This window comes from Arthrobacter sp. TWP1-1, assembly GCF_049897845.1.
GTDB lineage: Bacteria > Actinomycetota > Actinomycetes > Actinomycetales > Micrococcaceae > Specibacter.
This window is the reverse complement of sequence record NZ_JAFCXC010000002.1, coordinates 595,159-652,829: the sequence shown is the minus strand read 5'-3', so window position 1 is coordinate 652,829 and position 57,671 is coordinate 595,159. Positions and strand designations below refer to the sequence as shown.

Genomic DNA, 57,671 nt, shown 5'->3' with positions numbered 1-57,671 from the left:
ATCGTTGGCGCACACCTCGGAGTCGCCAGCAACGTCCTCGGCAACGGGAGAAGTTCTCGTCGAGGGAACCGATCCGGTTTCTGGCGAGAGCGCCAAGTATCCGCCGCTTCCCGGCTTGATGCCGGGAGGTAGCTACTATCCTGTTTCGGCGGGTCCGCCGCCGGTGGCGGTCGCTCCCAGTACCGAGGAACTCCGTCTGTTGGCTGCCCAGCGAGCCGAGGCCGAACGTGCCGCGATCTTGGCCGAGCGGGCCCAGGCGCGTGAGCGTCTTGCTCAGGAGAGTGCCAAGAATCGGCGCCCGTCCACGGATCCCACGGCAACGAATAACCTTGCCATGGTCACCCCGTTGGACTTCATCGAGGTTCCGGGGACGGACCGTCCGGTGTTGCGCCAACCCACCACGACACATGTGCCGATCGTGGCAACTGCAGCCATCCGTGGCGCATCAAAGCGGTCAGGTGGTGCCCCCAAACGGACCGAAACACCGAAGTTGCCGCCAGCTCCCACAGCTGCAACGCCGATCCAGGCCACACAGCCGGCAGTTCCGACTGTCAGGGCCGAACGCTTCGATGCCGCTCTGGCGGCCCGGTCAGTTCACCGACCCGGTCTGGGGAATCGTCCACTGACCGGTGGGCGGAGCAGCACGCTCAAGCAGGCCGAAGCAATGGCTACTGGCGGGCACGCCACCGTGCGCACCGAGGCAGAAGCAGTTTCGGTCCAGCGTTCCCAGATGCCGCCTATGCCTGCCGACTACGCCCACGGACTTGAGCCGCTGGACGCCATGACGGCGGGACTGGCCCGTACTCAGCGAAACATGCTGATTCAGTGGGGATCCATCATTGCCGGTGGCGCTGCACTTGTGGTTGGCGTCATTATGTTTATTACCTCACTCGCACGCTAATTTTTCACCAATCAAAGGAAACAGCAGTGACAGCAACAGATCAGTCCATCGAACTTGCTCGGGCAGCAGCCCGTGCGGCCTCGGACAAGCTGGCCCAGAACGTAACAGCCATTGACGTTAGCGAACGTCTGGCCATCACGGATATCTTCTTCATTGCATCGGCGGCCACTGAGCGTCAGGTCAATGCAATTGCCGATGGCATCGAAGATGAGCTCCACAAGTTTGACTTGCGCCCGGTACGCCGTGAAGGCCGCTCGAGTGGCCGTTGGGTGTTGCTGGACTACGCAGACATCGTCTTCCACATCCAGCACGAAGAGGACCGCGTCTTCTATGCGCTGGAGCGCCTCTACGGAGACTGCCCCGTCATCGACCTGCAGTTGGCGGAGTCTGATCCCTCAGCCAAGGTCGCTGAAGAAGCAGTCACCGAAAACTAGTCCCTAGACGGGCTCAGGAACTATAGATAGGTCATTCCATGACTTCCATTGCACCCGAGCGCTCAGTTTTGCAGCCCGCCGGCCCACGCCGGCGGGTTATTTTTTGGCGCCATGGACGGACCTCGTGGAACGCAGCACGCCGTTTCCAGGGGCAGAGCGACATTGCCCTCGACGCGGTAGGGGAGTCGCAGGCCAGCCGCTCCGCCGCGCTTTTGGCTGGCAAGCTCGTTTCCGCATCTGGTGCACCCGTGCGCCTTCTTTCATCTGATCTGGCCCGCGCTTATTCAACGGCGAAAGCCCTGGCCGCACTGACCGGCGTTGACGTGACAGTTGACCACCGTCTGCGGGAAACCTTTGGCGGCGAATGGGAAGGCCGCACCTTCGATGAGATCATCGCGTCATACCCGGACGAGATCCGGCGGTGGCAGCTCGATGAGCCGGGCATCCGTGCCGGCGGGGGAGAGACCAGGGTTGAAGTTGCCCAGCGGATGGTTGAATCCATCCTTGAGCACCTCCAGGACCTGCCGGAGCGCGGCACCCTGGTGGTGGCAACCCATGGCGGGGCGACTCGGGTGGCCCTCGCGAAACTCTTGGGTCTACCTGAGGAGCTGTGGCGCACCCTGTCCGGACTATCCAACTGCCACTGGTCGGTCGTGGAGGAATCGGATGCCCTTGGTGCCGTTCCCAGCACGTGGCGGCTACTTGAGCATAACGTTGGGACGCTCCCGGAACCCTACGAAGTACCCGAAGATTTGGCCGAACCGGTGGAGGATTAAGGGTCCGGCAAGTCTCGATTTGTCAGCTGGGTAAAAGTTGTTCTAGGATAGACAGGTTGCTCCAGCCAAGGCCGAAAGGTCAAGGGTGAAGGAACGAAATAAAGTAGAATGTTTGGGGCTGTGGCGCAGCTGGTAGCGCACCTGCATGGCATGCAGGGGGTCAGGGGTTCGAGTCCCCTCAGCTCCACCAAACACGCTAGGGATTGAAAAATCGCTGGCGGTTTACAACTGAATAAGATTTATGTTTTGGGGCTGTGGCGCAGCTGGTAGCGCACCTGCATGGCATGCAGGGGGTCAGGGGTTCGAGTCCCCTCAGCTCCACCAAAACAAAAAGTCCGGTCACCTTCTGGTGGCCGGATTTTTTCGTTAACAACACCCGTTTCGTGGCCGCGCACGCGCAGAGGTGGGCGTGTAGGCGCACGTGCCCGCGACCATTGTCCTGAAAGGGTGGGAGAATGTTGCAGTGTCCACGCCAGATCCTGCTCAGTCAGAGCTAATTTCCCCAGAGCCAATTTCCCCAGTAACCGACCTCGGTGAGCCTGCTCCCGCGGCCACGAGCCACGGGGCGCGCAGCTACGACGCCGTCCTGGCCAATATTGAGAGTGAGCTCCGGGACGGCAGGCTCAAGGTGGGGGACCAGCTTCCCGGCGAACGGGCGCTCGCGCTTAAACACGGGATCTCCAGGGCCTCCGTGCGGGACGCCATCCGGGTGCTGGATGCCATGGGTGTGGTGCGCACAGGAGTGGGCTCGGGGCCACAATCGGGAACCGTGGTGATCGCCAATCCCAGTGCCGGCCTCGCGTCAACACTTCGGCTACATATGGCCACCAATCATTTTCCTGTGACCGACATTGTGCAAACCCGCGTCATGATGGAAACTTGGGCTGCCGCGGAAGCCGCCAAGCAACCACGGACGGCTGATCAGGAAAGCAGCCTTCGCGGCGCACTGGCGGCTATGAACGCCCCGGGCCTTGGCAGGGAAGAATTCCACGTACTCGATGCCGCCTTCCATGTTCAGCTGAGCTCGTTGGCAGGCAACGCCGTTGTCACAGCGATGATGGAATCCCTGCGATCAGCCATCCAGGGATATGTCAGCGCTGCAATCGACAGCGATGACTCGTGGGCGCTCATTGTGCCCACCCTGCGCGAGCAGCACGAGGCCATAGTGGCTTCCGTGTTGGCGAACGACGGCGCCGGTGCGGCTCGGGCGCTCAGGGACCACATTGAGTGGTTCCATTCGCAGGCAACCACGGGTTCGCAGGCAACCAAGGAAAGGCCAACAACATGAGATGCCCTTGCAACAGTGGCGAAAGTTTTGAAGGTTGCTGCGCCAAGTACCTGCAGGGCATTGAGGGTGGCACTGTTGTCTATCCGCCAACGGCAGAGGCCTTGATGCGCTCACGATATACAGCATTCGCACGGGGTGATGTCAGTTACCTTCTGCGCACCTGGCACCCTGATACCAAGCCCGCATCCTTGGAGCTGGACCCTGACCAGCAGTGGTATTCGTTGGAGATACTCAGCACGAGTCGCGGTGGATATTTCGACGATGACGGTGTTGTCAGCTTCCGTGCGAGCTATCGCTCGGCCGCTAACCGCAAGCTCCGTGATTCGCTGACCGAAACCAGTAGTTTTACCCGCCAAGGAAAGCAATGGTTGTACCTCGCCGCCCTTGAAATTCACTGATCTCAGCATCTGGCCGTCAAGCTGTGCTGAGTCAACCGCCCCAGTGCGGGCTGTGATTCCGGGCACCAAGGGCAGTGGGGTTGCCGTCCCAACAAAATGACAGCTGTAGAGTTGCCCGGTGGAGCAAAACAGCAGCAGCGGCAGCCCAGACACCCGTGCAGACATGGCCTTCGATTTTGCGCAGTTGCGCCGGTTCCCCGACATCGAGGCGGAGAACCTCTTCGCCCACGACGCGACGGATGAACTAATCCTGAACGAGGCAGCGGGCGCCCTGGCCGCAGCCGGAGACGGCGAAGTCGTCATTGTTGGAGAACGGTACGGGGCACTGACGCTTGCAGCGGCCACTCTGCATGACCTAACTGGTTTGCGCGTTCATCAGGACGGATTGTCCGGTGAGATCGCCCTGAAAAACAATGCCAGTCACCTGAACCGCACCCATGCTTATGCCTCCCTGCCTCTAGACCCGGCCCTCTTCGCGGGTGCAACAGTGGTTCTGTGGCAATTACCCCGCAGCCTCGATGAGGTCGCCGAAGTTGCCGAACTTATCAGCGCCCATGCCAGCCCTAACGTGCAGGTGTTTGCTGGCGGGCGTATCAAGCACATGACAATAGCCATGAACTCTGTCCTAGAGCAATACTTCTCGCGAGTCACCCCCGGGCGGGCGTGGCGCAAGTCCCGCCCACTTACTGTGAGCGGACCGCGGCGGGAGGCTCCGACGTCGAACTTCCCGTGCAAGGAGTACCACAGCGACCTTGAGCTCTGGCTATGCGCGCACGGGGCGACCTTTGGCGGCACCAAAGTTGATGTTGGCACCCGTTACCTGCTCGATTTCGTTGCCCAGATGCGTCAGAGTGACGCCGCCATTGATCTGGGGTGCGGCAACGGCACCATCGCGGCGTCTCTGGCCAAGGCCAGGCCCGGGATGCACATCACGGCAACAGACCAATCGGCGGCCGCCGTGGCATCAACCAAGGCCACAGCCGAGGCCAATGGTTTAGCTGAGCGCATCGAGGTTGTGCGCGATGACGCCCTCGGTAGCTTTGCGGCGGAAACGGCCGGGCTGATAGTGCTCAATCCGCCCTTCCATGTTGGCGCCACGGTGCACGCAGGGATCGCGCTCAAGCTCTTTGCCGACGCTGCCCGGGTCCTGGCGCCAGGAGGGGAACTTTGGTGTGTCTACAACCGCCATCTGCAGTACCGGACATCGTTGGAAAAACTAGTAGGACCCACCGAAGTCATGGGTAACAACAGCAAGTTCACCGTGACCGTTTCACGACGGCTGCCTTCGTAGCAATCACTGTGTGCCGTGGCATTCACGCACACGAGTGACCCTCGGGTAATCTTGCCATGGGGCTTCCGGAAGTCCGCCAATGTTGTCGTATGTCATCTGTCGAGGAGTAAATTTTGGGTGTTCCCGAGGTTGGGTTGCCACAGCGCCGTCGAGGCACGAATCTGCCCAAGATGGGTGATTACAACCAGGCCGTCATCTTGGACTCCATTAGACGCGCCGAGGAAGGCCTGAGCCGCGTTGAGTTGGCTGCTTCTGCCGGCCTCGCGGCGCAGACCGTTTCCAACATTTGCCGCAGGCTCCTTGATTCTGAACTCATCGTCGAAGCAGGCAAGGAAGCGTCCGGGCCCGGCAAGCCCCGGACCATGTTGCGTCTGAACCCGCGGGGTATGTATGCCGTTGGTATCCACATTGACCCTGCATTGACTAGCTATGCGCTGCTGGATGCGGTTGGCACGGTGCTGGTCTCTGTCCATGAGTCCACCGACCTTGCAGCAGACCCCGCAGAGGTTGTCGCCGCCATGGGGGCAAGAGTCCGCCGAATCATTGAAGAATCTGGCGTTGATGAACATCGAATTGCCGGCGTCGGTGTAGCCACTCCGGGTCCGGTGGACGCAGCCAGCGGCACCGTAGTTGACCCGCCGCATATGCCCGGGTGGACTCGCGTTCCCCTGCGCGACATCCTGCAGCAGACCACCGGCCTTCCCGTGGTGGTGGACAAGGACGTCACGGCGTCTGCCGTGGCCGAGGTCTGGGCCGGTTCCGCCAACAGCGCCAGGGACTTTGTGTTTGTCTATATCGGTACTGGTATTGGTGCCGGGCTGGTGCTCAATGATGAAGTTGTCCGAGGTTCCTCAGGGAACGTTGGTGAAATCGGCCACATCATCGCCGATCCGGATGGCCCCGAATGTGATTGCGGCCGACGCGGCTGCATCAAGGTCACCTGCATGCCCGAAACTCTCGTGGCACAAGCCCGCACGGCGGGGGTTCTGCCGATGATCAGCCCCCTCGATGAGCCGTCCCTTCCGGCGGACATGGCCGCGCTGGCCCAGGCTGCTGCAGAGGGCAACCCTGCCGCCGTCGAGATTTTGGCACAGTCGGCAACTCGGCTTGCCGGCGCAGCATCGGTGCTCACGAACCTGCTCGACGTCGAACGCGTGGTCTTTGGTGGCCCGTTCTGGCCAGCGCTGGCCCCGACCCACTTGACCGCGATCCCGCCGCTGCTCGAACACCTCAGCGTGACCACCAGCGTGCATTCGGTGGATGTCATGGGGACGATCGTGAGCTCGGGCGAGGAAGCCTTCGGCGCGGCCTGCTTGGTCATGGAAAAGACGTTCAGCCCCAACGCGGCTCGGCTGCTCTTGGACTCCAAGAACTAACAGTCACTGGCCTCCAAAAACTAGCGGAAGTAGGCCAGGACTGGATATCAGTCCTGGCTAATCCGCGGTTAATCCACAGCCTCCAGGATCTCGCCAAAGGGAATCGTGGCATCGGTGTGGGCCTGGACAACATGGGCACTGATGACAACATGGACGCCGTGCGTTTTCTCGGCGACAGATTGCAACAGGACCGGCATGATGGTGTCAACGAACGCTTCACTTTTGCCCTGCAGATATTCTGTATACGCGGCTGGCAACTGAGTCATGAACCATACTGTAGTCCTGCGCAGAGGCGTCCAACAGATGTTCATGGGAAGTTCTCCCCATTGCGCGGCGGCCACCCATCGTGTGGGCTGGTCTGTAGGATTCAAGTCTCAGCCATGCCCGATGAAAGGCCATAGATAGTGTTGCCCACCAGCGTCAGCCCGTACATCGATTCCACCCGCATCGATTCCAAGGAGCTGGCCAGCGCTCAGCAGGTGGTTGCCAACATCTCCCACAGCTTCGAAAGCAAGGTGGTTGGCCAGGCCCGGCTGCGCGAAACCCTGCTAATTTCCCTCATGACCGGTGGCCATGTCCTGCTTGAATCCGTCCCAGGACTGGCAAAGACCACGGCCGCCCAAACCCTGGCGGATTCCGTCAGCGCACTCTTTCACCGCATTCAGTGCACCCCGGATTTGTTGCCAAGCGACATCGTGGGAACCCAAATTTATGATGCCGCCAAAGGCAGCTTCGTCACACAGCTGGGTCCGGTCCATGCCAACATTGTCCTGCTGGATGAGATCAACCGATCCAGCGCAAAGACCCAATCGGCCATGCTGGAAGCCATGCAGGAACGCCAGACAACCATCGGTGGCCACGTCCACCTCCTGCCGCAGCCGTTTATGGTCATGGCCACGCAGAACCCCATCGAGCAGGAGGGCACCTACCAGTTGCCCGAAGCCCAGATGGACCGCTTCATGCTCAAGGACGTGCTGGATTATCCGAGCCCCGTCGAGGAAGCCGAAGTTATCCGGCGCATTGATGCCGGTGTTTTCCTTGCCGAATCCACGCCACAGGCCGTTGCCTCTCTTGACCAGGTGCGCGCCCTGCAAGCGACCGCCAGAAAGGTGTACCTCGACCCGTCCTTAGTGACCTACATCGTTGGCCTAGTGTACGTAACTCGCCATGCCGGCGCGTACATAGATCCGAGCCTCGCCAAGCTCATCGAATTTGGCGCCAGCCCTCGAGCCAGCATTGCCTTCACCCAGGCAGCACGTGCACTGGCCCTGTTGCGCGGTCGGGACCATGTGATTCCTGAGGACATCAAAGCACTGGCCGAGCGGGTTCTGCGGCACCGGATCATTCTTGGGTTTGAGGCCGTAGCGGAAAACATTCGGGTGGAAACGGTCATTGCCGCCATCGTTGATTCCGTCCAGACACCTTAGGCGCGCATGGGCAGCTTGTTGACGGCCGTGAAATCCAAGATGTACATCTTTACCCACCGCCGGGCCAGAGGAATGCTCGACGGCGAATACGCCTCGGTTTTTCGCGGGCGCAGCCTGGACTTCGATGATCTGCGTGAGTACGTCCCAGGCGATGAGGTACGGGACATCGATTGGAAGGCCACCGCCAGGACCGGTGTGCCCCTGATCAAGCGCTACGTAGCCACCCGCCGCCAGCAGCTCATGTTTGTTGCCGACACGGGCCGCAATATGGCTGCCACTGCACGTGGCGGTGAGATAAAAAAGGACATCGCCGTGATGGCCATTGGGGTACTAGGCTCCCTGACTATCCGCCATGGAGACTCTGTGGCACTTGTCCACGGCGCCGGAGACGCCACGGTAGCCCTGCCTGCCGAGGGTACCGAGAATCATCTGGAACAAATACTGCGCTGTGTTGACGCCGCCTCGATCACCTCCGGGCCCAGCAGCCTTATAGACCGGCTGGAATACGTTGCCACGCACTACCGGCAGCGAATGCTGTTGGTGGTCGTCGCCGACGAGCTCGCCGCCGATGACAGGCTTGCCAAGGTCATGCGCCGGCTCAGCGCGCAACATGAAATCCTGTGGGTACAAATCGCCGACGCCGCCTTGGCCGGACCCGATGCCGTGCAAGGCACCGGCCTTGATGTGGCTGGCCTGGAGCCCCTCGTGCTCCTGCTCGCCGCAGATCCGGAACTTGCGCGCAGCTACGCCGACGCCCAGGCCCAACGTGCCCGGAGTCTGGAAAACATCCTCAAGGCCCGAGGAATTGCCTCGACCAGCATTGGAGCCACCGGCGAAGTCATGACCCACGTCTTTGCCCTGTTGGAAAGGCACCGCCGTGCCCACTGACGGAACGTTTTATGCCCCCATAGGCTACTCGGTGTGGTGGCCGCTGGCCGGCGCGGCCATCCTTGTGCTCTGCCTCGGCTGGTTCGGCTGGATCTGGATTTCCACCCGGGCCGAGCCCAGCGCCGGCGTGCCCGGATTCATCGCCCCACGAAACCCGGAGACGGTCAGGGGAAAATATGTCATGTTGATCAACTCCATCGAAGAACGCCACGGCACGGCTGCCATCACCGGGCGGGCCGCCCACCTCGAATTGAGTCTCGCCGTGCGCACCTTTGTTCACGAGATGACGGGGATAAAAACACAACGCATGACGTTGGCACAATTGCGCGAACACCAGCTTCCCCTGGTTGCTGATGCCGTCGCACTTTTCTACCCGGGGGAGTTCGCAGCTCACGGCGGACGCGGCGGACACGGCGAAAACGGTGGGGAACCAGCCGTGGCCGGTTCAGCCGAGGCCGCCAGGAATGTGGTGCTCTCGTGGCGTTGACGTACTGGTGGCTGATACCGCTGGGGGTGGTGGCGTTCGCCGTCGTCGTCGTGATCTTTTGGCGCAGGCATGAAGACGCAGCCACGCTGATTCCGGTGGCAAATGCTGAACGCCTGACGGCCTTGCCGGCCTATCGCAAAGCCGTGCACAAACGCCGGACCTGGCTGCTCACTGCCTTGGCCGCCGTCGCCGTGTTGGGCCTGTCCTTGCTCACTGCGGCCGCACGACCCATGACTGAGAGTACGAGCATTCCGGAAACGCTAAACCGGGACATCATGCTGTGCCTGGACGTATCCGGCTCCATGCTGGACACCGACGAGGCCATTGTGACCGTTTTTGCCAAGTTGGTGGGCAACTTCAAGGGCGAACGGATTGGCTTAACCATCTTTGATTCCAGCTCTGTCATGGTGTTTCCGCTGACGGATGACTATGAGTTTGTGGCCGAAGAGCTCGAGATGGCGCAGAAGGCTCTGAGTCCTGATGCTGGCAGCTTCGAGTACTTTGCGGGCACCTACGAAATGCCCGGTTCCTCTCTCATCGGTGATGGCCTGGCAACCTGTGCCAAAGGTTTCCCAGCGTCGGGAGGAGAAGAACGCTCCCGTTCCATCGTTCTTGCCACGGACAACATGCTGGCAGGGAAGCCCATCTTCACCCTTGCCGAGGCCACCACACTGGCCACAACGGCAAAGATCCGTGTCTACGCGCTCAATCCCAACGACTTCGGCCTGAACTCGGAATTCGGTGCTGCCGCCGAAAACTTGAAGAAAACCGCCACCGCTACTGGTGGGGCCTACTACGCGCTGGAATCTGAATCCGCTGTCGCGTCCATTGTGAGCAAGGTCCAAGCCACGGAGGCCGCCACCTTGAAAGGTGCACCGCAAAAGACACTGCTCGACCAGCCTGCCTGGCCGTTGGGACTGGCCCTACTCTCGGTGCTGGTGCTCGGGGCGGCAGTCTGGAGGCTGCGACGATGACCTTCCTTCCAGTCCTCACCCCGTGGCTTTTTTGGCCCCTAGCCGTGGTGATGCTCAGCGGTGCCGCCTTTTTGCTTCTCAAGGGCCGCAGTTCAGCTCGGTGGCGGTACGCATCCCTGGTCGTGTTGGTGGTCCTGGCCGGAGCACGCCCAGGGATGGTCGGCGCTCCGGCGCAGGTGGCCACAACAGACCTGAACGTCTTCTTTGTTGTTGATATGACACCCAGCTCCTCGGCCGAGGATTTCAATGGCTCGGCCCCGCGCCTTGATGGAATGAAGGCCGACATCCTAGCCTTGGCCGGAGAACTGGCCGGTGCCCGATTCTCGCTCATCAGCTTCGACAGCAGTGCCAAAGTGGTGCTGCCGCTCACCACGGATGCCACGGCATTGACGACCCTGACGGAAATTCTCACACCCAGTTCGGCCATGGTCTCCAAGGGCAGCAGCATCAGCGTTGCCAAGGATCTCCTTTCTCAACGGCTGGCTGCCGCGCAGGAGGCCCATCCCGAAAGGCCGCGGTTGGTGTACTACCTCGGCGATGGAGAGCAAACATCGGGATCCAGTCCGGAACCGTTCACATCGGCAGCACAGCTCACGGACGGAGGCGCCGTGCTTGGCTATGGCACGGCGGCCGGTGGAAAAATGCGCGACTACACCTTCGGCAGCGACAAACCCGGCTCGTATATTCGGGACAAGGCAAACGGTTACCAAAGCGCGGTTTCCACGATCGATGAAACTCAACTGCAGGCCATTGCCGGTCAACTGAAGGTTCCGTATGTTCACCGGGAGTCCCCGGCGGGCATCAGTGCAGCACTCGCCAAATCGGCACCCACCGTCGTGTCATCGCCCGCCGGGACCGAGGACGGTGCCGGTCGGTGGGAACTCTATTGGCTATTCGCCCTGGCCGCCTTCGGCATCCTGTTGTGGGAAGCAGCAGATCTAACGCGATCCTGGCGCCAGTTGCAGCGTCACGGAAATGAGCGTCACGGAAAGGAAGAGGCTCGATGAGCGTCCGAGAGGCAGCTTCTGCTGTGCCTGATTCCGCCGTGCCGGAACCCCGGCTGCGCAGGCGGCGGAGGCTGCTGCTGGCGTCGGCGCCGATGGTGCTGCTTGCCGTGGTTGTAGCCGTCAAGTTGTTGAGTATGCCGGTTTCCGCCGGCCAGGCCGCCGCTGCCTATGAGGCCGGAGGTGCGGATGGCACGGTGCGGGCAGGACAGGCCATGGGTGTGCTGAACATGGTTGAGCGCTACAAGGCCCATTTCGCGCTGGGAGACGGCTATGTGCTGCGCGGCGATTTCGATGCCGCCCGCACAGAATTCTCACGTGCACTGGAACTCGTGCCAGCAGGGGAGTCCTGCAAGGTCCGTGTGAACCTCGTGCTGAGCCTTGAGAAGCTCGGTGAGGCGCGGGATAAAGCCGGGGACCCGGCGTCGGCCGCCAAACTCTTCACTCAGGGCGGCGTGATCATTGCCGAGGCTCCGCGCGACTGCTTCATTGCCAACAGCGAGAACAACAAGGATGGCGAGGGTCAGGCCCTCAATGACGCCAAGGAACGCTTGGCGCAAAAAGAGCAGGACGGTAAGGCCGACGGCGAGGACCAGCCCGCGGACGACGGCAAGTCCAACCCCGCCGAGGAACCACCCGCGAGCAAACTTGAACAGCTTGAGAAGAGTGGCCAACAGGCCCAGAAGGAACGTAGCAAGAGTGAGAAGCTGCGTGAGGACTATGCCGAGTCCGAGCCGGAGCAGTTCGCGAAACCCTGGTAGTTCCCACATGGGATGCGCGTAAAGTTCGGCCGAAGGGTACATTTCGCGACCTTGATCGAACTGATTTATCGAAATATTGCGTTACGTTGCGCCATAATTCGGCGCCGACTTTGTGCTGCGGCGCGTGAGTGCCTAATATTGGCAGTACGTTATTTCTTCAACGTGTGTCAGCGACCCTTGGATGATTCGAGGGTGTGGGTGCCCCCATGTGGGTCTGACATTTGCTGGCGGATCGCTACGTTACCTGATTGCACCGTGTGCAGTGCAGGGATGTGCCCGCCTCCCTTTTACGAAAAAATTGGCTACTTCCCTCAGTGTGTTCTAGACACAAGGCGGGAAACGGCCAACCCCATCCTCAAGGACCTAAGCAAATGTCACCTCCGAGCCTTTTACAGGCATCGGCGCCTTCGACACAAAGTGCGCCAATAGCCCTTTCCTATGAACTGTTCCCGCCCAAGAATCAGGCCGCCGAGGCCTCCCTGTGGAACACCATCAGGGAGTTGGAATCAACCAACCCCGACTATGTGTCTGTCACCTATGGTGCCAATGGAAGCAATCGGGACACGGCCGTTGAGCTGTTGAACCGGCTCCTGACCGAGACATCGCTGCTTCCCTTGGCTCACCTGACTTGCGTTGGCAACACTGCGGACGAGCTGGCCGAAATCATTTCTGAACTATTGGACCACGGCGTCCGAGGCATTTTGGCACTGCGCGGTGACCTTCCTAAGGATGGTCCCGCCCAACCACGGCCCGGATCGCTCATCTTCGCTTCGGACCTGATCCAATTGATTCGTCGAGTTGAACAGCGACGTTCGGCCCTCTTGTGTGCCGGCAAGGTGGCCATTGGCGTGGCCGCCTACCCGTCGCAGCACCCGGAGTCACCCTCGGTTGAACACGATGTTGAGGTGCTGCTCGCCAAGCAGAACTCGGGGGCAGACTTTGCCATCACTCAGGTGTTCTTCCACGCCGATCAGTACAAGGACCTGGTGGTGCGGGCCCAACGTGCAGGGGTCACCATCCCCATCATTCCGGGAGTCATGCCGCTGACCACGCTGCGTCGTGTGCAACGGCTGGGGGACATGACAGGTGTTCCGCCGTCGACGTCCCTGCTGGATGCACTTGGCCGGGCCGATGATGCCGCCGAAAGCCGCCGAATCGGTGTTGCGGCCACGGTGGATCTGGCCCGGGCTGCACTGGATGCCGGAGCTCCAGGCATTCACCTCTACACCTTCAATGAACATGCGGCGGCCCTGGAAGTGCTGGACAAACTCCAGCTGCTTCGCCCTGGCCGCCCACCTGTGGCGCCACGCGCCGCGCGCACTGATTCGGCACGGCTAGTCCGGGCCTAAGCGCCAGCTTTCACACAAACTTCCATCATTTTTTGCACTTCTCAGTTAAGGACTTTCCCATGACAAACACCGTAGCTTTCCCCGCCGCCTCCCTCCTGGGCTACCCCCGCATCGGCCGTCGCCGCGAATTGAAGAAGGCCATCGAAGCCTTCTGGGCCGGCAAGATCGACGCCGTAGAGCTGGATACCGCTGCGAAAGAGATCCAGTTGGGCACGGCCCGCCGCCTGAGCGAGTTGGGCCTGACCGAGGCTGCAGCCATCCCGGGCACCTTCTCGTACTACGACCAGGTGCTCGACGCCATTACTCACATCGGTGCCGTCCCGGCCCGCTTCGGGGATCTGCGCAACGCCGAGGGGCAGCTGGACATCAATGCCTACTTCACGCTGGCTCGAGGCACGGTTGAGCAGCAGCCCCTGGAAATGACCAAGTGGTTCGACACGAACTACCACTACCTCGTGCCGGAGATCGGCCCGGAAACCAACTTCTCACTCACCTCCACCCGCGTGGTTGAGCAGTTCGAATACGCCCTGGCCAATGGCTTTGAAACCCGCCCGTACCTCGTAGGTCCGGTCACGTTCCTGCTGCTGAGCAAGGCCTCCGACGAGGCTCCGGCGGACTTCAACCCGCTGTCCCGCCTGGAAGACGTGCTGCCGGTCTACGCCGAGCTGCTCACCCGGTTGGGTGCCGCAGGTGCGAGCTGGGTTCAGATCGATGAGCCGGCCCTCGTTGCCGACCAGGACGTTCCCGTCGCCGAGATCCAGGCCGCCGTCACCCGCTCCTACGAAGTCCTCGCCTCCGCTGCCGGGCGCCCGCAGATTCTCGTGTCCACCCCGTTTGGTGCTCTCGCCGAATTGCTGCCCACCCTGGCCGCCACCTCCGTTGAGGCGCTGCACATTGACGCCTTCAAGGGTGCTGTTCCCTCCGCTGAAGAACTGGCGCTGTTGGCCGGCAAGACGATCGTTGCCGGCGTGGTTGACGGTCATAACATCTGGCGCAACGACCTGGCCGAGTCGGTCAACCGCCTCGAGACGCTCAAGGCTGCCGGACTGAACATCACGGTCTCCACGTCGACCTCCACCCAGCACGTCCCGCACGATGTTACCGAGGAGACCCAACTCTCCGAGGAACTGCGCAGCTGGTTGGCGTTCGCAGACCAGAAGGTCACCGAAGTGGTGACGCTGGCCGCTCATCTGGTGGACCCGGCGTCGTCCGCTGCGGTTGTAGCCGAAGCCTCCGCCATCATCGCCTCCCGCGCTGCTGCTGCAGGAGTCAAGCGCCCCGAGGTACGTGCACGCCTTGCCGCACTCACCCCGGCCGACTTCAATCGCTCGGAATACTCTGTCCGTGAGGCAGCCCAGGAAGCGGCGCTGAACCTGCCGCCGCTGCCCACCACCACGATCGGCTCCTTCCCGCAGACGTCCGAGATCCGCTCGGCCCGCGCCCGTGCCAACAAGGGTGCCATCACGGGCGAGCAGTACTCGACGCTCATGAAGGAAGAGATCAAGCGCGTCGTTGACTTGCAGGAAGAGCTCGACTTTGACGTGCTGGTGCACGGTGAGCCCGAGCGCAACGACATGGTCCAGTACTTTGCCGAGAACCTTGAGGGCTTCGATGTCACGGTTCACGGCTGGGTGCAGTCGTACGGTAGCCGTTGCACGCGTCCCTCCATCCTGTGGGGAGATGTGACCCGTGAAAAGGCCATCACCGTCGAGTGGGCCGAATACGCCCAGTCGCTGACCAACAAGCCCATGAAGGGCATGCTCACGGGTCCCGTCACGATCCTGGCCTGGAGCTTTGTGCGCGACGACCAGCCCCTCGGCGACACCGCCAACCAGGTCGGTCTGGCCTTGCGTGATGAGATCGCTGACCTCGAAGCCGCCGGCATCAAGATCATCCAGGTTGATGAGCCCGCCCTGCGCGAACTCCTCCCGTTGCGCCGCGCAGACCAGGCCGCCTACCTGGACTGGTCGGTCAACTCCTTCCGCCTCTCTACCGCCGGTGCGGTTGATGGCACTCAGATCCACACCCACCTGTGCTACTCCGAATTTGGTGTCATCATCGATGCCATCGACGGCCTGGATGCGGATGTGACCTCCATCGAGGCCGCCCGCTCCCGCATGGATGTTGTCAACGATCTGGAAGCACACGGCTTTGGTCGCGGTGTCGGCCCGGGCGTCTACGACATCCACAGCCCCCGCGTCCCCGGCCAGGCCGAGGTCACCGAATTGTTGGGCACCGCCGTCAAGCACGTTCCGGCCCGCCAGCTCTGGGTCAACCCGGACTGTGGCCTGAAGACCCGCGGCTACGCAGAGACCGAAGAGTCCCTGCGTAACCTGGTCAACGCCACGAAGGAAGTTCGCGCCCAGCTCGTCTAGCTGACGCAGCTTCCTGGTTACACGTCAGAAGGCGTTCCTTGTTTCCCTCTTGGGGAGGCAAGGAACGCCTTCTGCGTTTAAGTCTGTGAGAATGGGCATCATGCAACCGCAGTGGAGTACCCGCATTGGCTGGACTGACCTGCCCAAACATGTTCGAGTCGGTATCGAGCAAGTTCTGGGAGCAACGATCGAGGAATCGATCGGCCAGCAGGGAGGATTCTCCCCGGGAACGGCAGAACGCGTACGCACCACCTCGGGCCGGCGGGCATTCGTCAAGGCGGTTAGTCCGGCTTTGAATGAATCCTCGCCCGCTATTTACAGGAAGGAAGCGGTCATAGCTGCCGCGCTTCCGCACACAATACCTGCGGCTTCGTTGATCGGGACCTACGACGACGGGAACTGGGTAGCTCTGGTCCTCACCGATGTAGCGGGTCACCACCCGCACCTCCCTTGGTGCCCCGACGAGCTGGCACAGGTGTTAGATGCCCTGCAAGGGGTGGCCGTGACGCCAGTTCCGCAAGCGTTGGAGCAGCTACCCCGACTTGAGCAAGAGATGAGTGAGGACTTTGCGGGGTGGGCCCGCCTCCGGGCCGATGCCCCGGAGGGCTGCGATCCGTGGATCCTTGAGAATCTCGAGTGCCTGGAGCGCTTGGCAAATAGTGGGCTGAAGGCCCTAGGTGGTGACTCCCTGGTACATAATGACGTCCGGGCCGACAATATTCTCATCACCGGCGAGGAACGAGCCATTCTTGTGGACTGGCCTTGGGCCTGCATCGGTGCGGGATGGGTTGATGCCCTCTCGGTTCTCGTGAACGTCCGCGTATTCGACGCCACCGCCGACGTCGATTCCGTATTGCAATCCCACCCAGTTTTTGCGGACGCCACGGACAGTAGTGTCGATGGGTTCCTGTCGGGACTGGGAGCCTACTTTATTGATGCCGCCCGGCTGCCCGCGCCTCCTGGACTACCCACGCTTCGAGTCTTCCAGCAACAACAAGGTGAAGCCGTTATTGCTTGGCTCCGCCAGCGACTAGCTCGCCACAGCGGATAGCCACGGAAAGCTACGGGGTCGCTGTGTAGCTCGTTAATGAGCGAATACGCCCCTGCGACTATCCGCGGGGAGTCCACAGAAGCCAAATTAGAATATGTGTTCGAATTAGCTTTTTGTCGGATTTGCGGGCACGCAGCGCTGCCCTGACGGCGAGATCGTTGCCCGGGCTAGGGGTGGCACGGGGAGCCTCGTCCAGTTACAGGGAGGGAATTTTGGCAACTTATTACTCGCCAGTAGGCCTGCTGAAGTCAAGAACCACACTGGGGGAGTAGATTGGGGCCATGAACGCACAGCACCTGGACACCCTGCCGCAAATCAACGGGGCTCCAAGCACCGTCGAAACAACAGTTGACCAAGCCAGACAACTCTTCAACACTGGCGTGACCAAGCCCCTGGCGTGGCGGTTGCAGCAACTCAAAGCCATGAACAGTATGGTCCTTGACCACACGGAGGACTTCACGGCAGCACTCGCCGCCGACCTTGGCAAGCATCCGAGCGAGGCATGGCTGACTGAAATCGGTTTCATCACGGCTGAGATAGCCCACACCGTCAAGCATCTCGAGGCCTGGCTCACGCCGCGGAAGGTGTCCGTACCCCTTGCCCTCCAGCCCGCGCAAGCGTCGACCGTCCTCGAGCCTCTCGGGGTTGTTCTGGTCATTGCCCCCTGGAATTACCCACTCCAATTGCTCCTTGCGCCCATGGTCGGCGCGCTCGCAGCCGGCAACACCGTCGTGGGTAAGCCCAGTGAGCTGGCGCCCGCCACCTCGGCAGCCCTGGCCCGCTGGGTCCCCGATTATCTCGATGGCGCCGTGACGATCATTGAGGGCGGCGTTCCCGAAACCACCGAGCTGCTTGAACAGCGCTTTGATCACATCTTTTACACGGGCAACGGCCGGGTGGGGCGGATCGTCATGGCGGCCGCTGCCAAGAACCTGACACCCGTAACGCTGGAACTGGGCGGGAAATCGCCCGTCTACATTGACGACACCGTGGACATGATTACCGCGGCGCGCAGGATCGCCTGGGGCAAGTTCATGAATGCAGGGCAGACCTGTGTTGCCCCCGACTATGTGCTCGGCACCGACTCGGCCCTGGCCAAGCTTGCCAAGGAACTGCCCCTGGCCATCGAGGAACTCTACGGGACCGAGCCGGCCCACAGCCTTGCCTACGGGCGCATCATCAACGACGACGCATTTGCCCGTATCACCGGCCTGTTAGCCAAGGACCTGGCGGACGACGCCGGATCCGCGCTCGTCAGTGGCGGGCGAACGGATGCCGCCACTCGCTACATCGAACCAACCGTCATCCACGTCGATGCGCAAGCCCACCTGATGCAGGATGAGATCTTTGGACCGGTCCTGCCGCTGGTCACGGTTGCTTCGGCACAGGAGGCAATCAACTTCATCCAAGGGCGGGACAAGCCGCTGGCAGTGTATGTCTTTAGCGACGATAAAGGGGTGCGTCAGGACTTCACGGAACAGACGACGTCGGGCGCCCTGAACTTTGGCGTCCCGGCCGCGCACCTGTTCGTGCCCGGCCTTCCCTTTGGTGGGGTGGGGGAGAGCGGGATCGGCAGCTACCACGGACACCATTCCATCGAAACGTTCTCGCACCGCAAGGCCATCCTGGACAAGCCGCTAGCGCCTGACACGATGTCCCTGATCTACCCGCCCTTTGGGTCACTAAAGAAGCAGGTCATCAAACGGTTCGTGGCACCGGCCAAAAAATTCCGCAAGGACTAAACCTCCGCAAGGACTAATGACTGGCTAAGGGGTGACATCCACGTGGCTGGTGCCGGTGACTTCCTGAAGGATCCCGGCCAGCTTGTCCACAAACAGCTCAACCCGCGCCGTCCGGGTGTCGTTGATCAGCAGGGCAAAAATGTTCCGGGCCAGACGGATCTCCGGGACGTCCAGCACCACCACGTTCTCCGGCCGCGCCTGCAATGCCAGCTCGGGCACCAGCGCGGCACCCAGCCCAACGCTGGCCAACTGCAGGCTCGCATTGAAATCGTCACTGTAGGCGGCAACACGCGGATGCAGGTTGCAGCCGGCAAACAAACGCTCAATGACCGTGGCGTCGCTCGTGCCCGGATGGTGCATGATCCACGGCATGTCCGAAAGCTGCGACGCCTCCATAATTGACCCCGGCCGGATGCCCCACGCCTTGGGCAGGACCACCCGGAAGTTGTCATCCCCAATCCACTGCCGGTTCAAGCTGTGCGGCCACGCCAGGCCCGATTGCCCCACCTGATACACCAACGCCACATCCAATTCCCCGCCTGTGCGCAAACCACCAATCGTCTGCTGCGGCTCACCCACCGAAACATGCAACTTGATGCCAAGCTCCGGCCATTGCGGGCTACGCAACAGACGCGGCAAAACATGGCTGGCCAAGGACGGGAAAATCCCCAGCCGCAATTCATGGCTCGCAGCCTCAGAGGTGCGCGCGCTCGCAGCCAGCAGCGCGTCAATGTCAGTCAGGACCTTCGCCGCATGCCGCGACATGACCAGCGCTGCGTCCGTGGGCAGGATGCTGCGGGCCGTGCGATGGAATAGGGCCACGCCGGTATCGCGCTCAAGTGCTGACATCTGCTGTGAAACGGCCGACGCCGTGTACCCCAGTTGGGTGGCTGCGGCGGCAAAGGAGCCGCGGCGGACAACTTCCAGCAGGGTCCGCAAATGCACGGGGTTGATCACGGGACACTCTTTCCTTGGGGCCGGCCTTGTTTCCAAGCAAGCCTAGTTTCATAGCAAGCATAGAGTGCCGCATTCCGGGCACCCCTATATGTAGTGTTCTGTTGTTTTCGCCAGGTTTCGCTACGGCCGCCCGACACGCCGGTTCGGATCGACACGCCAGACTTTAATTTGTGACTAAGTAGTCCACAGCCTGTGGAAAGCGAAGGGTTAAACCTTGATTTCTAGCGCTTTTAAATTCCTGTACCTGTGGACGAACGGTGCATAAAATGACATACTTGTAATACATCATGTAGGGGTCAACCTCGGGCGTCTGCACTACATGTAGTATCTAATACAGAATTCAAGTGGTTCTCAAAGAATCGCTTTGAACAGCTCAAAAGCTGGCGAGGCCGTGGCGTGAAGCGTTGGTCCCACCGATTGTGAGTATGCCGCTAGAGGCAGTAATAGGCAGTAAAAGACAAGGGGAACTCGATCATGACCGTCACGGTTTACACCAAGCCTGCGTGTGTTCAGTGCAACGCAACCTACCGCGCGTTGGACAAAAAAGGCATCACCTACAAGAGCGTGGATATTTCCGCAGACCCGGCCGCTTTGGAGCATGTGCTGAGCCTGGGTTACCAGCAGGCACCGGTTGTCATTACCGACGCTGACCACTGGTCAGGTTTCCGCCCGGACAAGATCGCCGAGTTGGCTGCCGCCGTCGAAAGCGAAGCAAGCGTAGCGTAGTGACCTACGGGCCGTGAGGCCCGTGAGGAACCACCACAATTTCACGTGCGTCTAGGCGCACACAGGTAGGGCTGACCCGCAAAACGGTTGGCCCTACAGCGGCAAGTAAGTAGTTGGAAAGCGATTGTCATGTCAGCCGTAGCAGCTGAACCCGCTGTTGGTTCGATTACCTCTCGATTCACCAGCAGCCGGTTGATCTATTTTTCATCAGCCTCCGACAACACGCACCGCTTCATCATGAAGCTGGGCATGGATGCAGCAAGGCTGCCCCTCCATACCTATGAAGACACCCTTCTGGCCCAAGAGCCTTTCGTCTTGGTCCTGCCAACATATGGCGGGGAAAATCGGCTGGGTGCAGTACCAAAGCAGGTCATCAAGTTCCTTAATGTAGCGAAAAATAGGAACCTTATCCGCGGCGTCATTGGCGCCGGGAACACAAATTTTGGCGAAACATATTGCATCGCCGGTGACATTGTCGCCGAGAAGTGCAATGTACAGCATTTATACCGGTTTGAACTGATGGGCACATCTGCTGATGTGGACCGGGTTCACGAAGGATTGGAAGAATTTTGGACACGATTGTCTCAGAACAGGACGCAGCTGTGAAGGCCTCCAAGGACATGCCGGCAGCATGGGAGGGCTTGGGTTACCACGAGCTCAACGCCATGCTCAACCTGTACAACGCCGACGGCGAGATCCAGTTTGACGCCGACCGCGCCGCTGCCCGCCAGTACTTCCTCCAACACGTGAACAACAACACGGTGTTCTTCCACGACCTGGAAGAAAAGCTGGAGTACCTGGTCAAGAACGAGTACTACGAGCGCGAGACGCTGGATCAGTACACCATGAACTTCATCCGCGAGCTCTACCAGCGCGCGTACAAGAAGAAGTTCCGCTTCGAATCCTTCCTTGGCGCGTTCAAGTTCTACACGTCCTACACGCTGAAGACCTTCGACGGCAACCGTTACCTGGAACGCTACGAGGACCGCGTGTGCATGGTTGCCCTGCACCTGGCCCGTGGCAACGAGGAACTGGCCACGAGCATCGTCGATGAAATCATTGACGGCCGCTTCCAGCCGGCCACCCCCACCTTCTTGAACGCTGGCAAGGCCCAGCGCGGCGAGCTGGTCTCCTGCTTCCTGCTGCGCATTGAAGACAACATGGAGTCCATTGGCCGTTCCATCAACTCTGCGCTGCAGCTGTCCAAGCGCGGCGGTGGCGTTGCCTTTGCACTGACGAACATCCGTGAAGTGGGCGCGCCCATCAAGCAGATCGAGAACCAGTCCTCCGGCGTTATCCCCGTGATGAAGCTCCTCGAGGACAGCTTCTCCTACGCCAACCAGCTCGGTGCCCGTCAGGGTGCAGGAGCCGTGTACCTGCACGCCCACCACCCCGACATCAACCGCTTCCTTGACACCAAGCGTGAAAACGCCGATGAGAAGGTTCGCATCAAGACCCTCTCCTTGGGTGTTGTGGTTCCGGACATCACCTTTGAGCTGGCCAAGCGCGACGAGGACATGTACCTGTTCTCCCCGTACGACGTCGAAAAGGTCTATGGCGTGCCGTTCTCCGACATCTCGGTCACCGAGAAGTACTACGAAATGGTTGACGACGCCCGGATCAAGAAGACCAAGATCAAGGCCCGCGAGTTCTTCCAGACTCTCGCCGAGATCCAGTTCGAGTCCGGCTACCCGTACATCATGTTTGAAGACACGGTGAACCGCGCCAACCCGATCGAAGGCAAGATCATCATGAGCAACCTTTGCTCGGAGATCCTGCAGGTTTCGCAGCCCACCACGTACAACGATGACCTCTCCTACGCTGAGACCGGCAAGGACATCTCCTGCAACCTTGGTTCACTGAACATTGCCAAGGCCATGGATTCGCCGAACCTCGGAAATACCATCGAGACGGCGATCCGCACCCTCTCGGCAGTGTCCGACATGTCAAACATCACCAGCGTGCCTTCCATCGCCAAGGGCAACGACCAGTCGCATGCCATTGGCCTGGGCCAAATGAACCTGCACGGTTACCTTGCTCGTGAGCGCGTCCACTACGGCTCCGAAGAGGGCCTGGACTTCACCAACATTTACTTCTACACGGTGGTCTACCACGCAATCCGTGCGTCGAACCTGTTGGCCATCGAAACGGGCAGCACCTTCGCCGGCTTCGAGAAGTCCACGTACGCCAGTGGAGAGTTCTTCGACAAGTACACCGACGGCGAATGGGTTCCGCAGACCGCCAAGGTTGTCGAGATGTTCGACGGCGTGCACATCCCCACCCAGGAGGACTGGCGTGCGCTGAAGGCCTCCGTTGTGGAGCACGGCATCTACAACCAGAACCTGCAGGCTGTTCCGCCCACAGGCTCCATCAGCTACATCAACAACTCAACTTCCTCGATCCACCCGATCGCCTCCATGATTGAGATCCGCAAGGAAGGCAAGCTGGGTCGCGTGTACTACCCGGCTCCGTACCTGACGAACGACAACCTCGAGTACTACAAGGACGCGTACGAGATTGGCTTCGAGAAGATCATCGACACCTATGCTGCCGCCACGCAGCACGTGGATCAGGGCCTGTCCCTGACATTGTTCTTCAAGGACACCGCCACCACGCGTGACATCAACAAAGCGCAGATCTACGCCTGGCGCAAGGGCATCAAGACCATCTACTACATCCGTCTCCGCCAGCTCGCGCTGGAAGGGACCGAGGTTGAGGGTTGCGTCTCATGTGCGCTATGACAGGTGATGCATAGAAATGACTGAAGAAGCGGCGGCTACGGGCGGCTTGGTCTATGGGATTCGTCTTCGGACAGAATTCGAGTACCGATATGTCGGGATCACGACCAAGGCGGCCAGCCGCCGCTTTCATCAGCACGTACGGGTTGCCGCCGCGGGACGCAAAACTCCATTTTATGACTGGCTGCGCAAGTTTGACCCGTCGGACGTCGTTGTCGATGTGCTCGACTGGGTGGAGGGTTTGCAGGAGCTCGGCCAGGCTGAGATTGAATGGATAAGCTATCTTCGGCGCGAAGGCAACCGGCTCCTGAACCTCTCTGAAGGTGGTCTCGGTCCAACTGGAGTCGTATGGACAGCGGAGATGCGTGAAGCAGCTCGGGTTCGATCGATTGGGCGGAGAATCGCCAGAAAATCCGGACCAGAGTCACCCTTCTACGGACGGCACCACAGCGAAGCACAAAAGGAAAAATGGTCGCGAGACCGCAAAGGAAGCCATGAGGGGCCCAAGAATCCAAACTATGGAAAATTCGGAGCCAACCATCCAAGTTTTGGACATGTGGTATCAGAGGAAACTCGGCAATTACTTTCGGACGCAAAAACCGGCCGGCTGAATCCGAACTTCGGCAAGAGTGCCAGCGAAGAAACGCGAGCCAAGATGTCGGCGGTCCGTGTGGGCCGCCCACAACCGTCAAGTGTTCGCAATGCACACACCAGACATCACACGAACAAGAATGTCGTTAAGATTGACTGCAAGTACTGCATCGAAGATGCGGTCCAGCAGAAACTTACAGAAGAAAGCGAAGAGTCTCCATGACACCGGACAAGCTGAAGTTGGCGAGCCACGTATCGGCCATCAACTGGAACCGCATCCAGGACGAGAAGGACGTTGAGGTCTGGAACCGTCTGGTCAACAACTTCTGGCTGCCGGAGAAGGTGCCGCTGTCCAACGACATCCAGTCCTGGGCCACCCTGACGCCGGAAGAACAGCTGCTGACCATGCGCGTCTTCACGGGTCTAACCCTGTTGGACACCCTGCAAGGCACTGTTGGTGCCGTCTCGCTGATCCCGGACGCCATCACCCCGCACGAGGAAGCCGTTTATACGAACATTGCGTTCATGGAATCGGTTCACGCAAAGAGCTACTCCTCGATCTTCTCCACCCTGTGCTCCACGAAGGAAATCGACGAGGCCTTCCGCTGGTCCGTCGAGAACGTGAACCTGCAGAAGAAGGCTCAGATCATTGAGTCCTACTACTACGGCGAAGATCCGCTCAAGCGCAAGATTGCCTCCACCTTGCTGGAATCGTTCTTGTTCTACTCGGGCTTCTACTTGCCCATGTACTGGTCCTCACGGGCCAAGCTGACAAACACCGCCGACCTGATTCGCTTGATCATCCGCGATGAGGCAGTGCACGGCTACTACATTGGCTACAAGTACCAGAAGGGTCTCGAGGGCCTCTCCGAAGAGCGCAAGGCAGAGCTGAAGGAGTACACCTTCGAGCTCATGTTTGAGCTGTACGAGAACGAAGTTCAGTACACGCACGACCTCTACGACTCCGTTGGCCTGGCCGAGGACGTCAAGAAGTTCCTGCACTACAACGCCAACAAGGCGCTCATGAACTTGGGCTACGAGGCCATGTTCCCGGCTGCCGTGACTGACGTGAACCCGGCCATCCTGTCCGCGCTCTCACCCAACGCCGATGAGAACCACGACTTCTTCTCCGGCTCCGGCTCTTCCTACGTGATTGGCAAGGCTGTCAACACCGAAGACGACGACTGGGACTTCTAGCTCCGTGTGCAACTTCGATCTAACTGAGCAATTTCTCAGAGACTGAGCTAGAACGGCCTCGTATCTGAGAATTGCTCAGTTATGTGAGTTGACGACTTGGTTGGCGCCGTGACATAGAGATTGGCACGGTGCCAACCATCTTGGCGAACAGGGGTCGCATGGCCACACGCCCTCTGGCGCTTGGGCCACGAAATGCCCAGCTTCGTCAATGATGCCGTGTGTTTGGCGTGAGAAGAATGTGAGAATCCAAGCTAGTTGAGCTTGTTCCAAATTAGGTAACCGAGCGTTCCGCTCCAGTTGAGTTCGGCCTTCGCATCGGCTTCCTTCCGCATATTGCCGAGTGACGCAGGCTTTGTCGTAGGAACCGCTATGGGCACCAGCGATAACTGATTCAGTCAAGCGGGGCCACGGCGTTCCACCTCCCGTTCTCTAACCCTCGGTAGATGTTTTGACACGACACTAGGGTGATCGCATCGGAATTTGGAGCGCTTCAAGGAAATTCCGTGTAACTACGTGCGGTGCGCTGGAGCTTTCAACAGGATGCCACTCACGCACCGACCACTTATCAAAAAGTAACCTCGTCGATGGAGAGATACCTTGCAGCTAGCTGGCCATTTCAACGTCTTCCTGAAAGATACTGTCAATCTGGGACAGGTGAAGTTGGACCTCCTTGATCAACGGGTCAATGCGATCTACAAGGCCGTCAAGAACGACGACGTAGTCGGCTCTCTTGTGACAGGAAAGTCGCCCCAAGGATCATGGGCTCATCGCACGATCATTGAACCGGTGGGAACCAACGAGTTCGATGCAGACTTCATGCTCAACATGAAGGAAAACCCTGATTGGGCTGACAACCCTAGTACATACGTTGATCAGGTTTATGCGGCAATTCACCGCCACAGCATCTACGGAAACATGCCACACACGCGGAAATGCCGCTGCGTCCGTGTTGGGTACGCGAACTCGATGCACGTCGACATAGTCCCGCATCTGAAGTTGACCGACGGTCGGGAAGTCATCGTGAACCGTGACGCAAACACCTGGGAACAAACTGATCCGCAGGGCTTTACAGATTGGATGCGCTCTAAGGATGCCATCGCGAACGGCAATCTCCGAAAAGTCATTCGCCTGATGAAGTATCTCCGCGATCACAAGAATTCCTTCACGGGGACGCGGTCCATCCTGCTGACCACGATGCTTGGCTCTCGGGTTTCCGAGGTTCGTGAATTGTTGGATCCCGGCTACTACGTGGACGTTCCGACTACATTGCTTCATATCGTCAGCGATCTTGACGAGTGGCTTCAAGCCCGCCCCGCCAAACCGAGCATTGCTGATCCGTCGGGGTCGGGGGTCAGCTTCGATCACCGATGGACTCAGTCCACATACAGCTACTTCCGGGATCGCGTACATGCACACGCAGCGGAAATAGAAGAAGCCTACATGGAAGTTGACAAGGACAAGAGCGTCAAACTCTGGCAGGGAATCTTTGGTGACGGCTTCAAAGCGCCCGCAGCCGCCACCGGCAATTCGAAGTTTCCCACCACGACAGTGACCGCGGCGTCCTCCGTCGCTCGGTCCGGCCGTGCTGGATGACAAAGCGCAGCCAGAGGATTTTCTCCCAATGGCAGCGACAGCTCATTGCTGAGCTCAAAGAAATATGCAGGATGCAGCCTGGCGAGATCCGCGTTGCAGGAAAACCCAGGCTCGAAGCAGAGGGTGACGCGGTTGTAACCGTCGGTCTAAACACCGGTGGGTTGCTGCAGGAGCCAAACGGATTGCAACTACGCAGCGACGAGGAATTTGTCATACGCATAGGCAGTTCGGCTCTGCTTCCACCCACTGTCGACGTCAAACATCTTCGCTTTGTCGGGTTTCCCCATGTCCTTCAAGGGCGCCGCCTTTGCCTTTTCCTGGACTCGTCTCGCGAATGGCATCCATCATTTGGCATGGGCGGGTTGCTTAACCGTCTTTGGGGGTGGCTCGCAGACGCGGCAGGCTGCCGATTTGATCCGAAAACGTCCATGTACCACGCCGTCGGTGGCATTCTGCACCAGTCCGCCGGGACACCGACAATAGTGTTCCGGGAAGACAGTCCTCTTGAAAGTCACCAGGTGGCACGCCTCGTCGAGCGGTCTTCCCGCCGGTTAGATCTAACCCTTTCGACACACATGGGTGGTCTGAGAACGCCCGTGTTCAGGTTGGATTCGGCGCTGCCTCTGGGAGCCTCCTCGTCCTTCGCCGATCTGCTTTCTCTGATTGACGATCCATACCTGAGACAGGGGACCTAGAACGGTTCAGTCGGTGGAAAGAAGTCGGATGCGTTTGTCGGCGCTCTGGCCGCCTGTGCACTGAGGAACCCAGAAGGCTCCGCCCAGTACTTTGTTCTCTGCGTCCCTCATCCAGACGGGGGAGCGCCCCATCTCCTAGGTGGACGCCTGCCGTCAGTAGTCGCCGATGCGTTGAGGGCCGTCGCTCGAAATCAAGGCACGGCCATAACGCTGGATACTACAAAGCTCAAGAACAGGATCGAAATCGAATGGTGCAGGATGTCTGACGAACGGAACGAAGTCACTACCCGCCGAGATCAGAGTCGACCTGTTGGCGGCTTTCTGGGCAAGTCTGTCCATATTTGGGGATGTGGCGGGCTCGGATCATGGATAGCGGAGTTCGTCGCGCGCGCTGGCGCCGCGCACATCACGCTTTGTGACCCCGGCGTCATCAGCGGAGGTCTCCTGGTCAGGCAAAACTACGCCGAAGGCGATATTGGACATACCAAGGCAGAAGCGCTGGCTGTCCGAGTCCAAAACATCCGGGACGATCTATCAGTCGACGTGGTTGCCGGGGCTATCCCGGAAAGTTTCACAGACTGCCTCGAGGCCGACATCATCATCGACGCCACCGTTAGCAACGCAATAACGCAGGTTCTCGATGTTCTGGCGGCACAACCTGAACGCAAATCCATTATCGCTCAGGTGGCAACCGATGCCGCTACAGGAACATTGGGACTCCTCAACGTCTGTACACCGTCCTCGTCCCTGCAACCGTCAGCTGTCGACGAATTGGCAGGGCTAGCGATAAATGCGGATGCTGACCTAGAGGCCTTCCATAAGCTGTGGCAGGAACCTGGGGATGGGGCTGAACTCATCCCGACTAGGGGGTGCTCCGTCCCGACATTCCATGGTTCCGCGGCCGACCTCGCCTCAGTGGCAGCAGTGCTCACTAGTCTGCTCGGAAAGCACATGAAGTCTGAAACGACCCCGTCGGGGACGCACATCATATCTTTGCCCCATGCCGGCAACAGCAGGCCACACGTCTTCTTGCCTCTTGGTGGCGCCGCCTAGGAAAGTACCGCAGTTACTACGGCCAAACCCCACACTGGCTCGAGCGCGCCAGGTAGCTGGCCGGCGGAACCACTTACCGGCGGATGGTGGCTTAGGACGCGCTGCCGTCAGTCCCGGATTTCCGGTGTGGCTGAATATGTGCCTGTATCAGTTCGTTGGTACACAACGAAACTGGGGTGAACGTCTCTCATTCGGTGCTGCCCCATGCGAATTGCTGCACTGGCGGGAACAGCGGCGACTACATGGAGTCGGGTTGCCTTCGGCCATAGTACTTCGACGTCGGCGAGAAGTTGCCGCCATGCTTTGGAGAATGCATCAAGGGTGTCTTCGCTACCTATGAGTCCCGGGGCGGGGCTTCCCATCGCGGGGGACAGCGTAATTAGTGGCAGCGATGAGAGATCCCCGGGGAGTTCTCCAAGCGAGATGGATCCTGACACAGACACGGCTGCCACGACTTCCGTCTCCGAGCCCGGGGCACTCTGCATCAATACTTGAAAAGTTGGGGATGGTCCTGTCGGCCTGGGCCAGCACCATACGTTCCGCTGACCACCGCGGTGGCGGTCGAACAGACCTACTGACAGCTTGTCATCCAGTCTGGAACCCAAGTACACCATTAAGGGAATCGGTGCGAGAGGGAACAACGACACATGATCGACTTTGCCGTCCTCGCCTGAATGTTTAAGTTCTTCGACGGCGTCCCGAATCTGCTTCATGCCCCGTTCCCAAACCCAAGAGTCCTGCTCATCGTCATCCAATTTGATGACGATGTGGACGGGTCGGCCATCGTTGACGTGAACAACTAGCCCAGCATCCACCATGGCTTCGGCGACCTCCCTTTCGGAGACAGCAGTGCTGGTTCCTCGGATCCGGCTTCTGGTCGTGACCACCATGGTTCTGCGTAGAATTTCAAAGTTCGTCGCCTTGGCTACACGCAGTTCATGTTCGCTTTTCTTAGCTTCCAGCAGCTCCTGTGTGTAAAGGCCCTCGTTGACCTTATCGTCAATCATCCTGTGACAGTCGGGACAAAGCAGCAGCAGATTACCCTCCAGGCTCCTCTCCTTCAATGACAAGTCGGAAGAGCTTCTTGGGGACCCGTCGGTAGCAGTTGCACCTACGTTGTGGGCCATCTGGCCAGTCAACACTGTGTGAAAGAAGGAACGACTGTCCAAGACCGATCGTGCGCACAACGTGCACCGTCCTGCGGCGCGGGCCCAGACTTTTACCTGTGTTGTACTCGACACGTGCTCTCGAACGATGAATGTTGTCGGCTTCCCGTTTTTAGTCACTTGAACATGCTAGTTCCCCGGCGGCTTCCTCCGAACATCCATGTCGCGGTTCATCTTCTTCCAAGGCAAACGACACCTACTTCACTCGAGGTGTGCTTGGTGATGAGGCAGGACCTGAAGGTCCTACGGGTGGCCGCTGTTCTGCGTTGATAGAGGGACTGCCAGGTGACCTTAGCGTTGCCTACCGCACACAAAAATCGAAGGATGATAACGGGCGAAATCAATGAGGTCTGTCAAGCAGGAAAAACAGCAGTGCCCCGGTCGCCACATGGTTACAGGAGAAAATGACCTAGCGACGAAGAGTCGTGGCCTACCTACTGATTGGGACTACGAACGCAACGACGTCGCCCCGACCCAGGCCGGCCCATGCGTCAGATATCGCTGGTGGACTTGCTGTGACCAAGGCTGCGCGCATTTTTTGTTAAGGCCATGGCGGCCGAATAATCGGCAATATTGTGCCGATTTGCTTCGTGTACAACCGTGAAGAGTCCCGAGTAGCCGTTTCCGGCAGAATATTGCCGAAAATGAATAGATGATGCGGAATTACATACAAGGATGTCGGAATCGGCATTATGTTGCCGCTTGGAGGATTGTTGTGGACAGTGTCTTGGCCATAGCTGCCAGCATCCGTGCTGCCAGAAAAGAAGCGGGGCTCACACAGGAGGACCTGTCCCACCTTGCCGAAACTTCGGAGCGGACCATTCGGGCCATCGAAACCGGAACCGGCAACCCCTCCCTACGGGCCGTGGCGGCTGCGGCCAATGTCCTGGGGCTTCGCCTGACGGTTGCCCGATGACGCAGGACTTCCAACCCTTGTCCTGACAGCGATATCACTGCGCGCAAGCTGACTCGTTAGGGGCGGATTGCACGGGTTTGACCATATGATGGACAAACTGCTGTGGAAGGGTGATACTTCACTTAGGCTGATGTATTACAAGAGAAGGAAATCCATATCATGAGCGAAAAAAATCAGTTGGGGAAGCCAACGGGAGCCTTCATCGGGGCGTCCTGGATTGCACTAGGCCTGGGCATGGGTGTCTACTTCATCGGGCTTTGGAATGCGAAGATGGAACTCAACGAAAAGGGATTCTATCCCACCGTGTTTATCTTTGGACTCTTCGCCGCCGTATCACTCCAGAAAGCGGTACGTGATAGGTCAGAAGATATCCCCGTGACCTCCATTTATCTGGGGATCGCCTGGTTCGCATTGCTGGCCTCACTCTTGCTTTTGGCGATTGGCCTCTGGAACGCTGACTTGTTGTTGTCCGAGAAGGGCTTCTATGGCATCGGTTTTGCCATGAGTTTGTTCGCGGTCGTGGCGGTACAGAAAAACATCAGGGACCTTGCTTCGTATAGGGCTCTCTACCCTGAACCGCATGTGCAGCCGAGGCCAGAATTTCTGGACAAGCCGGAATTTTAGACAGCCGGTGCTGCGCCATTGGTACTGTGAAGTCCATGAATGAGCGCAACACCCACAAAGAGCAGAATTCCGCGGTAGCCCGATTCGTTCGGGATGCCGCGGCTGTTGTGCGCCCGGGTCATCTAGGCAGTACGAAGGATCCCGGCGATGCCTGGGTTGAGGGTCCCTCTGGCAAGTTCTGGGGCCGCTTCGGCTCGGCTGGTCTCCTCGTGTTCGACGCCGGACGTGGAGTCCTGCTCCAGCACCGGGCTATCTGGTCTCACCACGGCGACACGTGGGGCCTTCCCGGGGGTGCCCTCCATCAGGGTGAGGCCGCCGTCGACGGCGCCCTGCGCGAAGCGTGGGAAGAAGCTGGCGTGCCGCGCGACAATGTGGAACTGCTGTTCACGTCGGTCTACGACGTGAACTACTGGAGTTACACCACAGTGGTGGTGTCCGCCGTCGAACCCTTCGAAGCGGTCATTAGCGACCCCGAAAGCCTGGCGCTGGAGTGGGTGCCGCTGGATGACGTCGCTGAGCTGCCGCTGCATCCGGGCTTCAAGGCGGCCTGGCCAGGGCTCCGCGAAAGGCTGGTAAACAACGGCCAATGAGCCGGATCTCGACAAGCTCGATCAGCGGATCAGCGCAATCCGCGGGCCCGCTACAAGCCTAGGATCTCGATAGTCCGCTCGCGCATGTCCATCTTGCGCACCTTGCCGGTGACGGTCATGGGGAAGTCGTCCACCACGAGTACGTAGCGAGGGATCTTGTGCCGCGACAGGTGGCCCTCGCAATAGGCTGCTACGGCGGCCGCATCCAGCGGGGCCGCGCCGGGCTTCATGAGCAACCAGGCGCACAACTCCTCGCCGTAGCGTTCGTCGGGAACGCCGATGACCTGCACGTCAGCAACATCCGGATGCTGGTACAGGAACTCCTCGATCTCGCGGGGATACAGGTTTTCGCCGCCCCGAATCACCATGTCCTTGATGCGGCCCACAATGTTCACATAACCGTCGTCGAACATCACGGCCAGGTCCCCCGTATGCATCCAGCGCTCGGCATCAACCGCGCCGGCAGTCTTCTCCGGATCATTCCAGTAACCCAGCATGACCGAATAGCCGCGCGTGCAAAACTCGCCAGGCTCCCCGCGCGGGACCGTGTCGCCGGTAGCAGGGTCAACAATCTTGACCTCAAGGTGAGGGTGCACCCGGCCCACGGTTTCGGTCCGGTGGGCCACGTCGTCGTCCATCTGGGTCTGCATGGACACCGGCGAAGTTTCCGTCATGCCATAGGCAATCGAAACGCCCTCCATGTGCATCTGCGTTATGCAGCGCTTCATGACCTCAACGGGGCAGGGCGAGCCAGCCATGATCCCGGTGCGCAGGCTGGATAAATCGTAGTCGGCAAAATCGGGCAGATTCTGCTCGGCAATGAACATGGTGGGAACGCCGTACAGGGCCGTGCAGCGTTCCTCCTGGACGGCGCGCAAGGTGGCGGCGGCGTCGAAGGAAGGCCCCGGAATGATCAAGGCGGCACCATGAGTTGTGGCGCCCAAATTTCCCATGACCATGCCGAAGCAGTGATAGAACGGGACCGGTATGCACAATCTGTCCTGCTCGGTGAAGCCGATCGTTTCCGTGACAAAGTAGCCGTTGTTCAGGATGTTACGGTGGCTGAGCGTTGCGCCCTTGGGGTAGCCGGTGGTGCCCGAGGTGTATTGGATGTTGATGGGATCGTTCGGATCCAGCGCGGCCATAGCAAGTTCGACGGCGTTGGCCGGCAGCGTTTCTCCGCCCGCCACGAGCGAGTCCCAGGATGACGTGCCGATGTAGCTGGTCGCTGTCAGGGCCGGGCATTCGGATTGGATTTGGCTGATCATCCCTTGGTAGTCCGAGCCCTTGAAATCAGGCAGCGCCACCAGTAGTGACATGCCCGATTGCTGCACGGCATACCTGAGCTCGTGCACCCGGTACGACGGGTTGACGTTGACAAGGATGGCGCCGATCTTGGCCGTTGCGTACTGCAGTAGCACCCACTCCGGCACGTTGGGCGCCCAAATACCCACCCGATCTCCCTTGGCAATCCCGGCGGCGAGAAGGCCGCGGGCCAGGGCATCGACGTCGTGGTTTAGCTGCGCGTAGGTCCAGCGACGGCCCGAGGGCATGTCGATGAGCGCATCCGAGTCCGGAAACTGGGCGGCTGTCATCTGGAAGTTGGCACCTATGGTGGTGTCCAAAAGTTGGGTTGTGGAGGTGCCGGACGCGTAGGAAGCATGAACATCGGTGGTCATGTGCCGATGCTAGTACGCAAATGAGTTAATGAGAGCTAACTCACGCCGAAAAGTCTAAAAGTTTCCTGTAGGCATTTTTTGCCGGTCCGTCATTCCGGAGAAATTAGGGTTACCTCGCTTCCTTCGATACGATAGGAACTGGCAAATAGAGTACGAAACTCTTGCCATATTATTGTCTTTCCTTTGGGGGTAGCACGATCACCATGGACGCCATAGTCTCGCTACCTTTTGTCTGGGCATTTCTCATCTTGTTTGTGATCGTCATGCTGCGCTCTAACGCCACATATTGGGCCGGGCGCGGACTCTCTGCCGGCGGGCGCAAAACGAAGCTCCAGAAGTACCTGAATTCTCCTGCCTTTCATCGCGCCGAGAATATTATTGCCCGCTGGGGCGCCCCGGCCGTCAGCGTGAGCTTCTTGACCATTGGTGTGCAGACGGCCGTCAATATGGCAGCCGGACTGGGCCGCATGCCCTTGCGCCGCTACATTCCGGCCACCGTTGTGGGCTCCGTGGCGTGGGCCTGCATCTATGCAACGATCGGCTTGGCCGCCTTCGACGCCGCCCTTGCTGCCGCAGCAGGTTCGCCCCTGGCCCTGCTTGTCCTCGTGGTGGTGGCCGCAGCAGCTGTTGTGGGAATCCACCTTTTCAAGGTTTCGCGCACCCGCAAACTCGACAAGGAAGCCCTTGCAGACTGCCCCGTGATGAGCCCGGCGCCTACGGGGAGCGCGACGTCGCAGCCCTGAGCTCCGTTTGCTGGTTGGACTCCCGCTGGCGGTAAAGTCATAGCCATGCCGGAGACAACAACATTCGCAGCCGCCAACGCAGTCGCTGCCGAAAACCCCAGTTCGTACTACCGCCACCTCGGCGAGAATCGGTACGAATCAACCATCCACGCCCAGGGTGCCTGGAACACGCACGAACAGCATATGGCCCCGGTGACGGGCATCATGATCCATGCCCTGGAGCAATATCAGCCGCGCGATGACATGCGTCTGGCCCGCTTCAGTTTTGACATCCTTGGGCTCATTCCAGCCGGCGAATTCACCATTGAAACCATGCTGCTGCGTCCCGGACGGACCATCGAGCTGCTGCAAGCCGAACTCATCGCCGACGGACGCGTGGCGGTCCGTGCCACCGCCTGGCGCCTGCAAAAGGGTGACACCGCGGCGGTCGAGGCCTACGAGGACGAGCCCATGGAGAGCCTTGCCGCGGCGGTTCCGTGGGACGGCATGACCATGTGGCCCGGCGGCTTCATCAGGAGCATCGAGGCCCGCATTAACCAGGGCCACCGCCCTGGGCGTGGCCGCGCCTGGCTGCGCAGCCCCTACACAATGCTCGACGGCGGAGCACCTACCTCCGCGCTGGTGAGGCTGCTGGGGCTGGCCGACAGCGCCAATGGTATTTCCGCCCGAATGGACCCGTCGCCCGGCGGCTGGATGTTCCCCAACGTTGATCTCTCTATCCACATTTACCGGGAACCGGAAGGCGAATGGTTGGGTCTGGATACCCAGGTAACCATGTCCGGGGATGGTGTGGGCCTGACCTCCTCGGTGCTCAACGATGTCAAGGGACCCTTCGCGCGTTCCGAACAGATCTTGACTGTCCGCCCCATCCCGGCCGCCCAATGAGTGTGGCGCTGGCGCCCCAACTGGAAGTCCACAGGCAGCTAGTCAACCAAGGTGCCGAGGCCGATCTTAACTTTGCTTTGGAACTGCTGAACCAGGTCAAAACTGGACAACGGAACGCCATGTTGCGCTTTTACCGGCCCGAACCCACCGTGGCGTTCGGCCAGCGTGACACTAGGTTGGCTGGATTCGCGGCCGCCGAACAGGCCTCGCGGGACAACGGCTATGTGCCAGCAGTTCGGCGAGCGGGTGGCAGGGCCGCGGCCTATCATCAGGGCACCCTGGTGGTTGATCACATCCAGTCTGCCGAAGATGCCATCGCAGGAGCCAAGGAGCGGTTTGGCTTCTTCGGGGAGCTGTTCGCTGACGCACTGAACTCGCTGGGTCTTGACGCTGGAGTGGGGGAGATCCCGGGTGAATACTGCCCAGGTGAATTCAGTGTCTTTGGCCGCGGTGGCCAGAGCGGTGCAAGCGTGCCCGAAGGGGCCCGTATCAAGCTCATCGGCACCGCCCAGCGTGTGGTGGCTGGGGCCTGGCTGTTCAGCTCGGTCATTGTGGTGGAAGACTCCGCGCCGATCCGCAAGGTTCTCACGGACACGTATGCGGCTCTTGGCCTGGAATGGGATCCGGCCACGGCCGGCGCAGCCGAGGACCTGCTCCCTGGCCTCACCGTTGACGCTGTGGAAGCCGCGGTCCTTGCCGCTTATGCGCAGCACACGGAGCTAATCCACCCTTAGCCGCTCCCGGACACATTGACCCGTCAGATAATGCCGCTATGAACGTTCATAGCGGCATTATCTGACGGGTCAATGAGGGGAAGTGGTGCTTTACTGCTGTGCCGCCACTATTCCGGGTGCCTCGGCCGCAATGGTCGTTGAGTCACCGTGACCGGTGTTGACCACGGTCTCGGCAGGCAATGACAGTAGTCGGCTGGAAATCGAGGCGATGATCGTTGGGAAGTCGCTGTAGGAGCGTCCGGTAGCTCCGGGGCCACCGTTGAACAGCGTGTCTCCGGTGAAGACGGTGCCCAGATCCGGTGCGTAATAGCACGTGGAGCCGGGGGAGTGCCCAGGCGTGTGCAGCGCGGTCAGGACGGTGCCAGCAACACTGAAGCTGTCGCCGTCGTGCACGTCAGCATCAGGTGCGGCATCCGGGTACACGGTGTCCCACAGCATGCGATCGGCAGAGTTTAGATGGATCGCTGCGCCCGTGGCTGCGGCAACCTCGCGGGCCGCCTTGATGTGGTCGTCGTGGGCGTGCGTGAGCAGCAGCGCCAGCACCTTCCGGCCGGCCACGGCAGCCACGATCGCGGCGGGATCATGCGGGGCGTCGATCACGATGCATTCGCTGTCATCGCCCACGATCCAGACGTTGTTATCAACGTCCCAGGTGCCGCCGTCGAGTGAGAAGGTCCCCGAGGTGATCAGGCGTTCAATCCGGGCGCTCATGCGAACTCCACCACCGAACGCAGCACGGAGCCCTCGCCCATCTTGGTGAAGGCGGCTTCGATGTCGTTGATCGTGATGCGTTCGCTTACAAAGGCATCAAGGTCCAGCTTGCCCTGCTTGTACAGCTCCACGAGCATGGGGAAATCGCGCGACGGCAGGCAGTCGCCATACCAGGAGGACTTCAGCGAACCGCCGCGACCAAACACGTCGAGCAGCGGCAATTCCAGCATCATTTCCGGTGTGGGGACGCCCACCAGGACCACGGTGCCGGCCAGATCGCGGGCGTAGAAGGCCTGCTTGTACGTCTCGGGACGTCCGACGGCGTCAATCACCACATCTGCCCCGAACCCGCCCGTGAGGTTCTGGATAGCGACGACAGCGTCTTCGACAGAGGAGTCCACCGTGTGGGTGGCGCCAAGGGCCAAGGCGGCCGCGAACTTCTTGGGATCCCGGTCAACGGCGATCACGGTGGTTGCCCCGGCCAAGGCAGCACCTGCAATGGCAGCCGCGCCCACGCCGCCACAACCGATGACGGCCACGGTATCGCCACGCTTCACGGCGCCGGTGTTGATGGCCGCGCCGATGCCGGCCATGACGCCGCAACCCAGCAGGCCCACGGCGGCGGGGTCGACGTCGGGATCAACCTTGGTGCACTGCCCAGCGGCCACCACGGTCTTTTCGATGAACGCGCCAATGCCCAGGGCGGGGGAGAGGACGGTGCCGTCTTCCAGTGTCATTTTTGAGGTGGCGTTGGCCGTGTTGAAACAGTACTGCGCCTGGCCCTTGTTGCAGGCGCGGCAGTTACCGCAGACGGCGCGCCAGTTCAGGATGACGCGATCGCCGGGGACAACGTTAGTGACGCCCTCGCCCACGGCGCTGACAATGCCAGTGGCCTCGTGGCCCAGCAGGAACGGGAAGTCGTCGTTGATGCCGCCGAGCTTGTAGTGCAGATCGGTGTGGCAGACGCCGCTGGTCAGAATGTCAACGAGTGCCTCGCCCGGACCGGGGTCCGGAACAAGGATGGTTTCCAGTGTGACGGGGGCGCCCTTGCTCAGCGCTACGACGCCTTTGACCTTGTAAACCATGAAGAATGCTCCTTAGCAGCCGTGTTCCTGTCCGGAACAACAAATGGGGTTGCTGACAGGTTACACGGCTTCGCTAAAGAGGTGGGGCACGCTCAGAGAGGTGCTAAACGCCCAGCTTGACCTTGACATCGTTCAGCGACGGGTTGGTTGCCGCGGAGCCATCCGGGAAGAGCACTGTGGGGACGGTCTGGTTGCCGCCGTTGAGGCTTTCAACGAGCTCCGCCGTTCCGGCAACGTCCTCGATGTTGATCTCGGTGTAGCCGATTCCCGAGGCATCCAGCTGCTTCTTCAGGCGCTTGCAGTAACCACACCAGGTGGTTGAGAACATGGTGATGGTGCCAGCGTCAGGTGTGAAGTCCACGAAAAGTGCTCCTTGCGAGATAAGTAATTGTCCTTGCTACAACAGACAACGCTACCGGGCCGGGTGCATATTCCTCATTTTGTGCCACGATGGACTGCATGTGTGGACGTTACGTCATTGCCAGGGCAGTCGGGGATCTAGTTGCGGAGCTGGAAGCGGAGGCCGAGGCCTCCCTTGAATTGCGTGCCTCCTACAACGTTGCCCCCACCACGGATGTGCCCATTGTCCTGGAGCGGATCATTGACGGCGAGCTGCACCGACAAGTACATGTGGCCAAATGGGGACTGGTGCCCGGCTGGGCCAAGGATCCCGCCGTGGGTGTCCGGGCTTTCAATGCCCGCAGTGAAACGGTCGCTGAGAAGCCAACGTTTCGCACAGCCTTCAAGTCACGACGCTGCGGTGTCCCTGTGCAGGGCTATTACGAATGGAAGAAATCGCCGGACGGAAAAACCAAGCAGCCATACTTTGTGCACACCGCCGATGGCTCGCTGATCACCTTCGCCGGGCTCTATGAGTGGTGGAAGGATCCAGCCAAAGAGGACGGCGCGCCGGATCAATGGCTTTTGTCCTGCACTATCTTGACCATGGCGTCGCCGCCGGAGGGTGAATTGGCTACGCTGCATGACAGGCTGCCCGTGCCCCTGAGTCGTGAATCGCTGGCCGAATGGCTGGACCCGGAAAACAAGGAAACACAGCCACTGTTGGAGTCAGCGTTGGCTCAGGCGTGGGATCTGGCCGGCGCCTGGGAGCTGGACGCCGTGTCGGCGGCGGTCGGTAACGTTCGCAACGACACACCCGAGCTGATCGTTCCGCTCACCTAGCGTTATGTCACACGGTGACGTGCCCGGCGTCGTCCACTAGCCAGCTTGGGTTGTAGGCGATCTCCCAGCGGAAGCCGTCCGGATCGGCAAAGTAGCCGCTGTACCCGCCCCAAGATTGCTGCCGCGGTGGATGGACGACGGCGGCCCCGGCCTTCTGCGCGTCCGCCACCACGGCGTCCACCTCCTGAGCGCTGCCAACATTGTGGCTCAGGGTGATGGGCGGGACGCCGCCGGGGGACTGGAGGCTTTCGATCGCGACGCCCAGCTCGCCGGCCATGGCGTTGCGGTTCCACAGGGAGAGGATCAGCCCGTGGTTCACCTGGATGAAGATGACCTCCCCGGGCACTTCCCGGTGTGCTTTCCAGCCAAGGCCGGCGATGTAAAAGTCGCGGGAACGCGAAACATCACGGACCCCCAGCGAAATAAAGTTCAGCTGTTGATCCATGATGTGTCCTTGCGGCTAGGTGTTCTTAGTCGTCGGTTTCTTCTGGCGACCAGCGGTGGAAATCGAGTGAGAGGTAGAGCGCCAGGGCTGCCGAGTTGGTGGATTCCACGCGCAGGGCCACGTCGGTCTTGCCGTCGTTGAAAAGCGTATCCATGGTGGCAAGCACCAGGTCTTCGGCCAGACCGCGGCGGCGGTGCTGACGGTCGGTGATCAATTCGATGATGAAGGGGGCATCAGGGGTGTCGTCGCCCACGGCGTGTTCGACGACCAAGACTGCGGCAACAATCTTGCCGGCCTCATCCAAAGCAACGTGTGAGGCGCCAGGAAGGAGGGGGCCGTACTTTCCGGCCAATGATGCCTTCATGTCGGCCAGGGCTACGTCCAGGGAATCCCCGGCAACGCCGACGTCGTAGGCGGTGAAGTAGAGCTCGCCGAGGCGTGCTGCATCGGATTCTTCTACGGTACGGGAAGCGAAAGGGAGCTCCCGTTCCAGCGGAGTGGTTTTAGCGATGAGGGTGACCATGTCAGTCATGGAACGCTCCTTAAGGTCGTTGTGGCGCCATTGGCGCGGCTGAATCAAAGGCCATAAGGCCATGGTAGACGCCAGTTGCGTTGTCAGCTATCCGCAGGGCGCGATCGGTGCAGAACTGATGCCCGCAGATGCATTTCACTGTGGGCGTTACCTGTCGTGTGGCTTTGAGCGTACACTTAAATTAATTAGAATATATGTACTAATACAAAAGACATGTCCGGAACGTAGTTAATTGTTTGTGGCGCCGGGCTGGGATGGAGGGTGCATGTGGGCATCTTCAGTGAAGCCGTAGAGATGGAGCGTTCGCCTTCGGGGGAGCTGATGCGGTTGGTGTGGCGTGGAGTCAGCTACTCCATAGCCCCTCATCCCTTGTGCTGGTATGAACGACGCCCTTGGTGGGAGAACGAAACCCGCATGCCTCCGGGAGAGGGTGTGGGCATTGTGGACACCCAAATGTGGCGGCTGCAACTTCGCCGGGAAGGGGGCTCCGATGATCTGACCCTTGACGTGGTGAGGTACCGACCTGCCGATCGCTGGCGCGTCATAAAGATTCATGAAGCCGTAGATGAAGTCTTCAAGGAGGAGCTCGGAGGTGCGTAACTTTGTCCATTTGCACAGTTCTTCCGCCTTCAGCGCCCACTTTGGTGTTTCTTGGCCGGAGGACCTGGCCAAGGCGGCCTCCGTCGATGGTGATGCGCTGGCCATCACTGATCGGGACGGTCTGTATGGAGCTGTTAAACATGTCAAGGCGTGCATGGCAGCCAAGATCGATCCGATCGTTGGTGTTGATCTGGCTGTCCTAGAAGAAGGCCCGGGCGGACTGGAGGTGGCCGGACGGGTGGTTGTGCTGGCCCATGGAGGTGCCTTTTTGGCGCCGGGCACGGGCTATGCGGCGCTCTGTCGATTAATCTCCGCATCCCACGCGCGGAGCAAAATGGTGGGGTTGACCCTGGATCAATTGGCCGTTGGAGTGCTGGATCCGTTGACAGGAAAACCCGCTCTGACAGTGCTGCTTGGTCCACTTTCACCCGTGGGCAGGGCCATGGGTGGCCGCAAATACCTGCTGCCCCGCACGAAGTTCCTTGTGTGGCGCAACACCATGCCCGCCGGTTCCTTTGTGGTAGAGATTGTCAGTCATCTGAGCGCCCCAGGGGCCTCCATGAGCACGGCCCATGCCGTACGGATGCTCAAGCTTGCGCAGGAATTCGATGTTCCGGCCGTGTTGAGCAACGCCGCGCGCTATAGCAGGGAAGAAGATGCGCCCACGGCCGATGTCCTTGATGCGGCACGGAACATCGCCCCGTTGGATCAGCTCAATGACCTGCAACCCACGGGGCAGGCCTGGCTAAAAAGTGCAGCAGGGATGCATGCTGTGGCAAAGGAGATTGTCTATCAGGCCGGATACGGCGCCGCTGAGCTGGGGCAGCTGTGGGCCAATACTGCCTCGTTGGCTGACAAATGCCGGCTTGATCCGGACGGTGATCTGGGCTGGAAAAAACCCACGACGCCTGAATCGGAGGTACTGGGGCTGACTCAACCAGCAGGGCTGGAATTACGTCAGCGTACGGAGGCGGGCTTGAACCAGCGTTTTGGCGGATTCTCACAGGGGAAACTGCTGAACGTTCGGGAGCGGCTGGAAACGGAGTTGGAGACCATCGGCAGGCTGGGTTTCGAATCGTACTTCCTGACGGTGGCGGAGGTCTCGGAAATGATTCGCACCATGGGGGTGCGCCGTGCCGCGCGAGGTTCCGGGGCGTCGTCGTTGGTTAATTATTTGCTGGGCATCAGTGCCGTGGATCCCATCGCCAACGACCTCCTGTTTGAGCGCTTCCTCTCCAATGACAGAGCTACGCTGCCTGACATCGACCTCGATGTGGAAAGCGCAGAACGCCACAATGTTTACAGGCGTATTTTTGACCGTTTTGGCTCAGAGCGAGTCACCCTGATGAGCATGCAAAACAGCTACCGGGCCCGTGGCGCCGTCAGGGATGCCGGGCTGGCGCTGGGCATGGACAAAGGCGAGATTGATCAGATCGCCAAGCAGTTGTGGCGGTTTTCTGCAGGTTCCTTTAGGGAGGCTTTGGAGGAAAAGCCTGAGCTGCGTGATTTTGCCGCGCAGGTTCGGCAATCCCGAGAATCGCAGCACGGCGATGAGCACGGCGGTGATGAGCGCAACCATGATCAGCGTGGCGGTGCCCAGCTCGATCTCTTGGTGGATCTGACCGAGCGGCTGGACAGCCTGCCCCGACATATTTCCATGCATCCGTGCGGGGTGATCCTTGGGGATTCCTCCCTGCTGAACCGCACGCCAGTCCAACCCAGCGGCATGGGGCTGCCCATGAGCCAATTCGATAAACACGACATGGACGCCATGGGCATGCTCAAGCTCGACGTTCTGGGCGTGCGGATGCAAAGCGCCATGGCTTACGCGGTGCGGGAAATTATCCGTCTGCACCCCTCCAAGGCGGCCGTGATTGCCCAAGGCGGACATGCCCCGGAGGCGCCGTTCATTAACGCCGACGGCGGGATTGACCTTGACGCCGTCCCTCTCGACGACGAGCCAACCTTTGAACTAATCCGCAGCACCCACACGCTGGGCTGCTTTCAAATCGAATCACCGGGCCAACGTGAACTGGTGGGAAAAATGGCACCCACTGAGTTCAGCGACCTGGTCATTGACATCTCCCTGTTCCGTCCCGGCCCCATGAAATCAAATATGGTCAAACCGTATTTGGAGAGCCGGGCGGGCTTTGCGCGGCCGCATTATGCCCACCCCGATCTGATCCCCGTCTTGGCGGAGACGCACGGTGTGACGGTTTTTCACGAGCAGGTGCTGCGCACCTTCAGCAAAATGACCGGGTGCACCTTGTCCCGCGCAGATGAGTTCAGGCGCGGGCTGGGCAACCCGGAGGTGGAGCCCACGGTCGAGAAATATTATCGGGAGCATGCCGCGGAGCTCGGTTACACGAGCGCCGTTATTGACGAGGTGTGGGAGACCCTGAGGGCCTTTGGCAGCTTCGGTTTCTGCAAGGCCCACGGCGCGGCCTTTGCCGTGCCTACCTACCAATCAGCGTGGTTGAAGGCGCATCACCCGGCCGAGTTTTTGACGGGTTTATGGGAACACGATCCCGGGATGTACCCGCGCCGCCTGTTGGTGGCCGAGGCGAGGAGGTTGGGCATTCCCATCCTGCCACTGGACATCAATGCCAGTGGCGGGGAATATCGGGCCGAGCGGACCATGCCAGCTGGCAGGGAAGTGGCTGGCAGGGAAGAGACGGTCAGGCAAGAGACAGCGGCCGTGACCGGCATTCGTTTGAGCCTTGCAGGGGTATACGGGCTTTCCGGAACAGAGCTCAAACGGATTCTTACAGGCCAGCCCTATGATTCGTTGGCCGATCTGCGCGACAGGGCCAAGCTCAGCCGGCCAACGCTGAAGCGGCTGGCCCAATTGGGGGCGTTGGATTCGCTGCATCGAAAGGCTCAGGGCGCCACAGGAAATACGGCCAACCGTGCCGATCTGGTGGCCCACGTGAACAGCCTCCCGGTGCACAAGTCCAGCAGGCGCAATGAACCCATCGAGGGCCAACTCGCCCTACCCATGGAAGATGTGGAATTAGGCACACTGGTTGCCGAGCATCCGGCCGCAACCCCGGCCGAGACGGTACGTACGGAGCTGGATCTGCTGTCCCTGGATGTCAGTGACCACCTCATGGGAAGCTATGCGCCGCTGCTGGACCAACTGGGTGTGAGCCGCGCCGAGAATCTTTTGGGATTGCGGAACAATAGCGAGGTTCTGGTGGCGGGGGTCCGGGTGGCCACCCAAACCCCGCCAATGCGCGGCGGAAAGCGGGTGGTGTTCATCAGCGTCGACGACGGCACGGGCTGTGTTGACACCGTTTTCTTCACCGAGGCGCAGGAAAAATCGGGGCCGCTGCTTTTTGGCACCCGCATGCTGCTGATCCATGGGCTGACCAGGCGCACAGGTCCGCGGGGCATCTCGGTGCAGGCTCTGCAGGCCTGGGACCTGCACGACACCGCGAAGCTGCCGCAGGCCCACGTGTTGGAAGGCGTCCCGCCAACCCGATACCATCAAAGAGGCTCACAGCAACCACCGTATGTTGCTTAAACATGGAGCCATACATGACAAACAAGGAGTTACCAGTGCCAGTGGATACACAGATCACCCTCTCAGTCGATGGCGAGACGACGACGGTGGCCACAGGCACCACCGGAGCGGAATTGTTCTTTGAACGCCGCGAGGTAGTCGTCATGCGCGTTGATGGGGTCCTGAAGGACCTCTCCGCCGAGCTCGCCGCAGACGCTTCAGTGGAAGCTGTCACCATCGATTCTCCCGACGGCCTTGATGTTCTGCGCCACTCAACCGCCCACGTCATGGCCCAGGCCGTGCAGGCGTTGCGCCCCGATGCCAAGCTCGGAATCGGCCCGTACATCACCGACGGTTTCTACTTTGATTTCGATGTGGCTGAGCCTTTCACACCTGAAGATCTGAAGACGCTTGAGAAGATGATGCTCAAGATCGTCAACCAGAACCAAAAGTTTGCCCGCAGCGTTGTCTCCGAGGACGAGGCCCGCGAAGCCATGGCCAACGAGCCGTACAAGCTTGAACTGCTTGGCAAGAAGAACGACGACGCCGCCGATACCGCCGAAGGCGTCAACGTTGAGGTGGGTGCTGGAGACATCACCATCTACTCCAACATTGATCGCAAGAGCGGCGACGTTGTGTGGTGCGATCTCTGCCGCGGCCCGCACCTGCCCAACACCAAACTCATTTCCAACGCCTTTGCGCTGACCCGCACCTCCGCCGCCTACTGGCTGGGTAACCAGAACAACCAGCAGCTGCAGCGCATCTACGGCACGGCCTGGCCCACCAAGGAAGCCCTGAAGGCGCACCAGGAGCGCATCGCGGAAGCCGAACGTCGCGACCACCGCAAGCTCGGCGTCGAACTTGATCTTTTCTCCTTCCCTGACGAGCTGGGATCCGGCCTGCCCGTGTTCCACCCCAAGGGCGGCATCATCCGCAAGGAGATGGAAGATTATTCGCGCAAGCGTCACGTTGAGGCCGGCTACGACTTCGTCTACACCCCGCACATCACCAAGGGCCACCTCTATGAGGTCTCTGGCCACCTTGACTGGTACCGCGATGGCATGTTCCCTCCCATGCACGTTGATGCTGAGCTGAATGAGGACGGGACGGTGCGCAAGCCCGGCCAGGATTACTTCCTCAAGCCCATGAACTGCCCTATGCACAACCTGATCTTCCGTTCGCGCGGCCGCTCCTACCGCGAACTGCCGCTGCGCCTGTTCGAATTCGGTGCGGTCTACCGCTACGAGAAGTCCGGCGTGATTCACGGTCTGACGCGTGTGCGCGGCATGACACAGGACGACGCCCACATCTACTGCACCAAGGAGCAGATGAAGGACGAGCTCACCGAAACGCTGAACTTTGTCCTGTCCCTGCTCAAGGACTACGGCCTGAATGACTTCTACCTTGAGCTGTCCACGAAGGATCCGGAAAAGTTCGTCGGTGACGACGCCGTCTGGGAGGAAGCAACTCAGACCCTGGCCGACGTCGCCCGCGAGTCCGGCCTGGAACTTGTCGCAGATCCCGGAGGAGCCGCGTTCTACGGCCCCAAGATCTCCGTGCAGGCCAAGGATGCGCTGGGTCGCACCTGGCAGATGTCCACGATCCAGCTGGACTTCAACCTGCCGGAGCGTTTCGAGCTCGAATACCAGGCAGCCGACGGCACCCGCCAGCGCCCCGTCATGATTCACCGCGCCCTCTTCGGCTCGGTGGAGCGCTTCATGGGCGTGCTGACCGAGCACTACGCCGGCGCCTTCCCGGCCTGGCTCTCTCCCGTACAGGTTGTTGCCATTCCGGTGGCCGAGGCGTTCAACGACTACATGTTCGACGTCGTTGCTCAGCTGAAGAAGGAAGGCATTCGCGCGGAGGTGGATATCTCCAGCGACCGCTTCCCGAAGAAAATCCGCACCGCCAGCAAGGACAAGATCCCGTTTGTCCTGATCGCCGGCGGTGACGATGCTGATGCTAATGCCGTGTCCTTCCGTTTCCGTGACGGCAGTCAGGACAATGGTGTGGCCGTTGAAGAGGCAGTGCGACGCATTGTTGAAGCAGTTCGCAACCGGACCGCATAAGCCCCTCTAACCACGCAACAAGGAAGTACAACGTGAGTAACCAAGGTGCGGTGGCCAACGCCGTTGAGGATGATTTTGAGCTCCCCGGAGTTCCTGATGCCTTTCAACGGCTCTGGACACCGCACCGGCTCGCTTATGTCAAAAAGGGCGAACAGGTTTCGGGTGTTCATGACTGCCCCTTCTGTGCAGCGCCAGGACGCAGCGACGAGGAATCACTGATCGTTCATCGCGGCGAGCTGGCGTATGTGGTCCTGAACCTGTTCCCATACAACCCAGGTCACCTGCTGGTGTGCCCCTACCGGCATGTTCCTGATTACACGGATCTGACGCTGGAAGAAACCGCAGAATTTGCCGCGTTGACCCAGCACGCCATGCGTGTGCTGCGGGCAGTGTCCAACCCCTCCGGCTTCAACCTTGGTATGAACCAGGGCGTCACCGGAGGGGCTGGCATCGCCGCCCACCTTCATCAACACATCGTGCCTCGGTGGAGTGGCGACGGAAACTTCCTGCCCATCATCGCCGAGACTAAAGCCATAACCCAGTCGTTGGGCGACGTGCGCGAGCAGGTTGCCAACGCCTGGAACACTCTGGAATAGGTTTTTCATGCTGAACAAGTATGCTCGAGCCCTCTTTGCCGCCATCTTCACACCCATGGCAGCACTGCTGGTGCGGTTGAAGGTTTCCCCCGACGCGGTCACCATCATCGGCACCCTCGGTGTGGCGGCCGGTGCGCTCATTGGCTACCCGCTCGGGGAACTGTTTTGGGGCACCGTGGTCATCACTGTTTTTGTCTTCTCCGACATCCTTGACGGGCTGATGGCCCGCATGATCGGCCGGAAAGGCAACTGGGGAGCCTTCCTGGACTCCACCCTTGACCGAGTGGGCGACGGAGCCGTGTTTGCCGGGATTGTTGTCTGGTTCTACACGGGCGGCGACAACCACTTCATTGCCGCCATGGCCCTGACCTGCTTGGTGCTCGGCTCGATCGTTTCCTACGCAAAGGCCCGGGCCGAGGGCCTTGGTATGACAGCCAATGTTGGTATTGCCGAACGTTCCGATCGCCTGGTGGTCGTTCTCGTGGCGACCGGGCTGGTAGGCCTCGGACTCCCGGAAGTTGTGCTCGCCGTCGTTCTTGTTCTGCTGGCCATCGCCAGCGTTGTCACGGTGTTCCAAAGGATCGGAACCGTGCGTCGTCAGGCCATGGCGGCCACGGCAAACCTTGGACAGTAACACTCATTTTTAGCGCCGCTTCTGGCAGGAATAGACTAACCTCACCCGTGCGATGAATCACGTTGACGGGGTTAATTTAATCGTTCCTTCCCAGAGGGGTTTTTGTGTCTACACCCGATGTAACACCGGTGACCGGCAGCAGCCGAGTCAAGCGAGGCATGGCGGATATGCTCAAGGGCGGCGTCATCATGGACGTTGTCAACGTTGAGCAGGCAAAGATTGCCGAAGATGCCGGCGCCGTAGCCGTCATGGCCTTGGAGCGCGTGCCCGCTGACATCCGTGCCCAGGGTGGCGTCTCCCGCGCCAGCGATCCGGACATGATCGATGCCATCATTGCCGCCGTGTCCATCCCCGTCATGGCCAAGGCCCGCATTGGCCACTTCGTCGAGGCCCAGGTACTGGAATCCTTGGGCGTTGACTACGTCGACGAGTCCGAGGTCCTGACCCCGGCCGATTACGAGCACCACATCGACAAGTGGAACTTCAAGGTTCCCTTCGTCTGTGGCGCCACCAACCTCGGTGAGGCCCTGCGCCGCATCAACGAAGGTGCTGCCATGATCCGTTCCAAGGGCGAGGCCGGCACCGGCGACGTTTCCAACGCCACGGGCCACATGCGCAAGATCCGCACGCAGATCGCCCAGTTGGCAGCCCTGCCCAAGGACGAACTCTACGTCGCCGCGAAGGAACTGCAGGCCCCGTACGAGCTCGTCAAGGAGGTTGCCGAGGCCGGCAAGCTCCCCGTGGTGCTCTTCACCGCCGGCGGCATCGCAACCCCCGCTGACGCTGCCATGATGATGCAGCTCGGTGCCGACGGCGTATTCGTTGGCTCCGGCATCTTCAAGTCCGGAAACCCGGCCCAGCGTGCCGCGGCAGTCGTCAAGGCCACCACGTTCTTCGACGATCCTTCGGTCATCGCGAACGTTTCCCGCGGCCTCGGCGAAGCCATGGTCGGCATCAACGTCGCCGACATCCCCGAGCCGCACCGCCTGGCCGAGCGCGGCTGGTAACACCCAACGCCGCACCACATTACGGCGTGTTTTACTCGACGCCGCACCACTTTAGGGTGTCTGCGGCGTGCAAACAGTTGAGGGAGATTCATTTCTCCCTCAACTGTTTGCGTTCACGGCAACTCCAAGCCAAGGATTGAAACCATACGGCGGCCTCCGGTGACCCTTCGCAGCTGCCACCCAAGAGGAAACCTGGCAGCTGAGCAGCGCAATCAACGGTTAGCCCAGACTGCGCGAGCGTTTGGAAAAAGTGCCCCATATCTGCGCGAGCGTCGGTCAAAAACGGCCGGAAGGTGATGCCGCGTCGGTCGAAAACGGCCGGAAGGTGATGCCGCGTCGGGAGGGGCTACTTGAGCGGGTGGAACCACCATGTTTGACCCTTGCCAATGAGCTCAAAGCCGCGCTGACGGTAGAGCCGTTGACCGTCGGGTGTGGCGTTCAGGAGCAGGTGTTCGGCTCCGGCATTGAAGGCAGCCTCGGACAAGGTGTTGAGCAGGGCTGTGCCCAGTCCCGTCCGGCGGTGTTCCGGAGCCACCACCATGTCAAAGATTCCGGCCAGGTGCTTCTTGCCCTGATCCGGTGGCAGATAGGCATAGGACCGCCCTGCCCACTCCTCGCTGCTGCGCCCCGTGGCCAGCCACACCTGGTGCGGAACTAGGGACGTCAACGTCACCCGGGCATCCGGCTCGTCGCTGTCAGCCACAACCGACTCAATATCCAGTGCACGTGTCATCCACCATGGCTGCCAGCCGCGTTCAAAACGGTATGCCGGCAGGATTCCCTCCCTGACGGCTGCATTCATCCAGATCCCCACTTCGGTGGCACCGCGGCGTTCGGCCTCGGCCAAGGCAGGCTGGAGCCCAGCATCGGTAATTTCGGTGGGGAACATGCACAGCATTTGTCGGGTCTCGGGCAGCCAGACCCAGTCCATGCGGTGTGTAGAAAAGGCCCGGCCGCCCGTGGCCTCGGCCAGGGCCCGGAACCATGCGTGCTGCGTTCGTTGGCAGTCTGCGAGAGTCACCACGGGACTAGACCAGCCCCCGTCGTGCCAGCAAAGGTGCCGTGTCGGCATCGCGGCCGGCAAAGTCATGGAATGCTCGCAGTGGGTCTATGGCGAATCCACGGCTCAGCAGGGTGTTGCGGAAGTGGTCGCCGTTGCTTCGTGACAGACCGCCGTTGGCCTTGAACCAGGCGACGGTGTCGGCGTCGAGCACCTCGCTCCAAATGTAGGAGTAGTAGCCGGCCGCGTAGCCGCCAGCAAAGATGTGGTTGAAGTACCCCGTGCGGTAGCGCGGCGGCACGGCGGGGAGATTAATTCCTGCGGCGGCCAGCGCGGCAGCTTCGAAAGCCAGTGGATCCTGCACGGGTGCGCCGGGAGCAAGCTCGTGCCAGGCCAGATCCAGCAGCGTGGCACCGAGGTACTCCGTGGTGGCGAAACCCTGACCCCACAGCGAAGCGTCCGCGAGTTTTTCGGCGGTACCAACAGGCAGAGGTTCACCGGTGCGGTAATGCTTGGCATAGTTGCCCAGCACCTCCGGCCACAGGATCCACATCTCGTTGACCTGCGAGGGATATTCAACGAAGTCACGGGGGACGTTGGTGCCAGAGAACTTCGGGTACGTGACAGACGAGAACAGGCCGTGCAAGGCGTGGCCGAATTCGTGGAAGCACGTCACCACCTCATCGAAGGTCAGCAATGTGGGTTCGCCCGCTGGGGGCTTGGGAATGTTCAGGTTGTTGACCACCACGGCGTGGGTGCCCTCAAGCGTCGACTGCTCATCGAAGGAGTTCATCCACGCGCCGCCCCGCTTGGTTTCGCGCGTGTAGAAATCACCCACGAACAACCCCAGTGTGGACCCATCGGCGTTGGAGACCTCCCAAATGCGGACATCGGGGTGGTAGCCGGTCAAGTCGTGGCGTTCGGCGAATGCCAAACCGTACAGTTTCGAGGCGGCATAAAACACGCCGTTCTCCAGAACACTGCCCAGTTCGAACCATGGACGCAGCGCGGCCAGATCAACACCGTATTCGTCGCGGCGAATCTGTTCGGAGTAATAGGCCCAGTCCCAGGCCTCGATGGTGTGGCCGGCAGTGGCTGCCAGTTTCTCCGCTTCCGCGCCGGCATTTCGAACGGCTGCCGCAGTGATGGGGGAGAGCATGGCGTGGACGGCGTCCAGGGACGGAGCCGTTTGAGGTTCGATCGAGCGGGCCGCCTCTGACTCGAAGCCTAACAATGCAGCCTTCTCCGCCCGCAGTGAGGCCATGGTCGCGGCCAATGAGAGCACATTCGATGCACCATCACCACTGCCGCGGCTCACCGAGGCAAGATGCAATTTCCTGCGCGTCTCCCGGTTCGTGAGCACTTCCAGTGCCGGTTGGGCGGTGGGCAGGATCAGCGTCAACAGGTAGCCATCGGCGTGACCGGCCGCGCGGGCTGCGGCGGCGGCGGTTGCCAGGTCGTCGGCGCTCAGTCCGTCAAGCTCGGCCGGGTCCTGAACATGCACGGCGGCCTCGTTGCCTGCCTGGGTGACTTTTTGCGAAAACTCGGTGCTGAGGGAAGAAAGCTGTCCGTTGAGTTCGCGCAGACGTTCCTGCCCTGCCGGGTCAAGGCCCACGCCCGCACGGGTGAATGACTTCCGGTATTCAGTGACCAGCCGGGTCGATTCCTCGTCCAGACCCTCCGTTGGCACGGCCATCATCCGCTCGAACAACGCCGCATTGAGCAGCACGGTGTCATCGTGTTCGGAGAGCCGCGGGGCCACCTGAGCCTCGATGGCTTGGATGGCCGGGGTGCCATCGGAGCTGGCGATGTTGAAAAAGACGTTGGCCACGCGTGTCAGCACGGCCCCGCTGCGCTCCATGGCCAGCACGGTGTTCGCAAAGGTGGCCGCCTCGGCACACGCCGTGATGGCCTGGACCTCCGCTAGCTGCTGCGCAAAACCGGCCTCGAATGCTGGCAGGTAGTGCTCCACCGCAATGGCGGCGAAGTCGGGCAGCTGACACGGCAGCGTGCTGGCCTTCAGGAACGGGTTGACTGAATTTTCCTCGGTCATGCTTGACTCTCTCATGGCTTAACCCAAGGACGACGGCGAAACGAGAGTTTCGCCGTCGTCCTTGGCTTGCGGTGTTGGCTTGGCTTGCGTGCCTTGGCTTGCGTGGTTTGGCACGCGACGCCTAGTGACTATTTTTGGGTGAACACGAGGGACATGGGGGTGGTCTCCGTGGTCTGACCCTGCGGGTTGTCGCGGAAAATGTCCTCGAGGACAGTCTTGGTCAACCCGGTGTCGTGGCCCAGTGCCACAACGCCGAGATCGTTGGCGTCCATGATGGCGGTTCCGGCGAACGTCGCGGCGTATTCGGCCGGTACGCTGGCACGGACCAGCGCGCTCAGGCGGGCGGCAACTCCGTCGGGGTCAACCGGTGCGTACTTCACCGAGTGCGTGGACGTGCCAACCTGGTAGCCTGCTGCGCCGTCGATCGCGTTGATGTTGTGGCCAACTACCTCGTAGAACACGCCCGATTTGCCCTGAAGCTTGCCGATGACGGAGCGGGCGGACGCGTACATGATGCGCGGCAGGCCCACCTCGTCGATGGCAAGCTGCATGGACCAGGGGCTGGCCAAGCCGATGCCGCCCGGGTTGCGGGTGACGAACTTGCTAAAGAATCGTGCAGAGTTGCTGACCTTGATGTCCCAGACCGGAATGGACCGGCCCTGGGTCATGGCAACAATCTTTTCCGAGAGGAACAGGTACCAGGGAGCATCCGAGGTGGCTGTTGCATGCTCCGCGCCTGCCGTCGGCAGCCCGTCGAAGAAGCGCTTGACGTAGGTCATGACGGTGGGATCGAAGTCGGTTTCCTTGTAAAAAACCTCGGTGCGCAGCGGGTAACGACGGAACGTTCCGGCGTTATTCGGCACAGTTATGTCCAGCTGCTTGTCGGCGTTGGGGATGTAGTCGCTCTTGCCCTCGATGCCGGCCTTGATTTCGGGTTCGTCGAAGAACTCGCGCAGCCACAGTTCGGTGTTAATGAGGCGCCAGAAGACCATAGTTGAACCGGAGCTCTTGCCGCTGAGGTGTTCCTCGAACGCGTAGATGACCGCGTCCTGGTTCCAGTAGGGGCGGCTGCCGAAGGAGCTGGAAAGGAAGATCTCGTAGATCTTTTCCTTCATGTGCCCAAACCACTCGGCCTCAGGGGTGGTGAAGCCGATCTTGTTGCGACGGTTGCTGATCATTTCCGGCAACAGTTCGCGGGTGGCGTCGCGCAGAATGCGCTTGTTCCAGCCGCCCTTGATGATGGATTCATCATCGAGGCTGAACAGGAACTTCACTACTTCCTTGTCCAGGAACGGTACGCGGCCCTCCAAGGAGAAACGCATGGTGTTCTTGTCTTCGTAGCGCAGCACGGCCGGCAGTGACTTGTGGAACAAATCGTCAATGAGACGCAGCTTGAGGTTGTCCGGGATGTTGGCGAACTTCTCGGACTTGTACTTGGCCGTGAACGTCTTGTTCAGCAGCTGGCCGATGCCAATTTCCTTCTTCAGCGTCAGCTTTGACTGAATGCGGAAGCGGGCCAGACGGAACAGAATGTCCGAGCTGGAGAGCATCTCCTTGGCAAGCTTGGAGGTCTGGCCATTCTTCTTGAGCTGGCGCAGGTACGCGAAGTAGTACGGGATGTAGCCGGCCATCATCTCGTCGGCGCCCTGGCCGTCAAGGAGAACCTTGACGTGCTTGGAGGCTTCACGCATGACCTGGTACTGGGCGTAGGGGCCCGAGGAGATGATGGGCTCCTCCATGGTGCGCACAAAATCTTCGAGGTCTTCGACGAACTCGCCCGGCTGGGGCAGGATCTTGTGGCTGATGACATTGCCCTCGCAACGAGCCAGCACGGCGTCCGCGTAGGCTTCCTCATCATTGATCGAGTTCGGGAAAACAGCCGAGAACGTCTGCTGCTTGGCGCCGATGGATTCCGTGGCCGCTGCGTTTTCGGCCATCAGTTTGTTGATGGTCACGACGACGGCGGACGAGTCCAGGCCGCCGGAAAGGGCTGTTCCCACGGGGACTTCAGACTGCAAACGCAGGCGGACACCCTCGGTGAAGCGTTCGCGGTATTCGGCGATGACGGCGGGGGAGTACGGGGTCTCCACCTTGGCCAGCTCAGCGAGTTCTTCCTTGAAGCGTGTGTAGGAGCTGATCGTGACGGTTCCGGCGGGACCGGCCTCGGAATCGACCGTGTTGACCACAAGCTTCTCGCCGGGCATCAACTTCTGCACACCGGCAAAGAAGGTGGAGGGCTCGTCGTCGTGAATCCTGAACTGCAGGTAACGGAAGAGGATGCGCTCATCGACGCCGCGCTCAATCTTGTTGGCTGCCAACAAGGGCTTGATTTCCGAACCGAAAATCAATGTGGGTGCCTCGGTGGTGCCGGCAGTGGCGAAGTACAACGGCTTGATGCCGAAGTGGTCACGGGCCAGAACCAGGCGGTTGTTCTTGAGGTCGTGAATGGCAAAGCCAAACATGCCGTTGAAACGGTCAAAGGCCGCGTCGCCCCACTCTTCGTAGGACTGCAGCACCACTTCGGTGTCCGACTTGGTGGAGAAGGTGCGTCCTAGGGCTTCAAGCTCGGCTCGCAGCTCCAAATAGTTGTACACCTCGCCGTTGTAGACCAGAACAGTCTGGCCATCGGCGCTGTACATGGGCTCCTGGCCGTGGGCCACATCGATGATGGAAAGGCGGCGGTGCGCCAGCCCCACGTTGCCCTGCGTGTAGATGCCCTCACCATCGGGGCCCCTATGTTCTATACACGCATTCATCTGCTGCAACAGGGTTTTGTCTTCCCCATAACCGTAGTAACCGGCGATTCCGCACATACTTACTTACCTCATCTTTAGTACGTCAGTCCTGCCGACAATGCTACTTGCTTGCGAGCCCAACCCCGCCCACCGTGCTCGGCGCGTAAGGGAACTTCTCACCAGTTATCTGTGTGAGATAGCGCCCATCTATGATGGGGCTGTGACTTTTGACTCCACTAAACTAACTTCCACCGGACCCCTTGTAGGCATTTTGGCCTTGCAAGGTGACGTCCGTGAGCACGCCAAGGCCATTGAGGAATGCGGTGCCCGTGCCGTATCCGTGCGCCGCCCCAGCGAGCTGGCCGCCGTCGACGGCCTCATCATTCCCGGCGGTGAATCGACAACCATTGACAAGCTCAGCCGGATCTTCGGTATGCGCGATCCGCTCATGGACGCTATAGCCGCAGGATTGCCTGTTTATGGCAGTTGCGCCGGCATGATCATGTTGGCCAACGAGATCGCCGATCCGGCCAAGGATCTATCCGGGATGCCACAACAAACGCTCGGCGGGCTTGACATCACTGTGCGTCGAAACGCGTTTGGGCGGCAGGTGGATTCCTTTGAAACTGAGCTCGATTTTCAGGGTCTGGCCCCGGCCGGCCAGCCTGAAACGCCGCTGCACGCCGTGTTCATTCGCGCCCCATGGGTGGAGCGTGTGGGGGACGGAGTTCAGGTCCTTGCCGCGGTGAAGCCGCCCGAAGCCGCGCAAAACGCTAGGATTGATTCAGAAGTTCGTGCAGTTGCCGTTCGCTCGCAGCATCTGCTGGCCACCTCCTTCCACCCGGAAGTGACGGGAGAACGCCGCATACACGAACTGTTTATTCGGATGATTAGAGGAGACGCGTAACCATGTCAGGCCACTCCAAATGGGCAACCACCAAGCACAAAAAGGCCATCCTTGACGGTCGGCGCGCAAAGTCATTTGCCAAGCTGATCAAGACCATCGAGGTCGCTGCTCGTGGTGGTGGCGCCGATCTGCAGGGTAACCCTGCGCTCGAATTGGCTGTCTCGAAGGCGAAGAAGACCTCGGTTCCGGCGGACAACATTGACCGCGCCATCAAGCGTGGCGCAGGCCTGCTCGGCGATGCCGTTGAATACCAGACCATCATGTACGAGGGCTACGGCCCTCAGGGCACCGCGATCCTGATCGAGTGCCTGACCGACAACAAGAACCGTGCCGCTTCAGAGGTTCGCCTGGCCGTTGGCCGTAACGGCGGCAACATGGGTGATCCCGGTTCTGTTGCCTATATGTTCACGCGTAAAGGTGTTGTCAGCCTGCCCAAGAACGGTCTCAGCGAAGATGACCTGCTCATGGCCGTACTTGAAGCTGGCGCCGAAGAGGTCAAGGATGAGGGCGAGAACTTTGAGATCATCTCCGATCCTCAGGACCTCCCCGCCATTCGCGCGGCACTGAATGAGGCCGGCATCGAGTATGAAAGCGATGAGGCAGCCTTTGTGCCGTCCATGCAGGTTGAACTTGACGTTGAGAACGCCCGCAAGTTCATGAAGCTCTACGACGCATTGGAAGACCTGGACGATGTCCAGAACATCTACTCCAGTGCTGACATGAGCGCCGAGGTTCTCGCCGCTCTTGAAGAGGACTAGGCACTGCGTGTTCTTGGTGTTGACCCGGGCCTGACCCGGTGCGGGCTCGGCGTCGTTGACGTTGCAGCCAACCGCACGGCCACCCTTGTGGGGGTCGGTGTGGTGGGCAGCTCGCACGAACTTACCCTTGACGCCCGGCTGCTGGTCATCGCGGAAGCGATTGACCAGTGGCTGGACGCGTTTAAGCCGGATGTTTTGGCAATTGAGCGTGTGTTTGCCCAAACTAACCTCAGCACCGTTATGGGTGTGGCGCAGGTTTCCGGAGTCGTCATGGTGGCGGCCGCCCGTCGTGGAATTCCCGTCGCCATGCACACTCCCTCGGAAGTCAAGGCTGCCGTGACAGGCAACGGCCGGGCAGATAAAGAGCATGTCACCGCCATGGTCACCCGACTCCTGCGCCTCTCGGAACCACCCCGTCCGGCCGATGCGGCCGATGCCCTGGCCCTGGCCATTGCCCACGCGTGGCGCAGCGGAAATTCTTTTTCCAAAGATCCACAAGGCACGACGGCGGCACAAAAGTTATGGCGCGAAGCCGAGACAAAGTCCAAGGTCAAGAAGAACAAAGAAAAGCCGGGCCCGAAGTGGAACTAGTTGCTAGTAAATATGTTCGATACACTTAAGAGTCACCGAGTGGCCAATCCGTCCGGTTCTTGTCAGGAGCAGTTGTCATGATCAGTTTTGTTCGCGGTCCCGTTGCCGCGCTTTCCCTCGCCCAGGCCGTCATTGACGTTAATGGTGTGGGCATGCTGGTTCACGCAACGCCCAAGACCCTTGGCAACCTGCGGTTGGGGGAGGAGGCCACCCTCACCACCGCCATGATCGTGCGCGAAGATTCCATGACTCTCTTCGGTTTTGCGGACGACGCGGAACGTGAGGTCTTTGATGTCCTGCTCACGGTCAGCGGAATCGGACCCCGCTTGGCGCTGGCCATCCTTTCCGTGCTGGAACCGGAAAGCATCCGCGTCGGAGTAGCTAGCGGCGACGGCAAGATTTTCACGAAGGTCCCCGGCGTTGGCCCCAAAGTAGCGGGCCGGATCGTCTTGGAACTCAAGGGCAAGCTCAAACCCACCGGTGTTGCCACCTCCGCCGCCCCTGCGGCCGTTGCTGTCATGGAGTGGAAAGACCAGGTAGTGGCAGCGATGACCAGCCTTGGCTGGAATGAAAGGGACGCCTTGAAAGCCATCGACGCCGCCGTTGCTGCGGAACCGGAACTGGCAGAAGTTGGAAATGTGGCAGCCGTGCTGCGCGCCACCCTCCGTGGGCTCGGTCAGGACAACTCCCGTGCCAAGGCCGGGCGCTAAGTCATGCCCGGATTGGATGATTCAATTCCGCTCTTGCCAGGTCAGATCAGCATCGCCGGGGAGGTAGCCTCGCGTTCCGGGGCCGCAGAGATTGTTGCTCCCGTGGCCGAGCCCGAGGAGCGCGAACTCGAGGCCGCGCTGCGGCCAAAGAACCTTGATGATTTTGTTGGCCAAGAGCGCGTTCGAAAACAACTGGCGCTGGTACTTACGGCATCCAAGATCCGTGGCCGCAGTGCCGACCATGTGCTCATGTCCGGCCCGCCAGGTCTCGGCAAGACAACTCTGGCGATGATCGTTGCGGCCGAAATGAACGCGCCGCTGCGGATCAGCTCCGGCCCGGCCATCCAGCACGCAGGTGACCTCGCCGCCATTCTCTCCTCCCTAACCGAGGGTGAGGTTTTGTTCCTTGACGAGATTCACCGCATGTCCAGGCCGGCCGAGGAAATGCTGTACATGGCCATGGAGGATTTCCGCGTAGACATCATCGTGGGAAAAGGGGCCGGAGCCACGGCCATTCCGCTCGAGTTGCCCTCGTTCACCCTAGTCGGGGCCACCACGCGTGCAGGTTTGCTGCCGGGTCCGCTGCGGGACCGCTTTGGCTTCACCGGGCACCTTGAGTTTTATTCGGTGGCGGAGCTGGAACTCGTGCTGCGCCGCTCGGCAGGCATGCTTGATCTCAAGCTCACGAGTGCCGGGTTCTCCGAGATTGCCGGCCGGTCCAGAGGAACACCCCGCATCGCCAACAGGTTGCTGCGCCGCGTTCGCGACTGGGCCCTAGTGCACGGCATTGAAACCATCGATGCCCGTTCAGCATCGGCAGCACTTGATATGTATGAGGTGGATGTCAGGGGACTTGATCGCCTTGACCGCTCCGTTCTAGAGGCCTTGGTCAACAAGTTCAACGGTGGGCCCGTGGGCCTCTCAACCTTGGCGATCGCCGTGGGAGAGGAAACCGAAACAGTGGAAACCGTTGCCGAGCCCTTCCTGGTTCGCGAAGGCCTGTTGGGGCGTACCCCTCGTGGTCGCATTGCCTTGCCCGCAGCATGGGAGCACCTAGGCCTGAAAATGCCGAAGAACGCCGTGGCCGCCGCCATGCTGCCCATCGACGAGGACGCCTAGCCGGAATCGGGAGCAACGGTGAG

55 protein-coding genes and 2 tRNA genes (1 of these 57 running past the window's edge) are annotated in these 57,671 nt (G+C 60.3%); 45 read left to right on the top strand and 12 right to left on the bottom strand.

Annotated features, from left to right (window positions below; genetic code table 11):
* From ACP7B9_RS06305 to ACP7B9_RS06265, 9 genes are all read left to right on the top strand, one after another.
* Positions 1-901, top strand: the 3' portion of a protein-coding gene (locus ACP7B9_RS06305) for a hypothetical protein (RefSeq protein ID WP_425861733.1). It extends 659 nt beyond the left edge of the window; the window shows 901 of its 1,560 coding nt (coding positions 660-1,560); the start codon falls outside the window, past its left edge; it ends in the stop codon at positions 899-901.
* A gap of 26 nt (positions 902-927) precedes the next feature.
* Positions 928-1,335, top strand: coding sequence for a ribosome silencing factor (rsfS, locus tag ACP7B9_RS06300; protein ID WP_425861731.1), 408 nt, complete (start codon positions 928-930; stop codon positions 1,333-1,335).
* 38 nt (positions 1,336-1,373) lie between these two features.
* Complete coding sequence (locus ACP7B9_RS06295) at positions 1,374-2,111, top strand: histidine phosphatase family protein (protein WP_425861729.1); 738 nt, start codon at positions 1,374-1,376, stop codon at positions 2,109-2,111.
* Positions 2,112-2,225: 114 nt separating this feature from the next.
* Positions 2,226-2,301, top strand: a tRNA-Ala gene (locus tag ACP7B9_RS06290).
* Positions 2,302-2,359: 58 nt separating this feature from the next.
* Positions 2,360-2,435, top strand: a tRNA-Ala gene (locus ACP7B9_RS06285).
* Between the two features lie 139 nt (positions 2,436-2,574).
* A complete protein-coding gene (locus tag ACP7B9_RS06280) occupies positions 2,575-3,399 on the top strand; it encodes a FadR/GntR family transcriptional regulator (RefSeq protein WP_425861728.1) in 825 nt (274 codons plus the stop codon).
* Positions 3,396-3,797, top strand: coding sequence for a YchJ family protein (locus ACP7B9_RS06275; protein ID WP_425861727.1), 402 nt, complete (start codon positions 3,396-3,398; stop codon positions 3,795-3,797). The genes ACP7B9_RS06280 and ACP7B9_RS06275 overlap by 4 nt, the downstream gene beginning before the upstream one ends.
* A gap of 118 nt (positions 3,798-3,915) precedes the next feature.
* Entirely contained in the window at positions 3,916-5,088 is a 1,173-nt protein-coding gene (locus tag ACP7B9_RS06270; RefSeq protein WP_425861726.1) for a class I SAM-dependent methyltransferase, read from the top strand.
* Positions 5,089-5,258: 170 nt separating this feature from the next.
* On the top strand, positions 5,259-6,464 hold the full coding sequence (locus tag ACP7B9_RS06265) for an ROK family transcriptional regulator (protein WP_425861792.1): 1,206 nt from the start codon (positions 5,259-5,261) through the stop codon (positions 6,462-6,464).
* A 68-nt stretch (positions 6,465-6,532) separates the two neighbouring features.
* Here the strand turns inward: ACP7B9_RS06265 and ACP7B9_RS06260 are convergent, their stop codons facing one another.
* Positions 6,533-6,730 (bottom strand): hypothetical protein, encoded by a 198-nt coding sequence (locus ACP7B9_RS06260; protein WP_425861724.1) that lies wholly within the window; start codon positions 6,728-6,730, stop codon positions 6,533-6,535.
* A gap of 138 nt (positions 6,731-6,868) precedes the next feature.
* Here ACP7B9_RS06260 and ACP7B9_RS06255 point away from each other — a divergent pair, with 138 nt between their 5' ends.
* The 10 genes from ACP7B9_RS06255 to ACP7B9_RS06210 all read left to right on the top strand — a co-directional run bounded on the left by ACP7B9_RS06255 (position 6,869) and on the right by ACP7B9_RS06210 (position 18,522).
* Entirely contained in the window at positions 6,869-7,891 is a 1,023-nt protein-coding gene (locus ACP7B9_RS06255) for an AAA family ATPase (protein WP_425861722.1), read from the top strand.
* 6 nt (positions 7,892-7,897) lie between these two features.
* Entirely contained in the window at positions 7,898-8,779 is an 882-nt protein-coding gene (locus tag ACP7B9_RS06250) for a DUF58 domain-containing protein (protein WP_425861720.1), read from the top strand.
* Positions 8,769-9,266: a hypothetical protein gene (locus tag ACP7B9_RS06245; protein ID WP_425861718.1), complete on the top strand. Its 498-nt coding sequence runs from the start codon at positions 8,769-8,771 to the stop codon at positions 9,264-9,266. The genes ACP7B9_RS06250 and ACP7B9_RS06245 overlap by 11 nt, the downstream gene beginning before the upstream one ends.
* A complete protein-coding gene (locus ACP7B9_RS06240; RefSeq protein ID WP_425861716.1) occupies positions 9,257-10,240 on the top strand; it encodes a VWA domain-containing protein in 984 nt (327 codons plus the stop codon). The genes ACP7B9_RS06245 and ACP7B9_RS06240 overlap by 10 nt, the downstream gene beginning before the upstream one ends.
* 122 nt (positions 10,241-10,362) lie before the next feature.
* Entirely contained in the window at positions 10,363-11,247 is an 885-nt protein-coding gene (locus tag ACP7B9_RS06235; protein ID WP_425861791.1) for a VWA domain-containing protein, read from the top strand.
* Entirely contained in the window at positions 11,244-12,005 is a 762-nt protein-coding gene (locus ACP7B9_RS06230) for a tetratricopeptide repeat protein (protein ID WP_425861715.1), read from the top strand. Before ACP7B9_RS06235 ends, ACP7B9_RS06230 begins: the two co-directional genes overlap by 4 nt.
* A gap of 371 nt (positions 12,006-12,376) precedes the next feature.
* A complete protein-coding gene (locus ACP7B9_RS06225; RefSeq protein ID WP_425861713.1) occupies positions 12,377-13,354 on the top strand; it encodes a methylenetetrahydrofolate reductase in 978 nt (325 codons plus the stop codon).
* A 59-nt stretch (positions 13,355-13,413) separates the two neighbouring features.
* The gene (gene metE / locus ACP7B9_RS06220) at positions 13,414-15,729 is read left to right on the top strand and encodes a 5-methyltetrahydropteroyltriglutamate--homocysteine S-methyltransferase (RefSeq protein ID WP_425861711.1); all 2,316 of its coding nucleotides are present in this window, start codon (positions 13,414-13,416) and stop codon (positions 15,727-15,729) included.
* Between the two features lie 91 nt (positions 15,730-15,820).
* Complete coding sequence (locus ACP7B9_RS06215) at positions 15,821-16,780, top strand: aminoglycoside phosphotransferase family protein (RefSeq protein ID WP_425861710.1); 960 nt, start codon at positions 15,821-15,823, stop codon at positions 16,778-16,780.
* Positions 16,781-17,061: 281 nt separating this feature from the next.
* Entirely contained in the window at positions 17,062-18,522 is a 1,461-nt protein-coding gene (locus ACP7B9_RS06210) for an aldehyde dehydrogenase family protein (RefSeq protein ID WP_425861708.1), read from the top strand.
* A 24-nt stretch (positions 18,523-18,546) separates the two neighbouring features.
* On the opposite strand, the gene ACP7B9_RS06205 is transcribed toward ACP7B9_RS06210, so the two are convergent.
* Positions 18,547-19,479, bottom strand: coding sequence for a LysR family transcriptional regulator (locus ACP7B9_RS06205; RefSeq protein ID WP_425861706.1), 933 nt, complete (start codon positions 19,477-19,479; stop codon positions 18,547-18,549).
* Between the two features lie 474 nt (positions 19,480-19,953).
* Here ACP7B9_RS06205 and nrdH point away from each other — a divergent pair, with 474 nt between their 5' ends.
* From nrdH to ACP7B9_RS06165, 8 genes are all read left to right on the top strand, one after another.
* A complete protein-coding gene (gene nrdH, locus ACP7B9_RS06200; protein ID WP_110485477.1) occupies positions 19,954-20,205 on the top strand; it encodes a glutaredoxin-like protein NrdH in 252 nt (83 codons plus the stop codon).
* Positions 20,206-20,334: 129 nt separating this feature from the next.
* Positions 20,335-20,811 (top strand): class Ib ribonucleoside-diphosphate reductase assembly flavoprotein NrdI, encoded by a 477-nt coding sequence (nrdI, locus tag ACP7B9_RS06195; RefSeq protein WP_425861705.1) that lies wholly within the window; start codon positions 20,335-20,337, stop codon positions 20,809-20,811.
* A 14-nt stretch (positions 20,812-20,825) separates the two neighbouring features.
* A complete protein-coding gene (nrdE, locus tag ACP7B9_RS06190; RefSeq protein ID WP_425861789.1) occupies positions 20,826-22,946 on the top strand; it encodes a class 1b ribonucleoside-diphosphate reductase subunit alpha in 2,121 nt (706 codons plus the stop codon).
* Positions 22,947-22,962: 16 nt separating this feature from the next.
* Positions 22,963-23,757 carry an NUMOD3 domain-containing DNA-binding protein gene (locus ACP7B9_RS06185; protein ID WP_425861704.1) on the top strand — a complete coding sequence of 265 codons (795 nt, stop codon included), beginning with the start codon at positions 22,963-22,965 and terminating at the stop codon, positions 23,755-23,757.
* Positions 23,754-24,731, top strand: a complete 978-nt coding sequence (gene nrdF / locus ACP7B9_RS06180) for a class 1b ribonucleoside-diphosphate reductase subunit beta (RefSeq protein WP_425861703.1) — start codon at positions 23,754-23,756, stop codon at positions 24,729-24,731. The genes ACP7B9_RS06185 and nrdF overlap by 4 nt, the downstream gene beginning before the upstream one ends.
* 597 nt (positions 24,732-25,328) lie before the next feature.
* A complete protein-coding gene (locus tag ACP7B9_RS06175; RefSeq protein ID WP_425861702.1) occupies positions 25,329-26,324 on the top strand; it encodes an SMODS domain-containing nucleotidyltransferase in 996 nt (331 codons plus the stop codon).
* Complete coding sequence (locus tag ACP7B9_RS06170; protein ID WP_425861700.1) at positions 26,321-27,019, top strand: hypothetical protein; 699 nt, start codon at positions 26,321-26,323, stop codon at positions 27,017-27,019. The genes ACP7B9_RS06175 and ACP7B9_RS06170 overlap by 4 nt, the downstream gene beginning before the upstream one ends.
* Before the next feature lie 258 nt (positions 27,020-27,277).
* The gene (locus tag ACP7B9_RS06165) at positions 27,278-28,072 is read left to right on the top strand and encodes a ThiF family adenylyltransferase (protein WP_425861699.1); all 795 of its coding nucleotides are present in this window, start codon (positions 27,278-27,280) and stop codon (positions 28,070-28,072) included.
* A 107-nt stretch (positions 28,073-28,179) separates the two neighbouring features.
* On the opposite strand, the gene ACP7B9_RS06160 is transcribed toward ACP7B9_RS06165, so the two are convergent.
* Positions 28,180-29,079, bottom strand: coding sequence for an SAVED domain-containing protein (locus ACP7B9_RS06160; protein WP_425861698.1), 900 nt, complete (start codon positions 29,077-29,079; stop codon positions 28,180-28,182).
* 874 nt (positions 29,080-29,953) lie between these two features.
* Between ACP7B9_RS06160 and ACP7B9_RS06155 the strand changes: the two genes are divergently transcribed.
* The 3 genes from ACP7B9_RS06155 (at position 29,954) to ACP7B9_RS06145 (ending at position 31,368) form a co-directional block, all read left to right on the top strand.
* Positions 29,954-30,154, top strand: coding sequence for a helix-turn-helix transcriptional regulator (locus tag ACP7B9_RS06155; protein ID WP_425861696.1), 201 nt, complete (start codon positions 29,954-29,956; stop codon positions 30,152-30,154).
* A gap of 159 nt (positions 30,155-30,313) precedes the next feature.
* Positions 30,314-30,778, top strand: coding sequence for an inner membrane protein YiaA (gene yiaA, locus ACP7B9_RS06150; protein ID WP_425861695.1), 465 nt, complete (start codon positions 30,314-30,316; stop codon positions 30,776-30,778).
* 35 nt (positions 30,779-30,813) lie between these two features.
* Positions 30,814-31,368: an NUDIX domain-containing protein gene (locus ACP7B9_RS06145; RefSeq protein ID WP_425861693.1), complete on the top strand. Its 555-nt coding sequence runs from the start codon at positions 30,814-30,816 to the stop codon at positions 31,366-31,368.
* 50 nt (positions 31,369-31,418) lie between these two features.
* Here the strand turns inward: ACP7B9_RS06145 and ACP7B9_RS06140 are convergent, their stop codons facing one another.
* On the bottom strand, positions 31,419-33,047 hold the full coding sequence (locus tag ACP7B9_RS06140; protein WP_425861692.1) for an AMP-binding protein: 1,629 nt from the start codon (positions 33,045-33,047) through the stop codon (positions 31,419-31,421).
* A gap of 161 nt (positions 33,048-33,208) precedes the next feature.
* Here ACP7B9_RS06140 and ACP7B9_RS06135 point away from each other — a divergent pair, with 161 nt between their 5' ends.
* Genes ACP7B9_RS06135 through ACP7B9_RS06125 form a run of 3 tightly spaced genes read left to right on the top strand, consistent with a single transcriptional unit; the run spans position 33,209 to position 35,409 of the window.
* Complete coding sequence (locus ACP7B9_RS06135; RefSeq protein ID WP_425861690.1) at positions 33,209-33,790, top strand: DedA family protein; 582 nt, start codon at positions 33,209-33,211, stop codon at positions 33,788-33,790.
* A 45-nt stretch (positions 33,791-33,835) separates the two neighbouring features.
* Complete coding sequence (locus tag ACP7B9_RS06130) at positions 33,836-34,675, top strand: thioesterase family protein (RefSeq protein WP_425861688.1); 840 nt, start codon at positions 33,836-33,838, stop codon at positions 34,673-34,675.
* Entirely contained in the window at positions 34,672-35,409 is a 738-nt protein-coding gene (locus tag ACP7B9_RS06125) for a lipoate--protein ligase family protein (RefSeq protein ID WP_425861686.1), read from the top strand. Before ACP7B9_RS06130 ends, ACP7B9_RS06125 begins: the two co-directional genes overlap by 4 nt.
* A gap of 90 nt (positions 35,410-35,499) precedes the next feature.
* Here ACP7B9_RS06125 and ACP7B9_RS06120 read toward each other — a convergent pair whose 3' ends face one another.
* From ACP7B9_RS06120 to ACP7B9_RS06110, 3 genes are all read right to left on the bottom strand, one after another.
* Complete coding sequence (locus ACP7B9_RS06120; protein ID WP_425861684.1) at positions 35,500-36,120, bottom strand: MBL fold metallo-hydrolase; 621 nt, start codon at positions 36,118-36,120, stop codon at positions 35,500-35,502.
* The gene (locus ACP7B9_RS06115; protein ID WP_425861682.1) at positions 36,117-37,205 is read right to left on the bottom strand and encodes an S-(hydroxymethyl)mycothiol dehydrogenase; all 1,089 of its coding nucleotides are present in this window, start codon (positions 37,203-37,205) and stop codon (positions 36,117-36,119) included. Before ACP7B9_RS06115 ends, ACP7B9_RS06120 begins: the two co-directional genes overlap by 4 nt.
* Positions 37,206-37,308: 103 nt before the next feature.
* Positions 37,309-37,566: a mycoredoxin gene (locus ACP7B9_RS06110; protein ID WP_110485466.1), complete on the bottom strand. Its 258-nt coding sequence runs from the start codon at positions 37,564-37,566 to the stop codon at positions 37,309-37,311.
* A gap of 98 nt (positions 37,567-37,664) precedes the next feature.
* Here ACP7B9_RS06110 and ACP7B9_RS06105 point away from each other — a divergent pair, with 98 nt between their 5' ends.
* On the top strand, positions 37,665-38,387 hold the full coding sequence (locus tag ACP7B9_RS06105; RefSeq protein ID WP_425861680.1) for an SOS response-associated peptidase: 723 nt from the start codon (positions 37,665-37,667) through the stop codon (positions 38,385-38,387).
* A gap of 7 nt (positions 38,388-38,394) precedes the next feature.
* Here the strand turns inward: ACP7B9_RS06105 and ACP7B9_RS06100 are convergent, their stop codons facing one another.
* Together ACP7B9_RS06100 and ACP7B9_RS06095 are read right to left on the bottom strand one after the other, a co-directional pair.
* Positions 38,395-38,832 (bottom strand): VOC family protein, encoded by a 438-nt coding sequence (locus tag ACP7B9_RS06100; RefSeq protein ID WP_425861678.1) that lies wholly within the window; start codon positions 38,830-38,832, stop codon positions 38,395-38,397.
* Positions 38,833-38,857: 25 nt separating this feature from the next.
* Positions 38,858-39,364 carry a GNAT family N-acetyltransferase gene (locus ACP7B9_RS06095; RefSeq protein ID WP_425861676.1) on the bottom strand — a complete coding sequence of 169 codons (507 nt, stop codon included), beginning with the start codon at positions 39,362-39,364 and terminating at the stop codon, positions 38,858-38,860.
* 267 nt (positions 39,365-39,631) lie between these two features.
* On the opposite strand from ACP7B9_RS06095, the gene ACP7B9_RS06090 reads away from it, so the two are divergent.
* From ACP7B9_RS06090 to pdxS, 6 genes are all read left to right on the top strand, one after another.
* A complete protein-coding gene (locus tag ACP7B9_RS06090; protein WP_425861675.1) occupies positions 39,632-39,964 on the top strand; it encodes a hypothetical protein in 333 nt (110 codons plus the stop codon).
* Positions 39,957-43,490 (top strand): DNA polymerase III subunit alpha, encoded by a 3,534-nt coding sequence (locus ACP7B9_RS06085; RefSeq protein ID WP_425861674.1) that lies wholly within the window; start codon positions 39,957-39,959, stop codon positions 43,488-43,490. Before ACP7B9_RS06090 ends, ACP7B9_RS06085 begins: the two co-directional genes overlap by 8 nt.
* Before the next feature lie 35 nt (positions 43,491-43,525).
* On the top strand, positions 43,526-45,538 hold the full coding sequence (gene thrS, locus ACP7B9_RS06080; protein WP_425861672.1) for a threonine--tRNA ligase: 2,013 nt from the start codon (positions 43,526-43,528) through the stop codon (positions 45,536-45,538).
* A gap of 32 nt (positions 45,539-45,570) precedes the next feature.
* Positions 45,571-46,134 (top strand): HIT family protein, encoded by a 564-nt coding sequence (locus ACP7B9_RS06075; protein ID WP_425861670.1) that lies wholly within the window; start codon positions 45,571-45,573, stop codon positions 46,132-46,134.
* Positions 46,135-46,141: 7 nt separating this feature from the next.
* On the top strand, positions 46,142-46,768 hold the full coding sequence (gene pgsA / locus ACP7B9_RS06070) for a phosphatidylinositol phosphate synthase (protein WP_425861668.1): 627 nt from the start codon (positions 46,142-46,144) through the stop codon (positions 46,766-46,768).
* Between the two features lie 104 nt (positions 46,769-46,872).
* Positions 46,873-47,775 carry a pyridoxal 5'-phosphate synthase lyase subunit PdxS gene (pdxS, locus tag ACP7B9_RS06065; protein ID WP_425861666.1) on the top strand — a complete coding sequence of 301 codons (903 nt, stop codon included), beginning with the start codon at positions 46,873-46,875 and terminating at the stop codon, positions 47,773-47,775.
* Between the two features lie 346 nt (positions 47,776-48,121).
* Here pdxS and ACP7B9_RS06060 read toward each other — a convergent pair whose 3' ends face one another.
* The 3 genes from ACP7B9_RS06060 to asnB all read right to left on the bottom strand — a co-directional run bounded on the left by ACP7B9_RS06060 (position 48,122) and on the right by asnB (position 53,641).
* Positions 48,122-48,796, bottom strand: a complete 675-nt coding sequence (locus ACP7B9_RS06060) for a GNAT family N-acetyltransferase (protein ID WP_425861664.1) — start codon at positions 48,794-48,796, stop codon at positions 48,122-48,124.
* A 7-nt stretch (positions 48,797-48,803) separates the two neighbouring features.
* Positions 48,804-50,828, bottom strand: coding sequence for a M3 family metallopeptidase (locus ACP7B9_RS06055; RefSeq protein WP_425861662.1), 2,025 nt, complete (start codon positions 50,826-50,828; stop codon positions 48,804-48,806).
* A gap of 128 nt (positions 50,829-50,956) precedes the next feature.
* The gene (gene asnB / locus ACP7B9_RS06050) at positions 50,957-53,641 is read right to left on the bottom strand and encodes an asparagine synthase (glutamine-hydrolyzing) (RefSeq protein ID WP_425861660.1); all 2,685 of its coding nucleotides are present in this window, start codon (positions 53,639-53,641) and stop codon (positions 50,957-50,959) included.
* 142 nt (positions 53,642-53,783) lie between these two features.
* Here asnB and pdxT point away from each other — a divergent pair, with 142 nt between their 5' ends.
* The 5 genes from pdxT (at position 53,784) to ruvB (ending at position 57,648) form a co-directional block, all read left to right on the top strand.
* A complete protein-coding gene (gene pdxT, locus ACP7B9_RS06045; RefSeq protein WP_425861659.1) occupies positions 53,784-54,470 on the top strand; it encodes a pyridoxal 5'-phosphate synthase glutaminase subunit PdxT in 687 nt (228 codons plus the stop codon).
* Between the two features lie 2 nt (positions 54,471-54,472).
* The gene (locus ACP7B9_RS06040; RefSeq protein WP_425861658.1) at positions 54,473-55,228 is read left to right on the top strand and encodes a YebC/PmpR family DNA-binding transcriptional regulator; all 756 of its coding nucleotides are present in this window, start codon (positions 54,473-54,475) and stop codon (positions 55,226-55,228) included.
* A gap of 3 nt (positions 55,229-55,231) precedes the next feature.
* The gene (gene ruvC, locus ACP7B9_RS06035; RefSeq protein WP_425861788.1) at positions 55,232-55,819 is read left to right on the top strand and encodes a crossover junction endodeoxyribonuclease RuvC; all 588 of its coding nucleotides are present in this window, start codon (positions 55,232-55,234) and stop codon (positions 55,817-55,819) included.
* Between the two features lie 77 nt (positions 55,820-55,896).
* On the top strand, positions 55,897-56,529 hold the full coding sequence (ruvA, locus tag ACP7B9_RS06030) for a Holliday junction branch migration protein RuvA (protein ID WP_425861656.1): 633 nt from the start codon (positions 55,897-55,899) through the stop codon (positions 56,527-56,529).
* A 3-nt stretch (positions 56,530-56,532) separates the two neighbouring features.
* On the top strand, positions 56,533-57,648 hold the full coding sequence (gene ruvB, locus ACP7B9_RS06025) for a Holliday junction branch migration DNA helicase RuvB (RefSeq protein ID WP_425861654.1): 1,116 nt from the start codon (positions 56,533-56,535) through the stop codon (positions 57,646-57,648).
* Positions 57,649-57,671: the final 23 nt, after the last annotated feature.

Bases quoted from the DNA above. Each gene is read 5' to 3' on its own strand.
- ACP7B9_RS06295 (WP_425861729.1), top strand. From the start codon at position 1,374: ATGACTTCCATTGCACCCGAGCGCTCAGTTTTGCAGCCCGCCGGCCCA.
- ACP7B9_RS06275 (WP_425861727.1), top strand. From the start codon at position 3,396: ATGAGATGCCCTTGCAACAGTGGCGAAAGTTTTGAAGGTTGCTGCGCC.
- ACP7B9_RS06265 (WP_425861792.1), top strand. From the start codon at position 5,259: ATGGGTGATTACAACCAGGCCGTCATCTTGGACTCCATTAGACGCGCC.
- ACP7B9_RS06260 (WP_425861724.1), bottom strand. From the start codon at position 6,730: ATGACTCAGTTGCCAGCCGCGTATACAGAATATCTGCAGGGCAAAAGT.
- ACP7B9_RS06250 (WP_425861720.1), top strand. From the start codon at position 7,898: ATGGGCAGCTTGTTGACGGCCGTGAAATCCAAGATGTACATCTTTACC.
- ACP7B9_RS06230 (WP_425861715.1), top strand. From the start codon at position 11,244: ATGAGCGTCCGAGAGGCAGCTTCTGCTGTGCCTGATTCCGCCGTGCCG.
- ACP7B9_RS06225 (WP_425861713.1), top strand. From the start codon at position 12,377: ATGTCACCTCCGAGCCTTTTACAGGCATCGGCGCCTTCGACACAAAGT.
- metE (WP_425861711.1), top strand. From the start codon at position 13,414: ATGACAAACACCGTAGCTTTCCCCGCCGCCTCCCTCCTGGGCTACCCC.
- ACP7B9_RS06215 (WP_425861710.1), top strand. From the start codon at position 15,821: ATGGGCATCATGCAACCGCAGTGGAGTACCCGCATTGGCTGGACTGAC.
- ACP7B9_RS06210 (WP_425861708.1), top strand. From the start codon at position 17,062: ATGAACGCACAGCACCTGGACACCCTGCCGCAAATCAACGGGGCTCCA.
- nrdH (WP_110485477.1), top strand. From the start codon at position 19,954: ATGACCGTCACGGTTTACACCAAGCCTGCGTGTGTTCAGTGCAACGCA.
- nrdI (WP_425861705.1), top strand. From the start codon at position 20,335: ATGTCAGCCGTAGCAGCTGAACCCGCTGTTGGTTCGATTACCTCTCGA.
- nrdE (WP_425861789.1), top strand. From the start codon at position 20,826: ATGCCGGCAGCATGGGAGGGCTTGGGTTACCACGAGCTCAACGCCATG.
- ACP7B9_RS06185 (WP_425861704.1), top strand. From the start codon at position 22,963: ATGACTGAAGAAGCGGCGGCTACGGGCGGCTTGGTCTATGGGATTCGT.
- nrdF (WP_425861703.1), top strand. From the start codon at position 23,754: ATGACACCGGACAAGCTGAAGTTGGCGAGCCACGTATCGGCCATCAAC.
- ACP7B9_RS06170 (WP_425861700.1), top strand. From the start codon at position 26,321: ATGACAAAGCGCAGCCAGAGGATTTTCTCCCAATGGCAGCGACAGCTC.
- ACP7B9_RS06165 (WP_425861699.1), top strand. From the start codon at position 27,278: ATGTCTGACGAACGGAACGAAGTCACTACCCGCCGAGATCAGAGTCGA.
- ACP7B9_RS06160 (WP_425861698.1), bottom strand. From the start codon at position 29,079: ATGATTGACGATAAGGTCAACGAGGGCCTTTACACACAGGAGCTGCTG.
- yiaA (WP_425861695.1), top strand. From the start codon at position 30,314: ATGAGCGAAAAAAATCAGTTGGGGAAGCCAACGGGAGCCTTCATCGGG.
- ACP7B9_RS06145 (WP_425861693.1), top strand. From the start codon at position 30,814: ATGAATGAGCGCAACACCCACAAAGAGCAGAATTCCGCGGTAGCCCGA.
- ACP7B9_RS06140 (WP_425861692.1), bottom strand. From the start codon at position 33,047: ATGACCACCGATGTTCATGCTTCCTACGCGTCCGGCACCTCCACAACC.
- ACP7B9_RS06130 (WP_425861688.1), top strand. From the start codon at position 33,836: ATGCCGGAGACAACAACATTCGCAGCCGCCAACGCAGTCGCTGCCGAA.
- ACP7B9_RS06125 (WP_425861686.1), top strand. From the start codon at position 34,672: ATGAGTGTGGCGCTGGCGCCCCAACTGGAAGTCCACAGGCAGCTAGTC.
- ACP7B9_RS06120 (WP_425861684.1), bottom strand. From the start codon at position 36,120: ATGAGCGCCCGGATTGAACGCCTGATCACCTCGGGGACCTTCTCACTC.
- ACP7B9_RS06115 (WP_425861682.1), bottom strand. From the start codon at position 37,205: ATGGTTTACAAGGTCAAAGGCGTCGTAGCGCTGAGCAAGGGCGCCCCC.
- ACP7B9_RS06105 (WP_425861680.1), top strand. From the start codon at position 37,665: ATGTGTGGACGTTACGTCATTGCCAGGGCAGTCGGGGATCTAGTTGCG.
- ACP7B9_RS06100 (WP_425861678.1), bottom strand. From the start codon at position 38,832: ATGGATCAACAGCTGAACTTTATTTCGCTGGGGGTCCGTGATGTTTCG.
- ACP7B9_RS06095 (WP_425861676.1), bottom strand. From the start codon at position 39,364: ATGACTGACATGGTCACCCTCATCGCTAAAACCACTCCGCTGGAACGG.
- pgsA (WP_425861668.1), top strand. From the start codon at position 46,142: ATGCTGAACAAGTATGCTCGAGCCCTCTTTGCCGCCATCTTCACACCC.
- ACP7B9_RS06055 (WP_425861662.1), bottom strand. From the start codon at position 50,828: ATGACCGAGGAAAATTCAGTCAACCCGTTCCTGAAGGCCAGCACGCTG.
- asnB (WP_425861660.1), bottom strand. From the start codon at position 53,641: ATGTGCGGAATCGCCGGTTACTACGGTTATGGGGAAGACAAAACCCTG.
- ACP7B9_RS06040 (WP_425861658.1), top strand. From the start codon at position 54,473: ATGTCAGGCCACTCCAAATGGGCAACCACCAAGCACAAAAAGGCCATC.
- ruvA (WP_425861656.1), top strand. From the start codon at position 55,897: ATGATCAGTTTTGTTCGCGGTCCCGTTGCCGCGCTTTCCCTCGCCCAG.
- ruvB (WP_425861654.1), top strand. From the start codon at position 56,533: ATGCCCGGATTGGATGATTCAATTCCGCTCTTGCCAGGTCAGATCAGC.